54 protein-coding genes, 1 other RNA gene and 1 riboswitch (1 of these 56 running past the window's edge) are annotated in these 57,671 nt (G+C 57.5%); of the genes, 16 read left to right on the forward strand and 39 right to left on the reverse strand.

Annotated elements, in window-relative coordinates:
* From G6R15_RS12960 to rpsL, 4 genes are all read right to left on the reverse strand, one after another.
* On the reverse strand, positions 1-444 hold a 444-nt coding region (locus tag G6R15_RS12960; protein ID WP_164660313.1), incomplete at its 3' end, for a GTP-binding protein.
* A gap of 86 nt (positions 445-530) precedes the next feature.
* A complete protein-coding gene (fusA, locus tag G6R15_RS12965; protein ID WP_164660314.1) occupies positions 531-2,648 on the reverse strand; it encodes an elongation factor G in 2,118 nt (705 codons plus the stop codon).
* A gap of 21 nt (positions 2,649-2,669) precedes the next feature.
* Positions 2,670-3,140 carry a 30S ribosomal protein S7 gene (rpsG, locus tag G6R15_RS12970; RefSeq protein ID WP_164660315.1) on the reverse strand — a complete coding sequence of 157 codons (471 nt, stop codon included), beginning with the start codon at positions 3,138-3,140 and terminating at the stop codon, positions 2,670-2,672.
* A gap of 15 nt (positions 3,141-3,155) precedes the next feature.
* Positions 3,156-3,527: a 30S ribosomal protein S12 gene (gene rpsL / locus G6R15_RS12975; RefSeq protein ID WP_005621086.1), complete on the reverse strand. Its 372-nt coding sequence runs from the start codon at positions 3,525-3,527 to the stop codon at positions 3,156-3,158.
* A 394-nt stretch (positions 3,528-3,921) separates the two neighbouring features.
* Between rpsL and G6R15_RS12980 the strand changes: the two genes are divergently transcribed.
* Complete coding sequence (locus G6R15_RS12980; RefSeq protein WP_164660316.1) at positions 3,922-4,728, forward strand: putative rhamnosyl transferase; 807 nt, start codon at positions 3,922-3,924, stop codon at positions 4,726-4,728.
* Here the strand turns inward: G6R15_RS12980 and G6R15_RS12985 are convergent.
* From G6R15_RS12985 to secE, 11 genes are all read right to left on the reverse strand, one after another.
* The gene (locus G6R15_RS12985) at positions 4,703-5,581 is read right to left on the reverse strand and encodes a DMT family transporter (RefSeq protein WP_164660317.1); all 879 of its coding nucleotides are present in this window, start codon (positions 5,579-5,581) and stop codon (positions 4,703-4,705) included. The genes G6R15_RS12980 and G6R15_RS12985 overlap by 26 nt on opposite strands.
* Positions 5,582-5,885: 304 nt before the next feature.
* Complete coding sequence (rpiB, locus tag G6R15_RS12990; protein WP_164660318.1) at positions 5,886-6,335, reverse strand: ribose 5-phosphate isomerase B; 450 nt, start codon at positions 6,333-6,335, stop codon at positions 5,886-5,888.
* 123 nt (positions 6,336-6,458) lie between these two features.
* Positions 6,459-10,703, reverse strand: a complete 4,245-nt coding sequence (gene rpoC / locus G6R15_RS12995) for a DNA-directed RNA polymerase subunit beta' (protein WP_164660319.1) — start codon at positions 10,701-10,703, stop codon at positions 6,459-6,461.
* Positions 10,704-10,752: 49 nt separating this feature from the next.
* Positions 10,753-14,886: a DNA-directed RNA polymerase subunit beta gene (rpoB, locus tag G6R15_RS13000; protein ID WP_164660320.1), complete on the reverse strand. Its 4,134-nt coding sequence runs from the start codon at positions 14,884-14,886 to the stop codon at positions 10,753-10,755.
* Positions 14,887-15,137: 251 nt separating this feature from the next.
* Complete coding sequence (gene rplL, locus G6R15_RS13005; protein ID WP_164660321.1) at positions 15,138-15,512, reverse strand: 50S ribosomal protein L7/L12; 375 nt, start codon at positions 15,510-15,512, stop codon at positions 15,138-15,140.
* An 81-nt stretch (positions 15,513-15,593) separates the two neighbouring features.
* Positions 15,594-16,112, reverse strand: coding sequence for a 50S ribosomal protein L10 (rplJ, locus tag G6R15_RS13010; RefSeq protein ID WP_164660322.1), 519 nt, complete (start codon positions 16,110-16,112; stop codon positions 15,594-15,596).
* 292 nt (positions 16,113-16,404) lie between these two features.
* Positions 16,405-17,325, reverse strand: coding sequence for a glycosyltransferase family 2 protein (locus G6R15_RS13015; protein WP_164660323.1), 921 nt, complete (start codon positions 17,323-17,325; stop codon positions 16,405-16,407).
* Between the two features lie 14 nt (positions 17,326-17,339).
* A complete protein-coding gene (gene rplA, locus G6R15_RS13020) occupies positions 17,340-18,038 on the reverse strand; it encodes a 50S ribosomal protein L1 (protein ID WP_164660324.1) in 699 nt (232 codons plus the stop codon).
* A 1-nt stretch (position 18,039) separates the two neighbouring features.
* Entirely contained in the window at positions 18,040-18,465 is a 426-nt protein-coding gene (gene rplK / locus G6R15_RS13025; RefSeq protein WP_164660325.1) for a 50S ribosomal protein L11, read from the reverse strand.
* Between the two features lie 378 nt (positions 18,466-18,843).
* Positions 18,844-19,377, reverse strand: a complete 534-nt coding sequence (gene nusG, locus G6R15_RS13030) for a transcription termination/antitermination protein NusG (RefSeq protein ID WP_164660326.1) — start codon at positions 19,375-19,377, stop codon at positions 18,844-18,846.
* Positions 19,378-19,581: 204 nt separating this feature from the next.
* Positions 19,582-19,779, reverse strand: a complete 198-nt coding sequence (gene secE, locus G6R15_RS13035) for a preprotein translocase subunit SecE (RefSeq protein ID WP_164660327.1) — start codon at positions 19,777-19,779, stop codon at positions 19,582-19,584.
* Between the two features lie 104 nt (positions 19,780-19,883).
* On the opposite strand from secE, the gene G6R15_RS13040 reads away from it, so the two are divergent.
* Positions 19,884-20,024, forward strand: coding sequence for a hypothetical protein (locus tag G6R15_RS13040; protein WP_164660328.1), 141 nt, complete (start codon positions 19,884-19,886; stop codon positions 20,022-20,024).
* A gap of 2 nt (positions 20,025-20,026) precedes the next feature.
* Here the strand turns inward: G6R15_RS13040 and G6R15_RS13045 are convergent, their stop codons facing one another.
* From G6R15_RS13045 to ccoN, 10 genes are all read right to left on the reverse strand, one after another.
* On the reverse strand, positions 20,027-20,431 hold the full coding sequence (locus G6R15_RS13045; protein WP_164660329.1) for a cupin domain-containing protein: 405 nt from the start codon (positions 20,429-20,431) through the stop codon (positions 20,027-20,029).
* Between the two features lie 22 nt (positions 20,432-20,453).
* A complete protein-coding gene (gene ccoS / locus G6R15_RS13050) occupies positions 20,454-20,612 on the reverse strand; it encodes a cbb3-type cytochrome oxidase assembly protein CcoS (RefSeq protein WP_164660330.1) in 159 nt (52 codons plus the stop codon).
* A gap of 4 nt (positions 20,613-20,616) precedes the next feature.
* Entirely contained in the window at positions 20,617-22,800 is a 2,184-nt protein-coding gene (locus tag G6R15_RS13055) for a heavy metal translocating P-type ATPase (protein WP_164660331.1), read from the reverse strand.
* Positions 22,801-22,804: 4 nt separating this feature from the next.
* Positions 22,805-23,263: a FixH family protein gene (locus tag G6R15_RS13060; protein WP_164660332.1), complete on the reverse strand. Its 459-nt coding sequence runs from the start codon at positions 23,261-23,263 to the stop codon at positions 22,805-22,807.
* Between the two features lie 2 nt (positions 23,264-23,265).
* Complete coding sequence (gene ccoG / locus G6R15_RS13065; protein ID WP_164660333.1) at positions 23,266-24,693, reverse strand: cytochrome c oxidase accessory protein CcoG; 1,428 nt, start codon at positions 24,691-24,693, stop codon at positions 23,266-23,268.
* 189 nt (positions 24,694-24,882) lie between these two features.
* A complete protein-coding gene (locus tag G6R15_RS13070) occupies positions 24,883-25,764 on the reverse strand; it encodes a LysR family transcriptional regulator (RefSeq protein ID WP_164660334.1) in 882 nt (293 codons plus the stop codon).
* A 403-nt stretch (positions 25,765-26,167) separates the two neighbouring features.
* Positions 26,168-27,043 carry a cytochrome-c oxidase, cbb3-type subunit III gene (gene ccoP / locus G6R15_RS13075; protein WP_164660335.1) on the reverse strand — a complete coding sequence of 292 codons (876 nt, stop codon included), beginning with the start codon at positions 27,041-27,043 and terminating at the stop codon, positions 26,168-26,170.
* Positions 27,040-27,225 carry a cbb3-type cytochrome c oxidase subunit 3 gene (locus G6R15_RS13080; protein WP_085794038.1) on the reverse strand — a complete coding sequence of 62 codons (186 nt, stop codon included), beginning with the start codon at positions 27,223-27,225 and terminating at the stop codon, positions 27,040-27,042. Before G6R15_RS13080 ends, ccoP begins: the two co-directional genes overlap by 4 nt.
* 11 nt (positions 27,226-27,236) lie before the next feature.
* Complete coding sequence (gene ccoO, locus G6R15_RS13085; RefSeq protein ID WP_164660336.1) at positions 27,237-27,965, reverse strand: cytochrome-c oxidase, cbb3-type subunit II; 729 nt, start codon at positions 27,963-27,965, stop codon at positions 27,237-27,239.
* Between the two features lie 14 nt (positions 27,966-27,979).
* Complete coding sequence (ccoN, locus tag G6R15_RS13090; protein ID WP_164660337.1) at positions 27,980-29,587, reverse strand: cytochrome-c oxidase, cbb3-type subunit I; 1,608 nt, start codon at positions 29,585-29,587, stop codon at positions 27,980-27,982.
* A 197-nt stretch (positions 29,588-29,784) separates the two neighbouring features.
* Here ccoN and G6R15_RS13095 point away from each other — a divergent pair, with 197 nt between their 5' ends.
* Complete coding sequence (locus G6R15_RS13095; protein WP_164660338.1) at positions 29,785-30,624, forward strand: universal stress protein; 840 nt, start codon at positions 29,785-29,787, stop codon at positions 30,622-30,624.
* A 42-nt stretch (positions 30,625-30,666) separates the two neighbouring features.
* On the opposite strand, the gene G6R15_RS13100 is transcribed toward G6R15_RS13095, so the two are convergent.
* Positions 30,667-30,921, reverse strand: a complete 255-nt coding sequence (locus G6R15_RS13100) for a GlsB/YeaQ/YmgE family stress response membrane protein (protein ID WP_164660339.1) — start codon at positions 30,919-30,921, stop codon at positions 30,667-30,669.
* Positions 30,922-30,996: 75 nt separating this feature from the next.
* Positions 30,997-31,740 (reverse strand): transcriptional regulator FnrL, encoded by a 744-nt coding sequence (gene fnrL, locus G6R15_RS13105; RefSeq protein WP_205520524.1) that lies wholly within the window; start codon positions 31,738-31,740, stop codon positions 30,997-30,999.
* A 61-nt stretch (positions 31,741-31,801) separates the two neighbouring features.
* Here fnrL and hemN point away from each other — a divergent pair, with 61 nt between their 5' ends.
* Together hemN and G6R15_RS13115 are read left to right on the forward strand one after the other, a co-directional pair.
* Positions 31,802-33,157, forward strand: coding sequence for an oxygen-independent coproporphyrinogen III oxidase (gene hemN, locus G6R15_RS13110; RefSeq protein ID WP_164660340.1), 1,356 nt, complete (start codon positions 31,802-31,804; stop codon positions 33,155-33,157).
* 212 nt (positions 33,158-33,369) lie between these two features.
* On the forward strand, positions 33,370-35,322 hold the full coding sequence (locus G6R15_RS13115; protein WP_255456167.1) for an elongation factor G: 1,953 nt from the start codon (positions 33,370-33,372) through the stop codon (positions 35,320-35,322).
* Positions 35,323-35,449: 127 nt separating this feature from the next.
* Here G6R15_RS13115 and G6R15_RS13120 read toward each other — a convergent pair whose 3' ends face one another.
* The 5 genes from G6R15_RS13120 to G6R15_RS13140 form a co-directional block, all read right to left on the reverse strand.
* Positions 35,450-37,030: an ABC transporter ATP-binding protein gene (locus tag G6R15_RS13120; protein ID WP_164660342.1), complete on the reverse strand. Its 1,581-nt coding sequence runs from the start codon at positions 37,028-37,030 to the stop codon at positions 35,450-35,452.
* Positions 37,027-38,133, reverse strand: a complete 1,107-nt coding sequence (locus tag G6R15_RS13125; RefSeq protein ID WP_164660343.1) for an ABC transporter permease — start codon at positions 38,131-38,133, stop codon at positions 37,027-37,029. The genes G6R15_RS13120 and G6R15_RS13125 overlap by 4 nt, the downstream gene beginning before the upstream one ends.
* 3 nt (positions 38,134-38,136) lie before the next feature.
* On the reverse strand, positions 38,137-39,222 hold the full coding sequence (locus G6R15_RS13130) for a microcin C ABC transporter permease YejB (protein WP_164660344.1): 1,086 nt from the start codon (positions 39,220-39,222) through the stop codon (positions 38,137-38,139).
* Between the two features lie 9 nt (positions 39,223-39,231).
* Entirely contained in the window at positions 39,232-41,169 is a 1,938-nt protein-coding gene (locus G6R15_RS13135; RefSeq protein WP_164660345.1) for an extracellular solute-binding protein, read from the reverse strand.
* Between the two features lie 223 nt (positions 41,170-41,392).
* Positions 41,393-41,899, reverse strand: coding sequence for a cytochrome c family protein (locus tag G6R15_RS13140; RefSeq protein ID WP_164660897.1), 507 nt, complete (start codon positions 41,897-41,899; stop codon positions 41,393-41,395).
* 120 nt (positions 41,900-42,019) lie between these two features.
* On the opposite strand from G6R15_RS13140, the gene G6R15_RS13145 reads away from it, so the two are divergent.
* Entirely contained in the window at positions 42,020-42,853 is an 834-nt protein-coding gene (locus G6R15_RS13145; RefSeq protein ID WP_164660346.1) for a prephenate dehydratase, read from the forward strand.
* A 51-nt stretch (positions 42,854-42,904) separates the two neighbouring features.
* Here the strand turns inward: G6R15_RS13145 and G6R15_RS13150 are convergent, their stop codons facing one another.
* Both G6R15_RS13150 and nudC read right to left on the reverse strand, forming a co-directional pair.
* On the reverse strand, positions 42,905-43,372 hold the full coding sequence (locus tag G6R15_RS13150) for an SRPBCC family protein (RefSeq protein ID WP_164660347.1): 468 nt from the start codon (positions 43,370-43,372) through the stop codon (positions 42,905-42,907).
* 35 nt (positions 43,373-43,407) lie between these two features.
* On the reverse strand, positions 43,408-44,391 hold the full coding sequence (gene nudC, locus G6R15_RS13155) for an NAD(+) diphosphatase (protein ID WP_164660348.1): 984 nt from the start codon (positions 44,389-44,391) through the stop codon (positions 43,408-43,410).
* 216 nt (positions 44,392-44,607) lie between these two features.
* Between nudC and G6R15_RS13160 the strand changes: the two genes are divergently transcribed.
* From G6R15_RS13160 to rsgA, 3 genes are all read left to right on the forward strand, one after another.
* Complete coding sequence (locus tag G6R15_RS13160) at positions 44,608-46,515, forward strand: bifunctional 2',3'-cyclic-nucleotide 2'-phosphodiesterase/3'-nucleotidase (protein WP_164660349.1); 1,908 nt, start codon at positions 44,608-44,610, stop codon at positions 46,513-46,515.
* A gap of 42 nt (positions 46,516-46,557) precedes the next feature.
* Positions 46,558-46,656, forward strand: an RNA gene (gene ffs, locus G6R15_RS13165) — signal recognition particle sRNA small type.
* 180 nt (positions 46,657-46,836) lie between these two features.
* Entirely contained in the window at positions 46,837-47,868 is a 1,032-nt protein-coding gene (gene rsgA / locus G6R15_RS13170; RefSeq protein ID WP_164660353.1) for a ribosome small subunit-dependent GTPase A, read from the forward strand.
* A 36-nt stretch (positions 47,869-47,904) separates the two neighbouring features.
* Here rsgA and G6R15_RS13175 read toward each other — a convergent pair whose 3' ends face one another.
* Positions 47,905-48,768, reverse strand: a complete 864-nt coding sequence (locus tag G6R15_RS13175; protein WP_164660355.1) for an alpha/beta fold hydrolase — start codon at positions 48,766-48,768, stop codon at positions 47,905-47,907.
* 93 nt (positions 48,769-48,861) lie between these two features.
* Here G6R15_RS13175 and G6R15_RS13180 point away from each other — a divergent pair, with 93 nt between their 5' ends.
* Together G6R15_RS13180 and G6R15_RS13185 are read left to right on the forward strand one after the other, a co-directional pair.
* Positions 48,862-49,425 carry a TetR/AcrR family transcriptional regulator gene (locus tag G6R15_RS13180; RefSeq protein ID WP_164660357.1) on the forward strand — a complete coding sequence of 188 codons (564 nt, stop codon included), beginning with the start codon at positions 48,862-48,864 and terminating at the stop codon, positions 49,423-49,425.
* Positions 49,426-49,442: 17 nt separating this feature from the next.
* A riboswitch (cobalamin riboswitch) is annotated at positions 49,443-49,653 on the forward strand.
* 84 nt (positions 49,654-49,737) lie between these two features.
* Positions 49,738-50,136, forward strand: a complete 399-nt coding sequence (locus G6R15_RS13185; protein WP_240336760.1) for a hypothetical protein — start codon at positions 49,738-49,740, stop codon at positions 50,134-50,136.
* 283 nt (positions 50,137-50,419) lie between these two features.
* Here the strand turns inward: G6R15_RS13185 and G6R15_RS13190 are convergent, their stop codons facing one another.
* The gene (locus G6R15_RS13190; RefSeq protein WP_373456014.1) at positions 50,420-51,055 is read right to left on the reverse strand and encodes a protein-tyrosine phosphatase family protein; all 636 of its coding nucleotides are present in this window, start codon (positions 51,053-51,055) and stop codon (positions 50,420-50,422) included.
* On the opposite strand from G6R15_RS13190, the gene G6R15_RS13195 reads away from it, so the two are divergent.
* From G6R15_RS13195 to recR, 3 genes are all read left to right on the forward strand, one after another.
* Complete coding sequence (locus G6R15_RS13195; protein WP_164660359.1) at positions 51,043-52,854, forward strand: DNA polymerase III subunit gamma/tau; 1,812 nt, start codon at positions 51,043-51,045, stop codon at positions 52,852-52,854. The two genes, G6R15_RS13190 and G6R15_RS13195, sit on opposite strands and share 13 nt — an antisense overlap.
* 120 nt (positions 52,855-52,974) lie before the next feature.
* On the forward strand, positions 52,975-53,319 hold the full coding sequence (locus tag G6R15_RS13200) for a YbaB/EbfC family nucleoid-associated protein (RefSeq protein ID WP_164660360.1): 345 nt from the start codon (positions 52,975-52,977) through the stop codon (positions 53,317-53,319).
* Positions 53,320-53,410: 91 nt separating this feature from the next.
* The gene (gene recR, locus G6R15_RS13205; RefSeq protein ID WP_164660362.1) at positions 53,411-54,001 is read left to right on the forward strand and encodes a recombination mediator RecR; all 591 of its coding nucleotides are present in this window, start codon (positions 53,411-53,413) and stop codon (positions 53,999-54,001) included.
* Here the strand turns inward: recR and G6R15_RS13210 are convergent.
* On the reverse strand, positions 53,998-54,846 hold the full coding sequence (locus G6R15_RS13210; protein ID WP_164660364.1) for a DMT family transporter: 849 nt from the start codon (positions 54,844-54,846) through the stop codon (positions 53,998-54,000). The genes recR and G6R15_RS13210 overlap by 4 nt on opposite strands.
* Before the next feature lie 172 nt (positions 54,847-55,018).
* Positions 55,019-55,414, reverse strand: a complete 396-nt coding sequence (locus tag G6R15_RS13215; protein ID WP_164660366.1) for a VOC family protein — start codon at positions 55,412-55,414, stop codon at positions 55,019-55,021.
* 38 nt (positions 55,415-55,452) lie between these two features.
* Between G6R15_RS13215 and G6R15_RS13220 the strand changes: the two genes are divergently transcribed.
* Positions 55,453-56,259 carry a MaoC family dehydratase N-terminal domain-containing protein gene (locus G6R15_RS13220; RefSeq protein WP_164660369.1) on the forward strand — a complete coding sequence of 269 codons (807 nt, stop codon included), beginning with the start codon at positions 55,453-55,455 and terminating at the stop codon, positions 56,257-56,259.
* 157 nt (positions 56,260-56,416) lie between these two features.
* Here the strand turns inward: G6R15_RS13220 and G6R15_RS13225 are convergent, their stop codons facing one another.
* Positions 56,417-57,451: an FAD-binding oxidoreductase gene (locus G6R15_RS13225; RefSeq protein WP_164660900.1), complete on the reverse strand. Its 1,035-nt coding sequence runs from the start codon at positions 57,449-57,451 to the stop codon at positions 56,417-56,419.
* A 62-nt stretch (positions 57,452-57,513) separates the two neighbouring features.
* Between G6R15_RS13225 and mnmD the strand changes: the two genes are divergently transcribed.
* Positions 57,514-57,671, forward strand: partial view of a tRNA (5-methylaminomethyl-2-thiouridine)(34)-methyltransferase MnmD gene (gene mnmD, locus G6R15_RS13230; protein WP_164660371.1) — the beginning only. The gene runs 508 nt beyond the window's last position; 158 of the gene's 666 nt are visible here — the first part of the coding sequence; its start codon is at positions 57,514-57,516; its stop codon lies off the right edge, out of view.

Here is a 57,671-nt window from a genome sequence, read left to right on the forward strand (position 1 = left end):
TTCCATTTCCACCGGTTCCGGCAGCTCTTGTGCTTCGCCCTGGTAAACTTTGTTCATGACGACGACCATGTACGGGATGCCAACCTGGCGGCCCAGCAGGATGTGCTCGCGGGTCTGAGGCATCGGGCCGTCAGCAGCGTTCACAACCAGGATCGCGCCGTCCATCTGGGCGGCACCGGTGATCATGTTCTTGACGTAGTCGGCGTGGCCGGGGCAGTCAACGTGGGCGTAGTGACGACCCTCGGTCTCATACTCGACGTGTGCGGTCGAGATGGTGATGCCGCGGGCTTTTTCTTCAGGTGCGCCATCGATCTGGTCGTAGGCTTTGAAGTCACCGAAGTATTTGGTGATTGCTGCGGTCAGCGTGGTTTTGCCGTGGTCAACGTGGCCAATCGTGCCGATGTTCACGTGCGGCTTGTTACGCTCAAACTTTTCCTTTGCCATGGTTAGGCTCCTCTTTATCTGCGGATGGTGGGGCAGGCCCCACCCTACGGTGGTGGGTAGGGCGGGGTTCACCCCGCCACCCGGATTTATGCGAATTTGGCCTGGATCTCTTCCGAGATGTTGCCCGGGACCGGATCGTAGTGATCAAACTGCATCGAGAACTGGGCGCGGCCCGACGACATCGAACGCAGAGTGTTGATGTAGCCGAACATATTCGCCAGCGGTACAAAGCAATCAATCGCGATTGCGTTGCCGCGAGGCTCTTGACCAGACACCTGACCCCGACGCGATGTCAGGTCACCAATGATGCCACCCGTATATTCTTCCGGCGTGATCACTTCGACCTTCATGATCGGTTCCAGCAGCTTGGCGCCAGCTTTCTTCATGCCTTCGCGCATGCCCATACGAGCCGCGATTTCAAAGGCCAGAACGCTGGAGTCAACGTCGTGGAACTTACCATCGATCAGGGCAACCTTGAAGTCGATCACGGGGAAGCCAGCCAACGGGCCGCTATCCATGACGGACTTGATGCCTTTTTCAACACCTGGGATGTATTCCTTAGGAACAGCACCACCAACGATGCGGCTCTCGAACGAATACCCTTCGCCCGGCTCTGTCGGCGAGATGATGATCTTCACCTCGGCAAACTGACCCGAACCACCCGACTGTTTCTTGTGGGTATAGGTGTGCTCGACTTCGTGACCGATGGTCTCACGGTATGCAACCTGAGGTGCACCAATGTTCGCTTCGACCTTGAATTCACGCTTGAGACGGTCAACCAGGATGTCCAGGTGAAGTTCGCCCATGCCTTTCATGATGGTCTGACCGCTTTCGATGTCAGTTTCCACACGGAAGGAGGGGTCTTCTGCAGCCAGACGACCCAGACCCTGAGACATTTTCTCTTGGTCCGCTTTGGTTTTCGGTTCAACAGCGATCTCGATAACCGGATCGGGGAAGGTCATAGTTTCAAGAACCACCGGATCGTTCTGCGCGCAGAGCGTGTCACCTGTGGTGGTGTCTTTCAGACCTGCCAGCGCAATGATGTCGCCCGCGAACGCTTCCGTGATCTCTTCACGGTCGTTCGAGTGCATCATCATCATCCGGCCAACACGCTCTTTACGACCTTTGGTCGAGTTCATGAGCGTGTCACCCTTGTTCAGGGTACCCGAATAGATGCGGGTGAAGGTCAGCGAACCAACGAAGGGGTCGTTCATGATTTTGAACGCCAGGCCTGAGAACGCCATGTCATCATCCGCACGGCGGGGGATGTCACGGGTTTCAGTTTCGTCGCCGGGTTTAAAGCCCATGTAATCAACAACGTCCAGCGGGCTGGGCAGATAGTCGATCACCGCGTTGAGCAAGGGCTGAACGCCTTTGTTCTTGAACGCCGAACCACCCAGGACAGGAACAAACGCCATTTCCAAGGTGCCCTTGCGCAGCAGTTTGCGCAGGGTTGGAACGTCGGGCTCGTTGCCTTCCAGGTATTCCATCATCGCGTCGTCGTCCATTTCGACGGCCGCTTCGACCATTTTGCCACGCCACTCGTCGGCCATGTCCTGCAGGCTTTCGCGGATCGGTGCTTTGATCCACGATGCGCCAAGGTCTTCGCCCTGCCACAGCCATTCTTCCATGGTCACCAGATCAACCAGGCCTTCCAGCTCGGTTTCTGCGCCGATCGGAACACCAACCGGAACAGCGCGTGCACCAGTGCGGTCTTCGATCATGTGAACGCAGTTGAAGAAGTCAGCGCCGATTTTGTCCATCTTGTTGACGAACACCATACGCGGAACCTTGTAGCGGTCAGCTTGACGCCACACGGTTTCGGTCTGGGGCTCAACACCAGCGTTGGCATCCAGAACACAGACAGCACCGTCGAGAACCGCCAGCGAACGTTCAACTTCAATGGTGAAGTCAACGTGGCCAGGGGTGTCGATGATATTCAGACGGTGCTTTTCAGAGTCAGCAGTTTCGCCATCTTCGGTGCGTTCCCAGAAAGTGGTGGTCGCCGCTGAGGTGATGGTGATGCCGCGTTCCTGCTCCTGCTCCATCCAGTCCATGGTGGCTGCACCGTCGTGCACCTCACCAATGTTGTGGGATTTGCCGGTGTAATACAGGATCCGCTCGGAGCAGGTGGTTTTACCTGCATCGATGTGCGCCATGATACCGAAGTTACGGTAATGGTTGAGTGTATACTCGCGTGCCATTGGTCTAATGTCCTCTGGAATTTACCAACGATAATGGCTGAAGGCTTTGTTCGCCTCGGCCATCTTGTGAGTGTCTTCGCGTTTTTTGACGGCGGTACCGCGGGACTGAACAGCGTCCATCAGTTCACCGGCAAGGCGCTCTTCCATGGTGTTTTCGTTGCGACCACGCGATGCGGTGATCAACCAACGAATTGCCAGGGCTTCGCGGCGCTCGGGGCGGACTTCGACGGGAACCTGATAGGTTGCACCACCAACACGACGCGAGCGAACCTCGACCGACGGTTTGATGTTGTCGAGCGCTTCGTGGAAGACTTCGACAGGTGCGCGCTTGATCTTGGTCTCAACGCGGTCCAGCGCGTTATAGACGATCTTTTCTGCAACCGACTTTTTGCCGTCGATCATCAGGTTGTTCATGAATTTAGTCAGAACCTTGTCGCCAAATTTGGCGTCGGGCAGGACTTCGCGTTTTTCGGCGGCGTGACGACGTGACATATCAGCCTCTCCTTCTTACTTAGGACGTTTCGCGCCGTACTTCGAACGACGTTGCTTACGATCTTTGACGCCCTGGGTATCCAGAACACCGCGAAGGATGTGGTAACGCACACCTGGAAGGTCTTTTACACGACCGCCACGGATCAGAACCACAGAGTGCTCCTGAAGGTTGTGGCTTTCACCTGGGATGTACGAGATGACCTCGAAACCGTTGGTCAGGCGCACTTTGGCGACCTTACGCATAGCCGAGTTCGGCTTTTTCGGTGTGGTGGTGTACACGCGAGTGCAGACGCCACGCTTTTGCGGACACTGCTCAAGGTGCATGGACTTCGAGCGTTTTACTTTAGGCTGACGCGGCTTGCGGATCAGCTGTTGAATAGTTGGCATTCCGGTTTCTTCCCCGTTTTGCAACACACATGACATGCACGCGCGGTTGCGTGCGGCTAAACTTGCTGCGTTCGTGCGTCCACAAGCGCAAAATCCGCGAACGTTCCCATTCCGAGGTGAACGTCGCGGTTGGTTTTCAGAGGGCGCGAACGAAAAAGGTGTTCGGGCCTTGACCACTCCATCTCTGAAGTCGGCGGCGGGGCGACCCCCTATGCCGAGATAGCGCGCGTATATGGGGAGTCGGTCCGCGTGTCAACAGTCGCTCGACCGTCGGGTTTTCCGTCGTTACCTTTTGCAATAGCACCTGAGCAGTTGCAACACCCACGGCTGCGCCACTTGCACCTGCAGGGGCGCGTTGTCATAGTTTGCTCGACAAACACAAAACGGATTACTTATGCAAGTCATTGGCCTGTGCCGCTTTTCTTATCCAGCATTGGGTGGCTTTCAGATTGAGCACGAATCTCTCGAAGCTCGGCGCCGCTTCTTGTACGATCCGGCCCGGCTGGAAGAGCGTTTTGCCCTATTTGAAACCATTTCGCTACCCTGCTTTCGCGAACAGACCGACGATGACTTCACCCTGCTCGTTGTAACCGGAACCTGCCTACCCAGAGAGTCACGAGACCGCCTGCAGGATGTGACGGCCAACATGAAACAGATTCAGATCGTTGAACGTGAACCCGACCGCCATCGTCCGGTGATGAAACAAGTGATCAACTCGGCCCGTAAGAACAAAAACCAACCTTGCCTTCAGTTTCGCCATGACGATGACGATGCAGTGTCCGTCGATTTTGTCGAGCGGCTGCGTGCCGCGCCTACGGACGCCAAGGGACTTATGGCTGACAACGCGACGGTTGCGATAGATTTCAATAACGGTTTTCTGGCCAGATTGGACAGAACTGGGATCAAATCCTGCTCGGTCTACCAGTCCCTACTAGGAGTCGGACTGGGTATGTATGTCGAAGGTGGTTGCAATCAAACGATCATGAACTTCATGCACCACCGAATGGGACGCTTTATGCCTGTGATCAGCTACCCAGATGCCCCTATGTGGGTGCGTTCTTTTGGAGAGTTCAACGATTCCAACGACGGACGCCGCAGCAAGGCTAAGCTGGAACCTTTGAACGCTGATCAATCAGCCGAGTTTCAAGCGCGCTTTGCCATCGACGAAGATCTGGTCAGGCAGGCTCATGCCGCTTTTTGACGACCCGTTCCCGGAATAGTGTAAACAATCCTGCTCCAACCACGGCCGTGGCGCCAATCAAAGTCACCTTGTCCGGCCAATCCCCAAACATGAACCATCCCAGCAACAACGCCCAAATCAGGCTTGTGTAGCGGAACGGTGCGATGAACGACACCTCTCCGATGCGCATGACCATGACGCTGCACAGATACCCCAGCAAAATAAAAATCGCAGTGCTCGCGACCAAAACCATCGAACCTGGTGTAACCACCACCCAAGGCTCGGTCGCCGAGGCGACAGCGGCGACGCTCGTGACCGATAGCGCCGTCGCCAATGTCACAGTCATCGATGGCACATTTGCGGACATTTTGCGCGTGATCAAATCACGCAGCGTCACCAACAGCATCGCAGCCATGGCATAGAGCGAAAAGATGTTGAAACCCTCTGGCCCGGGACGAACAATCAGCAACATTCCGCAAAACCCCACGCCAATGGCCATGTACCGGCGCCATCCCACCCGTTCGCCAAAGAACACTGCCGCCCCAAGCGTTACTGTCAACGGCAAGGCCTGAAGTACTGCAGTGACATTTGCGAGCGGGATATTCATCAACGCTGTCAAAAAGAAAAAGGTAGTTGCCACCTCGGCCGCACAGCGGATCAAGACAAGTAGCCGATCCCCTTTTGGTATCCTCAGATCCACTTTGCCAAGATAACGCGCAAGCATAAAAATCAGGATACAGGTCAACAGGCCCCGCATCGTGATCAGTTGGAACAGCGGGATCGTCGCTCCAAGCTTCTTCATAAAGGCATCGTTGATCGTAAAGGCTGCCATGCTGCACATCATCAGCAGCGCGCCGCGAATATTTGGAGACATGTTCACTGCGCCCTCAAGTCGTCCAGAGTCATCTGGAAATGCGTCTCAGGATTCTTGGCAATACGTTCAAGGAAACGCAAGAGCTCGACTATTTTTATCGAGCGAGGCAAACGCCTCGGTGAAAAAAGGTCGGTGTCTGCATCGGAGATCGAACCGATCCAACTGTGCTGAGTTTCAGCAAGTCTCGGGCCCTATTGCACTTCACATTCACACGACACCATGCGTACCCGAAGTAATAGCTGGACACGCAAAACCGGGTAACGCCCTGGCCTGCCCCCTTTACCTCAGATTAGGATCATCCGTATCACCCTTCGATGGCAGTGATCATATCGACGCGCGTCGCGTGACGGCCACCTTCGAACTCAGCGCCCAGAAACGCATCGACAATTTCCAACGCTAGCGCTTCGCCAATCACGCGGGCACCGATGGACAACATGTTGGCGTTGTTATGTTCGCGGATCATCCGGGCCGAGAAGGGGTCGGCGCAAACACCGCAACGAACACCCTTGACCTTGTTGGCTGCCATCATGATGCCCTGGCCGGTGCCGCACAGGATAATGCCCAGATCAGCCTTACCCGATGCAACGTGACGCGCCGCCGCTTCGCCGTGTTTCGGGTAATGTGTACTTTCCGGTGTGGCCGGACCGATATCGACGACCTCCCATCCCATTGCCCCGATGTGTTTGGCAAGGCTCTGGCGCAGGTCGATGGCCGCGTGGTCGCTGGAAAGAACGATACGTTTGCTGGCAGTCATGGTCTTGGTCCGTTTGTGGTTGTGAGTGATGAACAGGTCCACGGCCCCTGTATCAGTAAGCCAGAAAAAAGAAAAACCCCCGCACCAACGGCGCGGGGGTTTTTTTACCAGCTATCGCGAAGATCAATCGCGGCTTTCAGGCGTGTCCACCAGCGTGTCGAAATCATCGTCACCGATGATGTCGCCGTCCATAACCGGAGCAGCCAGCGCAGCGGCAGCTTCAGCCTCTTCGCGGCGGGCTTCGATCACGACATTGTCGCGATCGGTTGCAATACCGCGAACGCTCTGAGTTGCGCCACCAGTACCAGCCGGGATCAGGCGACCCACGATGACGTTCTCTTTCAGGCCAACCAGTTTGTCCTTCTTACCTTGGACAGATGCCTCGGTCAGAACACGAGTTGTTTCCTGGAACGACGCAGCCGAGATGAACGAACGGGTCTGCAACGAAGCTTTGGTGATACCCAACAGGATCGGTTCGCCCTGTGCCGGACGACCGCCTTTCGACAGTGCCTTTTCACAGGCAGCGTCGAATTCCTGTTTGTCCACATGTTCGCCTTTGAGCAGCGTGGTGTCACCAGAATCCTGGATCTCCCACTTCTGCAGCATCTGGCGCACGATAACTTCGATGTGCTTATCGTTGATCTTCACGCCCTGCAGACGGTAAACGTCCTGAACCTCGTCGATCATGTAGTCCGCCAGCGCCTCGACACCCATGATGGACAGGATGTCGTGCGGGGCCGGATTACCATCCATCAGGTATTCACCCTTCTGGATAAAGTCACCTTCCGCAACTGGAATGTGCTTGCCCTTGGGCACCATGTATTCGACGGGCTCCTGACTTTCGTCCGAAGGTTCGATGGTGATGCGACGCTTGTTCTTGTAGTCGCGTCCAAAGCGCACGTAACCATCTTCTTCAGCGATGATTGCGTGATCCTTGGGACGACGCGCTTCGAATAGTTCGGCCACACGCGGCAGACCACCAGTGATGTCCTTGGTCTTGGCGCCTTCACGCGGGATACGCGCAACAACGTCACCGGCCTTTACCTTATCGCCATCTTCAATCGACAGGATCGCATCCACGGACATCGGATAGTGAACCGGGTTGCCCGCATCATTGCGGACCGGCTCGCCATCTTCGCCTACCAGGATGATCTCAGGCTTCAACTCGTTGCCTTTGGGGGCCGCGCGCCAGTCGATCACGATCTTCTGGGTCATGCCGGTGGCATCATCGGTCTCGTCACGTACAGCGAGGCCAGACACCAGGTCGACATACTTTGCGGTGCCGTCTTTTTCAGCAATGATTGGCAGGGTGTAGGGGTCCCATTCGAACAGCTTGTCGCCGCGACCGATCTTGTCACCGTCCTTGACGAACAACTTGGAGCCGTAACCCAGCTTGAAGCTGGCACGCTCTTCGCCGTGCTCGTCATTGATGATCAGCTTCATGTTCCTGCCCATCACCAGGTTGTCACCTGCCGAGTTTGCCAGAGTCTGAGCGTTTTCAAAGACGATGACACCGTCCTGGCCAGCCTCTTGGAACGACTGCTGACCACCTTGGGCAACACCGCCGATGTGGAAGGTCCGCATCGTCAGCTGTGTACCAGGCTCACCGATGGACTGCGCCGCAATGATACCGACGGCCTCGCCGGTGTTCACCTTGGTGCCGCGCGCCAGGTCACGACCGTAACACATGGCACAGACGCCCTCTTCGGCCTCACAGGTAAGCGGGCTGCGAATCCGTGCTGAGGCGACACCAGCTTCGTCAACGGAGTCCGACATGCGCTCGTCAATCAATTGACCAGCCGCAATCAGAACCTCAGTTGTGCCCGGTTTAAGGATATCCTCTGCCGCAACACGGCCCAGAATACGCTCGGCCAGCGAGGAGACGACTTCACCATCGTTGACGGCCGCTTCGGCGGTGATCGCAGTTTCGGTTCCGCAGTCGTTCATACGAACGATGCAGTCCTGCGCCACGTCTACCAGACGACGGGTCAGATAACCCGAGTTGGCCGTTTTCAAAGCAGTATCAGACAGACCCTTACGGGCACCGTGTGTCGAGTTAAAGTACTCGAGAACGGTCAGGCCTTCTTTAAAGTTCGAGATGATCGGTGTCTCGATGATGTCGCCGTTCGGCTTGGCCATCAGGCCGCGCATACCGCCCAGCTGTTTCATCTGAGTAACCGAACCACGCGCACCCGAGTGGGCCATCATGTAGACCGAGTTCGGTTCCTTGTCAGAACCGTCCTCGTGCTTTTGCACGTCCGAGATCGAGCCCATCATCGCATCGGTGACACGGTCGTTACACTTCGACCAGGCATCGACAACCTTGTTGTACTTTTCGCCCTGTGTGATCAGGCCGTCCATGTACTGTTGTTCGAAATCCTTCACCTGATTGCGAGTCTCGTCTACGATTTCCCACTTGTCCTCCGGGATCAGCATGTCGTCCTTACCGAACGAAATACCGGCCTTAAACGCCTCGCGGAAGCCCATGGTCATGATCTGATCACAGAAGATGACCGACTCTTTCTGACCGCAGTAACGGTAGACGGTGTCAATGACCTGCTGCACTTCCTTCTTACGTAGCAGGCGGTTCACCAACTCGAACGGAGCCTTGGCATTGGCAGGCAGTAGCGCACCCAAACGGACACGGCCTGGAGTGGTTTCAAAGCGCTCAAACACTTCGTTGCCTTCGTCATCGTACTGAGTGACCCGCGCAGTGATCTTTGTGTGCAGGTGTACGACACCTGCGTCCAACGCATGCTGAACCTCTTCGATCGAACCGAACACCATGCCTTGACCCGGCATGCCTTCACGCTCCAGGGTCAGATAGTAGAGACCCAAGATCATATCCTGCGATGGAACGATGATCGGCGCGCCGTTTGCAGGCGACAAAACGTTGTTCGTCGACATCATCAGAACACGCGCTTCCAGCTGGGCCTCAAGGCTCAGCGGAACGTGAACAGCCATCTGGTCGCCATCAAAGTCGGCGTTAAAGGCCGAACAGACCAGCGGGTGCAGCTGGATCGCTTTACCTTCGATCAGGACCGGTTCGAACGCCTGAATGCCAAGACGGTGCAGCGTAGGCGCACGGTTCAGCATGACAGGGTGTTCGCGGATGACCTCGTCCAGAATGTCCCAAACTTCGGGACGCTCTTTCTCGACCAATTTCTTCGCCTGTTTCACAGTCGAAGACAGACCCTTGGCTTCAAGACGCGAGTAAATGAACGGCTTGAACAGCTCCAGCGCCATCTTCTTGGGCAGGCCACATTGGTGCAGCTTGAGTTCCGGACCCGTGACAATAACCGAACGGCCCGAAAAGTCGACGCGCTTGCCCAAAAGGTTCTGACGGAAACGACCCTGCTTACCTTTCAGCATGTCCGACAGTGATTTCAGCGGGCGCTTGTTGGCGCCGGTGATCACGCGGCCACGACGGCCGTTGTCGAACAAGGCATCAACGGATTCCTGCAACATCCGCTTTTCGTTGCGGACGATGATGTCAGGTGCACGCAGCTCGATCAGACGCTTCAGACGGTTGTTCCGGTTGATCACGCGGCGATACAGATCGTTCAGATCCGAGGTCGCGAAACGACCACCATCCAGCGGTACCAGCGGACGCAGTTCCGGCGGGATCACGGGGATCACGGTCAGGACCATCCATTCCGGGCGGTTGCCGGATTCCAGGAAGCTCTCAACCACTTTCAGACGCTTGATGATCTTCTTGGGCTTCAGCTCGCCAGTTGCTTCGGCCAGATCGGCACGCAGCTGCTCGGCTTCGGCTTCCAGGTCGATCGCAGCCAGCATTTCACGGATCGCTTCGGCGCCAATGTTGGCGGTAAAGGCGTCCATGCCAAACGCATCCTGCGCGTCCATGTACTCTTCTTCAGTCATCATCTGACCATAGGTCAGGTCGGTCAGACCCGGCTCGATGACAACATAGTTTTCAAAATACAGAACACGTTCCAGATCGCGCAGCGTCATGTCCAGCATCAGACCGATGCGGGACGGCAGCGACTTCAGGAACCAGATGTGTGCAACGGGCGCGGCCAGCTCGATGTGGCCCATACGCTCGCGGCGCACTTTCTGGAGTGTAACTTCAACACCGCATTTCTCGCAGACAACGCCGCGATACTTCATGCGCTTATATTTGCCGCACAGGCATTCGTAGTCCTTGATCGGGCCAAAGATGCGAGCGCAGAACAGACCGTCACGCTCAGGCTTGAACGTACGATAGTTGATGGTTTCCGGCTTTTTGATTTCGCCGTATGACCACGACAGAATCCGCTCCGGCGAAGCCAGCGAGACCTTAATCTCGTCAAAGACCTTCGGCGGGGTCAGCGGGTTGAACGGGTTATTCGTCAGTTCCTGGTTCATTTTGCGTCCTTACAAATTGGGATGGGATGAGTGTGGGGCGCGACCGCCCCTACTCTTCCTCCGCATCCAGGAGTTCCATATTCAGGCCGAGACCACGGACTTCTTTCACCAGAACGTTGAACGATTCCGGTACGCCCGCTTCAAAGTTGTCTTCGCCCTTGACGATCGATTCATAGACCTTGGTCCGGCCTGCAACGTCATCCGACTTGACGGTCAGCATTTCCTGCAGGGTGTAGGCGGCGCCGTAAGCTTCCAGAGCCCAGACCTCCATCTCACCAAAGCGCTGACCACCGAACTGCGCCTTACCACCCAGCGGCTGCTGCGTAACAAGCGAGTACGGACCAGTCGAACGCGCGTGGATCTTGTCGTCGACCAGGTGGTGCAGTTTCAGCAGGTACTTGATGCCCACGGTCACCGAACGCGCGAACTGCTCACCGGTGCGGCCGTCGAACAGAACCGACTGACCGCTTTCCGAGAAGCCCGCTCGCACCAGCGCATCGTTGACGTCTGCCTCTTTCGCACCGTCAAAGACCGGCGTTGCGATCGGCACACCACGGGTCACGTTACCAGCGGCTTCAACCAGTTCACCTTCGGACAGATCAGCCAGACCTTCGGCATAGACGTTTTCACCATAAGCATGGTTCATCGCCTCACGCACCGGGGTCAGGTCGCCCGAACGGCGGTATTCCTGCAGCGCATCATCTACGTTCAGACCCAGACCGCGCGCGGCCCAACCCATGTGGGTTTCAAGGATCTGACCGACGTTCATACGCGAGGGAACACCCAGCGGGTTCAAACAGAAGTCAACCGGTGTACCATCGGCCAGGAACGGCATGTCTTCCATCGGGACAACCTTGGAAATAACACCTTTGTTCCCGTGACGACCGGCCATCTTGTCACCCGGCTGCAGCTTGCGCTTCACGGCGATGAAGACTTTGACCATCTTCATCACACCCGGCGGCAGGTCGTCGCCACGGCGGACTTTTTCGACCTTGTCTTCAAAACGGGCATCCAAAGCGCGCTTTTGCACTTCGTACTGCTCGTTCAGAGCTTCGACCACCTGTGCGTCCTGCTCGTCTTCCAGGGCCAGCTGCCACCACTGACCACGGATCAGCGTGTCCAGCAGATCTTGGGTAATTTCCGAACCGGCACGAACCCCTTTGGGGCCTTTGACGGCGGATTTACCCAGCAGCATGCCTTTGAGACGGGCATAGATGTTGCGGTCCAGGATCGCCATTTCGTCGTCCCTGTCTCGGGCCAGACGCTCGACTTCTTCGCGTTCGATCTGCAGCGCACGCTCGTCTTTTTCGACGCCGTGACGGTTGAACACACGGACCTCGACCACAGTACCGAAGTCACCCGGCTTCACGCGCAGCGAGGTGTCGCGCACGTCCGAAGCTTTTTCGCCAAAGATGGCGCGCAACAGCTTCTCTTCCGGGGTCATTGGGCTTTCGCCCTTCGGAGTGATCTTGCCGACCAGAATATCGCCCGGCTCAACGTCCGCACCGATGTAAACGATGCCAGCCTCGTCGAGGTTGCGCAGCGCTTCTTCACCGACGTTCGGGATGTCGCGAGTGATCTCTTCTGGACCCAGCTTGGTGTCACGGGCGGCAACTTCAAATTCCTCGATGTGAACCGAGGTAAAGACGTCATCACGCGCGATACGTTCGCTGATCAGGATCGAGTCTTCGTAGTTGTAACCGTTCCAAGGCATAAACGCGACGACCACGTTTTTACCCAAGGCCAGTTCACCCATGTCAGTGGACGGGCCATCGGCAATCACTTCGCCCTTCAGAACCGTGTCACCTACTTTGACCAGCGGACGCTGGTTAATGCAGGTGTTCTGGTTCGAACGCTGGAATTTGCGCATGCGGTAGATGTCAACACCAGCGTCGCCCAATTCCAGATCAGACGTCGCGCGGATAACGATACGCTGCGCATCGACCTGGTCGATGATGCCTGCACGCTTCGCCATGATCGCAGCACCCGAGTCACGGGCAACAACTTCTTCGATCCCGGTGCCGACCAGCGGCGCTTCGGCACGCAACAGCGGAACCGCCTGACGTTGCATGTTCGAGCCCATCAGAGCACGGTTGGCGTCGTCGTTTTCCAGGAACGGAATCAGAGAGGCCGCAACCGAGACCAGCTGCTTGGGCGACACGTCGATCAGGTCCACGTTTTCGCGCGGAGCTAAGGTGTAGTCGCCCGACTGACGGGTCGACACTAGATCGTTGATGAACTTGCCATTTTCATCCAGCGTCGCGTTAGCCTGAGCCACCGTGTGGCGCATTTCTTCGGTCGCGGACATGTAGTGGACCTCATCAGTCACCTCGGCGTCTTTGACGACGCGGTAAGGTGTTTCGATGAAACCATACTTGTTCACGCGGGCAAAAGTAGCCAGCGAGTTGATCAGACCAATGTTCGGACCTTCGGGCGTTTCAATCGGGCACATCCGACCATAGTGGGTCGGGTGCACGTCGCGCACCTCAAAGCCAGCGCGTTCACGTGTCAGACCACCGGGGCCAAGCGCCGAGAGACGGCGTTTGTGAGTGACTTCGGACAGCGGGTTGGTCTGGTCCATGAATTGCGACAGCTGCGACGAGCCAAAGAATTCGCGGACAGCCGCAGCAGCCGGTTTCGCATTGATCAGGTCTTGCGGCATGACGGTGTCGATCTCGACCGACGACATACGTTCCTTGATCGCACGTTCCATGCGCAGCAGGCCAACGCGATACTGGTTTTCCATCAATTCGCCGACCGAACGCACACGACGGTTGCCCAGGTGGTCGATGTCGTCGATGTCGCCACGGCCATCACGCAGGTCAACAAGCGCCTTGATGCAGGCAACAATGTCTTCCTTGCGCAGGGTACGCTGCGTGTCTTCGGCATCCAAAGCCAGGCGCATGTTCATTTTAACGCGGCCAACGGCGGACAGGTCGTAGCGCTCGCTGTCAAAGAACAGCGTTTCAAACAGCGCCGAAGCGGCCTCGACGGTGGGTGGTTCGCCCGGACGCATGACGCGGTAAATGTCCATGAGCGCAGTGTCGCGACCCATGTTCTTGTCTACAGCCATGGTGTTACGCATGTACGGACCGACGTTGACGTTATCGATGTCGAGAACCGGAATGTCGTGGACACCGTTGTCGATCAGTTCCTTGACAGTACCACCGATAATGTCGCCGTCCTTGTCATATTCCAAGGTCAGCTCATCGCCGGCCTCAACATAGATGGCACCGGTTTCTTCGTTGATCACATCCTTGGCGACGTATTTGCCAACGATGTGTTCAAAAGGAACCAGAAGGTTGGTAACATCACCCGCTTCGATCAGCTTTTTGACTGCGCGCGGGGTAACTTTCTTACCCGCTTCGGCAATAACTTCACCGCTTTTCGCATCGACCAGATCATAGGTCGGGCGGGTGCCGCGTACACGCTCGGGAAAGAACGGGGCAACCCAACCCTTGTTCTTGTCCAGCTTGTAGGAAACCGTGTTGTAGTAGGCATCCATGATCGCTTCTTGATCCAGACCCAGAGCATACAGCAGGGTTGTCACAGGCAGTTTACGACGCCGGTCGATACGAGCGAACACGATGTCCTTGGCGTCGAATTCGAAATCCAACCAGCTGCCGCGATACGGGATGATGCGGCAGGCAAACAGCAATTTGCCCGAAGAGTGGGTTTTGCCCTTGTCATGATCAAAGAACACGCCAGGCGAACGGTGCATCTGGGACACGATCACACGTTCGGTACCGTTCACGATGAAGGTACCGTTAGGTGTCATCAGGGGCATGTCGCCCATGAATACGTCTTGTTCCTTGATGTCCTTGACCGACTTGGCGCCAGTGTCCTCGTCGATATCAAACACGATCAGGCGCAGGGTGACCTTCAGCGGGGCGCTGTAGGTCATGTCGCGCTGCATGCACTCTTCGACGTCGTACTTGGGCTTCTCCAGATCGTACTTCACGAACTCCAGAACAGAAGTTTCGTTGAAATCTTTGATCGGGAAAACCGATTGGAACACACCTTTGATGCCCTCGCCGTCAAGCGGCAGCTCGGCATCGCCCGAGCGCAGGAACAGGTCATAGGAGGATTTTTGAACCTCAATGAGGTTCGGCATATCCAGCACTTCGCGGATTTTGCCGTAATATTTACGAAGACGTTTCTGGCCAAGGAACGTTTGAGCCATGTCAGATGTCACCTTTTCAATTTCTCATCGGTCAAGTCTGCCGTCGGGCCCCGGCAGCTTGGCCATTCGAGACAACGCGATCGGATCAATTCATGGCCACCGTCCCGAGTGGCAGCCTCCCGATCCATAAACCGCGTCTTAGAAAAGGCTTTGGGCAACAAAGCCCTTTCTAAGACAGGTTCGGCTGGACCCGGATTTCTCTGGGCCCAGCCAAATTTTGCGATGCATCAGCGATGCACCTGTCGAGTGACTTAGGCCACTTCGACTTCGGCGCCAGCTGCTTCCAGCTTGCCTTTGACGTCTTCGGCTTCGTCTTTCGACACGGCTTCTTTGATTTTGCCGCCAGCTTCGACCAGTTCTTTGGCTTCTTTCAGGCCCAGGCCTGTCAGAGCGCGAACTTCTTTGATCACGTTGATCTTCGAAGCGCCGGCGTTCTTCAGAACGACGTCGAATTCGGTCTTTTCTTCCTCGGCTGCGCCACCGGCGTCGCCGCCAGCTGCCATGACAACCGCGCCGCCAGCTGCGGGCTCGATGCCATATTCGTCTTTGAGGATGGTTTTCAGTTCTTGTGCTTCCAGCAGGGTCAGACCCACGATGCTTTCTGCGAGTGCTTTCAGATCAGCCATTGTATCAGCTCTTTCCGTTTACAGTGTGTGTGTTCCAACGTCCTTGGAATTTCCCGACGCCAGTCATTCAGTGCCAACCGCTTACGCAGCTTCCGCCTTCTCTTCGATGGTCGAAAGGATGCTTGCGATGTTGCTTGCAGGTGCGCCAATTGCGCCGGCGATGTTCGAAGCAGGTGCGCCAATGCAGCTTGCGATCTGAGCAATAAGCTCTTCGCGAGACGGCATTTTCGAAACTGCCTGGACGCCAGCACGGTCCAGAGCGTTCTCGCCCATTGCACCGCCAAGGATTTCGAACTTTTTGTTCTCCTTGGCGAAGTCCTCGGCAACCTTGGCCGCAGCCACAGGATCCTCGGAATAGGTCAGAACGGTCATACCCGTCAGCAGGTCGGCGATGCTTTCACACGGCTTTCCGTCGAGGGCGATTTTGGCGAGCCTGTTTTTGGCAACACGCACAGACCCACCCGCATCGCGTGCACGCGCGCGTAGGTCCTGCATTTCAGCAACTGTAAGACCGACGTAGTGGGAAACCACAACGACGCCAGAGCTTTCGAAGATTTGGCCGAGTTCCTCGACCACTTTCTCTTTCTGGGCTCTATCCACAGTTCTCTCCAAGTTTGGGGCGTCAGACACCCCGGCTCATATTTGCCGGAACCGAAATCCCGGCGTTTAGGTCCGCAATACGGGGTTGAGCCAAAATTCGCCCGAAGGTCCAGCCCTCGATCTCATTGGTCTTTCCCGTCTCAGGCAGGAGATTAAGACCTTTCGCAAGGTCACCCACCGTCTTGGACGAAACAAAATAAAGCGCACGACGAATCGCACGCTTTATTCCGCACTCCTACTTAGGGCACAGCGGACGGGTTTCCAAGAGGTAAAACACGCGGTCGGGCGGAAATCAGCCAGGAAAGGCATCGCCAAAAACACGACGCGCAATGGTGTCAAAATTCAGCTGCAGATCCAGCCGTGCGCCTTCCGCCTGCAGGCGCTTCAACAGCTCGGGCGACGCCTTATGTAAGCGTGCGTGCAGTTCTTGCAACTCTACATCTGCATTTTCCGAGCCCATCGCCGTCTCTATCCGATGCGTCAACGGTACGGTAAAACCCCGCGATCCAGCCCGCCACGCGAGCTTGCCATGCCAGGCATCATAATCCAGGCCAATGAAATGCAGCAGATATGCACCGTCCTGACGGCCAATCATGTGCTCCACCATCGGCTCACCATTGCGACGCTGCGGCCAATGCTGGCGCAACGAGACGCCTTCAATCCCGGTACGCGTAGCAGACTTACCCTGCGGATGCCCCACGAGCCCCTTGCGGCGGGGGCCGAACAGTTCAGCGTTATCCACATACACCCGGCGCGCCACGTCCCGCTCCATCGGCAGCCGAAAGGTCAGCGTATCCTGCGCAACCAAAGGCTCGACAATTTCGGCGGTTTCGATGCGAATGGCTTCCGTTTCCGCCGCTTGCGCAGACAACAGATCCGTGATCCTACCCTCGTCCACATAAACAAACTCGTCCGCATCCACGTTCAGCAACCAGTCCTCAGATGTGGTGCGGTAGATATGGCTGAGTGCAAAATTCTGGCGTTTCGGAAAACGGGTGTCCTGCGTCAAACCCAGGCCCTCCCAAAATTCCGGAGTACAGGGGATACAGGTGACTTTGGGATCTGCCTCCAGGACCCCGATGGCGGGGTCCCGGGGATTGTCAAACATCAGGGTCAGACCGTCGGCGCCGGCCTCCAGATACCAAGCCGCAAACCGAAGAGTATCGGCCAGCGTCTCGTTCAGGATGGCTCCGACGCGCCAGGTTGCGGTCATGCCCTGCCTCCGGCTTACTCGCCAGCGGCCTGTGCGACGTCGATCGTCACGCCCGGACCCATGGTCGAGGACAGAGCGATCTTTTTCATGTAGGTGCCTTTGGAGCCCGACGGGCGAGCCTTGGCAACAGCCGAAACAAACGCGCGAACGTTTTCGACCAGCTTGGCTTCGTCGAACGACGCTTTGCCAACACCAGCGTGAACAACGCCACCCTTTTCAGCCTTGAACTGAACTTCGCCACCTTTGGCTGCTTCCACGGCCGCTTTCACGTCCATGGTCACGGTGCCAACTTTGGGGTTCGGCATCAGGTTGCGCGGGCCCAGGATTTTACCCAGACGTCCAACGACGGGCATCATGTCCGGGGTCGCAATGCAGCGATCAAACTCGATGGTGCCGCCCTGGATGCTTTCCATCAGGTCCTCTGCGCCAACGATGTCTGCGCCAGCCGCCTGAGCTTCTTCAGCTTTGGGACCGCGCGCGAATACAGCAACACGCATGGTTTTGCCGGTGCCGTTGGGCAGACCGATCACGCCGCGAACCATCTGGTCTGCGTGACGGGTGTCAACGCCCAGGTTCATGGCGATTTCGATGGTTTCGTCGAACTTCGAGGTTGCGTTGGTTTTGACCAGAGCAACAGCTTCTTCTACCGACAGGTTTGCCTTGCCAGCGAGAGCCTCGCGCGCAGCGCGGGTGCGTTTACCAAGCTTTGCCATCTTACTTTACCTCGATGCCCATAGAGCGGGCAGAGCCCAGGATGATCTGCATTGCGCCTTCGATGTCGTTGGCGTTGAGATCTTTCATCTTAGCTTCGGCGATTTCTTTCACCTGAGCTGCGGTCACGGTACCAACAGTTTCACGCGACGGGGTCTTTGCACCCGACTTAACCTTGGCAGCCTTCTTCAGGTAGTAAGACGCAGGCGGCGTCTTGATGTCCATAGTAAAGGACTTGTCCTGATAGTAGGTGATCACGGTCGGGCACGGCGCGCCGGGCTCCATTTCCTGCGTCTTGGCGTTGAACGCCTTGCAGAATTCCATGATGTTGATGCCGCGCTGACCCAGTGCGGGGCCGACGGGCGGAGAGGGGTTTGCCTGACCTGCAGGAACCTGCAGCTTCATCGAACCAACGAGCTTCTTAGCCATTTGGTTTTCCTTTCAACTAAGGTGAAACGCGTTCCACCCAAACTATGTTGCGTGGTCAGATCTCAGGATCGCGATCCATCAATCTCCCACGAGAGAATCTCGCCCAAAGACGATAAGAGCGGCAATTACAGGGGAGCGGTAAGGTTGGCAAGTGGGTAATCCGAGTGGGAGGTTGACTGGTCAAACTCACAAGGGAAGCGAAAGGCCAATGAAACAATCTGCAATTCGCAAGCGAACCCCCAACTACGCACCAGTTTTCTGCGCTCCAAAGGTAGCCTAGGCTACAGCCTATCGCTCACCGTAGTCGGATATTACAAAAGAAAAACGCCGCGATCCCAAGGGAATCACGGCGCGGTAGGTATTGTTCTTACAGCAGTCTCAACCCTGTTTGGTGACCTGCGTGAATTCCAGTTCAACCGGTGTTTCGCGACCAAAGATCGACACCGACACCTTGAGGCGCTGGTTGTCGTCGTCCACCTCTTCGATCATGCCATCGAAATCCTCGAACGGGCCATCGTTGACTTTGACCTTCTCGCCGACTTCGAAAATGATAAGGGTCCGAGGAGCCTCTTCACCTTCCTGAACACGGTTGAGGATTTGGTTCACCTCGGCATCGCGCATCGGCATCGGGCGGCCCTGAGGACCAAGGAAACCGGTGACGCGGTTGATCGAGTTGATCAGGTGATACCCGTGATCCGACATTTCCATGTGCACCAGAACATAGCCTGGCATGAAACGGCGCTCGGTTGTGACCTTCTTGCCGCGACGAACTTCGATCACCTCTTCGGTGGGGACCAGAACCTCGTCAATATCGTCTTCCAGACCCTGCTCGGCCACGGACGTGCGGATCTGTTCCGCGATCTTCTTCTCGAAGTTCGAAAGTACGCTGACCGAGTACCACCGTTTCGCCATGAACCTGTCGTCCTTGTCCTGTTCAGTCAGCCCATTCGGCACTGACCCAAAAACCTGATTTTTTCTACGGCACTTACCGCAGCTCCCGGAATAAAAAGCGGCGCGCAACTCGAATCGCCGCACGCCCATCCCGAAGGTAGTGCGTCACCTACTCCGACCGCGCAAAATGCGCAAGAGGCAACGCCGTATTCTGCCGGGTCAGCGTTAGCCGAACATGCCCAGAACCAACTTTAGCCCTTCGCGGATCGACAGATCGACCAACGCGAAAAACACAGCTGTCAAGGCTGCCATGATGAACACCATGACCGTGGTCAGCAGAACCTCGCGGCGGGTCGGCCATACAACCTTGGAAACCTCGGCGCGGACCTGCTGAATAAACTGGATCGGATTGGTGGTGGCCATTTGGCTGTCATTCCTTCTCTACCGAATGAACGGGACATAACGGGGCTTGCGAGCAAATTCAAGGCCGCTTTGCTAACCAGTCCAGAACCGGTTCAAAGTTACCCATGATCCGACTGACGCAGGCGTTCGTGTCGCCCCTTTTACAGCTGCAAGCGATCTCAAAGGGCAGCTCTTGTGCAATTACCACCTATTCTTTTGGCGCATCGGCGCTTGGCCGACATCATAACGAAGATGAAAAACCATAGATTTACTCAGGTTGCACCCGATAATCTGCATCGCTGACTTGTTCCAACCAATCAGCCACACGCCCTTCGTGCGCTTCTTGCATGGCAAGATGAACCATTCCGGTTTCTGGGCCTGCGCCGTGCCAGTGCTCTTCACCCGGCGGGATCCAGACAGTATCGCCTGCGCGGATCACCTTGGGTGGCTTGCCCCGCAACCCGACCAAGCCTACGCCGCTGAGCACATGCAACGTCTGGCCCATCGGGTGCGTGTGCCAAGCTGTCCGCGCTCCGGGCTCGAACCCCACTCGCAGGGCCCTGATCCGGGCAGGTTCGGGTGCTTCGATAACCGGATCCTGCCACACCGTGCCCGTAAACCAATCCGCATTGGCTTTGCGGGAGGGGCGAGTGCCTGCGCGGTAAATGTCCATCGAGACTCATGTCCTTTCGGGGTCAGGGTTTGGGATGATCGTCCCATTCATCGCTAAGGATGCGGCGGGCATCCCCTTCGGGATCGTCGTACTGGTTGCTGCGCACCGTGTAGACAAAGGCAATCAGTCCAACAGCCCCCAGAAACAAGGAAATCGGGATCAGATATGTGATCACGTCCATGGGTCTACCTCAACCTTAGTGCATTCAGTGAAACGGTAATCGAAGAGGTCGACATCGCCAAGGCGGCAATCAAAGGCGTCGCCAGCCCGGCCACGGCTAACGGCACGGCAATCACGTTGTAAACTGTCGCAATGCGAAAGTTTTCGCGAATGCGCCGTGTTGCTTTTTTGGCCACGTCGCAGGCCTCAGCGATTGGGGACAGGTCAGTGCCAAGCAGCACGATGTCTGAAGCCACTCGGGCTGCGTCCAACGCCGTCGCTGGAGAGATTGACACATGCGCTGCCGTCAGAGCCGCCGTATCATTCAGGCCATCGCCCACCATCAAAACGCACTGTCCCTGCCCGGTCATCTCGATGATGCGAGCGGCCTTGTCTTGCGGCAACGCTTCGGCCATCCAGTCGGTGATCCCCAACCGCTCGGCCAAAGCGCGGACTGCGCCGGTTGTATCACCGGACATCAGGACCACCTGTTTTTCCGACGCCATCAGGGACGAAACCGCCTCCTCTGCTCCAGGGCGCAAAGCATCGTTGAACCGAAACTCGACCGGTGCGGCACCATCCACTGATAACCAGGCAGCCGTATGAGCTCCTTGCTCGGCCCCGACCCAAGCTGCGCGACCAAAGCGGACCGTTTTGCCATCTAGTAACCCTTGAGAACCAAAGCCGGGAACCTCGGTTACGTCTGCCACTGCCACTGCGTCGATCTCGGCCGCCTCGGCGGCCTGGGTCACCGCCCGCGACAATGGATGCGACGACGCCCCGGCCAAAGCCGCTGCAATCGACGCAGCTTCGCGTGGGATGTCGCTGAGGTTCGTCAGGTCAGGCGTGCCCTTCGTCAAGGTACCGGTCTTATCGAAAACCACAGTGTCAATCTCAGCCAGACGTTCCAAAGCGGTGGAATGCTTAATCAACATCCCCTTGCGAAACAACCGACCAGAAGCCGCTGTGGTCACTGCAGGAACTGCCAAACCAAGCGCACAAGGGCAGGTGATGATCAGAACCGCAGCAGCGATGTTGAGTGCCGTGCGTAAGTCGCCAGAGTAGAGATACCACCCAAAGAAACTAAGCGCGGACAGGATGTGCACACCCGGCGCATAAAGCTTCGCGGCACTGTCCGCCAACGAGGTGTAACGCGAGCGACCCGATTCAGCGACCGCCACAAGATCGGCCATGCGATGCAGCGATGTGTCAGTTCCAACCGCCGACGCGCGAATAGTCAGTGGACCGGTCAGATTGACCTCGCCCGCGCTTACTCCTGTGCCGGGTTCTGCGTAGACCGGGACGGTTTCGCCAGTTAGCAGAGAGCGGTCGAGTTCGGATTGCCCCTCGACAATCTCACCATCCACAGGCATCCGTCCACCAGGCCGCACCCGGATCAGATCTCCTATCCGCAGGTCAGCCACGGCAACTTCTTGTTCGGCACCGTCTTTGATACGCAAGGCGCGGGGCACTTCAAGCGCCGACAGCTCTTGCGCCGCTGATCGGGCAATGGCCCGTGTGCGATGATCCAGATAGCGGCCCGCCAACAGGAAAAATACCAACGTCAGAGCCGCATCAAAATAGGCATGCTCGCCGCTGAGAGCCGTTTCCCAAAGCGACGTCGCCAGCGCCAGCGCGATGGCCAACACAATCGGCACGTCCATGTTCAGGCGGCGCATACGCAGCGCGCTCCATGCGCTTTCAAAGAACGGCTTGCCTGCAAAGGCAATCGCAGGCAAAGCAATCGCGGCCGAGATCCAATGGAACATGTCCCGCGTTGCATCCGTGGCGCCTGACCAGACGGACACCGATAAGAGCATAACGTTCATCGAGGCAAAGCCCGCCACTGCGAGCCGCATCAGCAACTCGCGCCCGGCCTTGTCGCTGCCGGTGACAGACAAGGCACCCGCATCCAGCTCATGCGACTCGAAACCTTCGGCCTCAAGAACGGAGATAAGCGCATCGGCCCGGACACCCGGTTCAGCCTGTATCATCGCCCGTTTGAGCGTCAAGTTGACCCGCGCCGATTGCACGCCTGGCACTGCATTCAGCGCCCGCTCAACCTTGGATATACAAGCCTGACAGTGGATCGTCGGCAAGGACAGGGCCAGTTGCACATCTTTGGGAATCGGGCGCACGGGCTCGGTCGGCGTGACAACACAGCCGGGACAGGCCGCTGCGGGTTGGGGTCGTGCAGTGACTGCTCCCATCAGGTCAACCCCTGACATCCAGCACAACGCGTTGGACAAATTCGGTGCCGTCCTGAGCCTTGGCCTTCATGCGAATGTTCCAGTTACCGCCGCCCAGTTCGGCCTTAGCCACATAGGCGCTGCCGTCGAATTGGAAATCGGGCTCAAAGTCCTCCTTCACATGGGTTGCGCGGCCCAAGACGGCCTCAAGCTGAGCGACCTGAACCGGCTGCCCGGCCTCATCGGTGATCGACAGGATCACCAGACCGCCTTTGGCCCTGGCATCAACGGTCCACCCCAATCCCTCTTGCGCGTCGCGGCGTTCGTTGAACTGCTGCGAAGCCACGTAAGAGTTCTTGGCCTCAAGCCCCGGAAACGTCGCGACCGCGTTGTAGGCCAAAATCAGATTGACCGTGATGATGATCCCAAAGGCACCGATGAACACGGCCAGCATATGTTTGCCGGTAAACTCACGCTCGGCCATGATCAGTTGCCTTTCCCGTTAAAGTTCGTGTCTTTATACGCGCGTTCGCCGTTCGACGTATCCTCGATCCAGATCCGCACATCGGTGCTGCCTGCCGTCGCGGGGCCTGCATCCTTGGGCGCCACGATATACACTCGCTGCAAAAACGAGGTGTCGGCGGGCACATCCACGGTATCACCAGAAAGCCCCTCAAGCTCAATCCGCATGGATGGATCACCCGCGATAGACAGCTGGAAGGGTCGATTTTCGCCGTGTTTGTTGCGCAGGCGCACGTCATAAGTGTTGCGGATCGAACCGTCGGACAGAGTCACAAAGGTCGGGTTGCGAACTGGGGCCACTGTCAATTCAATGTCTGCACGAATGAACAGAGCAAACAGCAAACCGACACCAACAAGGCTCCACAAAGAGGTGTATAACATCGTGCGCGGGCGGAAGATGTGCTTCCAGATGTTTCTAGGAGTCTGCCCCGCCCGTTCATTGGCCTCGTCACTCAACGCCATATAGTCGATCAGGCCACGCGGCTTGCCGATCTTTTCCATCATGTCGTCACAGGCGTCGATACACAGCGCGCATGTGATGCACTCCATCTGCTGGCCATCGCGAATGTCGATTCCCATGGGACAAACGTTGACGCAGGCCATACAATCGATGCAGTCGCCAAGTTCGGAATCAGCTGTCCGCTTGCCTTTGCCGCGCGGCTCTCCCCGCCATTCGCGGTAGCCCACCGTCAGCGTATCCTCGTCCATCATCGCTGCCTGAATGCGCGGCCAGGGGCAGGCATAGATACAGATCTGTTCGCGCGCAAACCCGCCAAAGAAAAAGGTGGTCGCCGTCAGAATGGCCATGGTGGTGTAGGCGATCGGATGTGCATTGCCAGTCACCAGATCGACGGACAGAGTTGGCGCATCAGCGAAATAGAACACCCAAGCACCACCAGTTGCCAAACCGATCAGCAGCCAGGTGATCCACTTGGTGATCCGTAAACGCACTTTGCGGAAATCCAGTTTCTTTTGCCTATGAAGACGCAGACGTGCGTTCCGGTCGCCTTCGATCCAGCGTTCCACCAGAATAAAGAGATCCGTCCAAACGGTTTGCGGACAGGCATATCCGCACCAGACCCGACCAAGCGCCGAGGTGAACAGGAACAGCCCAAGCCCAGCCATGATCAAAAGACCCGCAACAAAGTAGAACTCGTGCGGCCAAATCTCGACCCAGAAGAAATAGAACCGACGGTTCGCCATATCCAACAACACCGCCTGATCCGGCAGGTTAGGACCACGATCCCAACGGATCCAGGGGGTCAGATAGTAAATCCCTAGGGTCACCGCCATGATGATCCATTTGAGGTTGCGGAACGGCCCTGAAACACGTCGAGGAAAGATCGGTTCCCGTGCGGCGTACAGGCTGGGGGCGGGCTCGGAATCGCTCACGGCGTCACTCCAGATAATGGGCTTATTCGAGGCGTGTTTTCACAGGTTATACATGAGGCAACTTTGACATGGGTCAAAAAGCGTATCCAAGGTTCACGTTTTAAGTAATCAGTTACCATAGCATTGCATGGGCGGGGCCGGGGCTCCCAAAGCAGAAAAAAGTTCCAACTCTGCCCGAACTCCCCCAATTCAGAGCATTTCCTGCGTTTTTTGACGCCTCAACCATTGTAGGAACGCTTTGACAGGTGGCCGCAGAACACCGGGACGGGTCACGATGAAATAGCCCCGTGCACTTTCGTCGCAGAACAGTTCGACCAACCGCCCCGAGGCCAGATCGTCCTCGACGAACTTGCGAACGGTCACCGCGACCCCTTGACCCGCACGCACTCCTTCGATCAGCAGGTTGCCGGGCAATTGGATACGAGCCCCGCGCGACAACAACTCGACCCCATGGGACTCGAACCAGGTGTTAGCCTCGTTTGCGCCGATCTCTTCCAGCCATGGAAGCTCGGCCAGTTCCTCTGGGGTTACGCTCTGTCGGCCGCCGAGCAACGCGGGCGACGCCACAACAGACATGGCCGACGGCACCAGCATTTCGACATTCAGCCCCGGCCAATTCCCATCGCCATGGCGGATCGCCATGTCTACGCCGCCAGGTTCCAGCGCCACAATGCGCGGATTCGGGTCCAGCATTAAGTCGATTTCGGGGTGTTTCACGCGAAAGTCAGGCAGCCGCGGCATCAGCCAGATCGTCGCAAAGGTCGATGTGCAAGAGATATGCAACGGACGCGCGGCGTCGATTTGCATCAACTCCTCAACCGCCGCGGTGATCGCACCAAATCCAAGCCGCAGGGCGCGTGCCAGCTGCTGTCCTTCAACCGTCAGAACAAGACTACGACCATTGCGATCGACAAGCGAAACTCCCAAGTGCGCCTCAAGCTGCTTGAGGTGCTGACTAATGGCAGCATGGCTAACATTCAGGATCTGCCCCGCTTTAACGACGTTTCCCTCAACAGCAAAAGCATCCAGAGCGCGAAGAGAGATCAGGGAGGGCATGTTTCGCCAACTCATATGTAATCCTGACTTACATAAATGAATTATGATTGAATCGCATTTTTCACAGCCCTGATCAATATGAATGTCAGACACCAACAACAAAGGATATTCGCAATGCTTGGAGTTTATGCAGACAGTTTCCTGACCGCAGCCCGTGTTGCACCTCGTCGGAATTCGGCTTTTCCCGAACCGCCAGAGGGAGCCATTGTTCAGAAACGATCGACCATCACGCGAGTCTTTTCACGGTTAACCGGGAAACACCGCAAGTAAAATACCCGCCCACCGGCAAAGGTGGACGGGCTGCGAACCAGACCTTAGTCTGGGTTATCAGCGTCGGCTATTCAGGAAACGCGCGAACAGATCGAATAGCCAACGCCTGCCTTCGGGCCATCAGGCCCGAAGGTGTCTCAATCAGCGATCACTCGCCGCCACCCAGCTGGTGGACATAGGCCGTCACGGCACGGATTTGCGCCTCGGTCAGGCGGGTGTTCCACGCAGGCATCACACCAAAGCGACTGTACGTCACCGTGTGCTTGATGTCCTCGTAATCCCCACCAAACAGCCAGATCGCATCCGCCAGGTTGGGCGCGCCCTGCTCGCGATCACCGGTGCCGTCTTCCATGTGGCACGAGGCGCAATTGTCCGCGTAAAGCACCGAACCGGCCTCAACCTGCGACGCATCATTGGCGTCACTCGACAGCGACATTACATAGTTCGTGACCTGATCGACTTCTTCTTCAGTCAACAGCTCGTCCCGACCAAAGGCAGGCATTTCAGAGTAGCGCGCGTCTTCGCTGTCCTCGTTGCGAATGCCGTGCGCCACAGTGAAATGGATCGCCTCCATGTCTCCGCCCCAGAGCCAGTCATCGTCCAGCAGGTTGGGATAGCCTTTGGCACCCGCCGCGCCCGACCCGTGACACTGCGCGCACCAAGTGCGGAACACAGCGCCACCGGCCGACACCGCATAGGTGTTGAGCTCGGGATCGCCAACGATTGCGTTCAGATCAACCGCTTCAAGCTTGGCGTTGATCGGAGCATTGGCTTCCTCGACCGCTTGGATTTCCGCGTTCACATCCGCCCGGGACGACCAGCCCAGAACTCCTGCAGTTGCCCCGCTAACAAGCGGCCAGGCCGGATAGGCGATTGTGTAAGCGACGGCCCAGATAATGGTCAGGTAAAAGGTCCAGACCCACCAGCGCGGCATGGGGTTATCCCATTCTTCGATGCCGTCCCAGTTATGGCCAGTCGTGCCATTCCCGTGCTCATTCTTCTTTTCAGACGTATTGTCGCTCATTGCCTCGCCTCCTTGGATGTGGCGGGTTTGTCTTCATGTCGGAACGGGATGTTTGCAGTATCCTGATAGGTTTTGGTGCTGCCCGGGCGAAACACCCAGAAAACAACCCCTACAAAGAAAGCGAACAGTCCGACCAGAAACCAGCTGTCTGCGAGTTGTCTAAGAAAAGTGTACTCTTCCATGATCCCCTCCCTCAGCGGCTTGCGTCAGGTGTGAAGGTCGAGAAATCGACCAACGTGCCCAGCATCTGCAGATAGGCGATGATCGCATCGCCTTCGGAGATTCCCGGCTGACCGTCAAAGTTGCGAACGTTCACCTTGTCGCCATAGCGTTCCAGAAGGCCATCATAGTCACTATCCGGGTCGGCCTGCGCGCGGAAGTCGGCCTGCGCCTGCGCCAGCATCTCATCCGAGTAAGGCACACCCACTATCGAGTGGCTGGTCATGACATCCTGGATGTATTTGCCGTCGATCCGGGTTTCTTCCAGAAAGCCATATTTCGGCATGATCGATTCTGGCACCACTGCCTGCGGGTCACGCATGTGATCGACGTGCCATTCATCCGAATAGCGTCCACCAACTCGGGCCAGATCCGGCCCGGTCCGTTTGGACCCCCACTGAAACGGGTGATCGTACATCGATTCCGCCGCCAGTGAGTAGTGACCATAGCGCTCGACCTCGTCCCGCATAGGGCGGATCATCTGGCTGTGGCAGTTGTAGCACCCTTCGCGAATGTAGATCTCGCGCCCGGCCAGTTCGAGCGGGGTGTAAGGGCGCATGCCTTCTACCTTCTCGATGGTGTTTTCCAACCAGAACAGCGGTGCGATCTGCACGATGCCACCGATGGTCACGACCAAAAAGCTGAAAATCAGCAGGAGGCTCGCGTTGGTCTCGAGGATTTTATGTTTGTCGAGAATTGCCATTGCTCCGGCCCTCCTTATTCAGCCGGGACTGCGACGGTCAGGCTAGCCTCTTTGGCCGGCGCTTTCCGTACAGTCATCAGCAGGTTGTAACACATGATCACAGCACCAGAGAGGAACATGAGACCACCAACCCCGCGTGCCACATAGGGCAAGAACTTGGCCGCAACGGTGTCGGCGAACGAGTTCACGAGGAAACCGTTGGCGTCCACTTCGCGCCACATCAGGCCCTCCATGATACCGGTGACCCACATCGACGCCGCGTAGAGCACAATACCGATGGTCGCGAGCCAGAAGTGCCAGGACACGAGGCTAAGCGAGTAGAGACGTTCCCGCTTCCACAACACAGGCACCAGGAAGTACAGCGCACCAAAGGTGATCATGCCGTTCCAACCCAATGCACCCGAGTGAACGTGCCCAATGGTCCAGTCGGTGTAGTGGCTCAGCGAGTTCACGGCCCGGATCGACATCATCGGCCCCTCGAACGTGGACATGCCATAGAACCCAAGGCTGATCACCATCATACGAATAACAGGGTCGGTGCGCAGCTTGTCCCAAGCCCCCGACAGGGTCATCAAACCGTTGATCATGCCGCCCCAGGACGGCATCCACAGCACGATCGAGAACACCATGCCAAGGGTCGAGGCCCAGTCAGGCAACGCGGTGTAATGCAGGTGGTGCGGACCGGCCCAGATGTACAGGAAGATCAGCGCCCAGAAGTGGATGATCGACAGCTTGTACGAAAACACCGGACGCTCGGCCTGTTTCGGGATAAAGTAATACATCATGCCCAGGAAGCCCGCAGTCAGGAAGAAGCCCACCGCGTTGTGGCCATACCACCATTGCGTCATCGCATCCTGCACACCGGACATAACCATGACAGAGCGCGAGCCCCAGATCGACACCGGCAAGGCTAGGTTGTTGACCACATGCAGCATCGCAACGGTGACGATGAACGACAGGAAGAACCAGTTTGCCACGTAGATGTGCGGCTCTTTCCGCTTGACGATTGTACCTAGGAACACGGCCAGGTAAGCGACCCAAACGATGGTCAGCCACAGATCAACATGCCATTCCGGCTCAGCGTATTCCTTGGATTGGGTCGAACCCAGCAGATACCCGGTTGCCGCCAGCACGATGAACAGCTGATAGCCCCAGAATACGAACCACGCCAGGTTGCCGCCCCAAAGGCGCGCAGCGCAGGTTCGCTGTACCACATAGAACGATGTCGCGATCAATGCGTTACCGCCAAAGGCAAAAATCACTGCCGAGGTGTGCAGCGGGCGCAGGCGACCAAAGTTGGCATACCCGTGAGCCCATTCAAAGTTCAGCGACGGAAACGCCAGCTGAAAAGCGATGATCACACCAACAAGAAAGCCAACAACACCCCACATGGCCGTCGCAATCACGCCGTAGCGGATCACACCGTCCATATACTCACCCGAGTAATCAACGTAGGTTTCTGGCTCGTCCGTATGGCGCAGTGTCCAAAGAAATAGCCCACCGGTGACGATCAGAATGATGATCGCATGCACCATGTAAGCCGGATCGCGCGCGTAGTTGGCCGCCATCATGGCGAAGATGGCCACCACACCAAGCGCGATTAGCTTGATATAATTCGACATTTTGCGTCCCTTTGCCTTGTCCCACGCGATCTTTGCGTCACGCCAGACGAATTCAGACTAGGCGCTACATGAAGAACGGAGGTCCAACTTGCTTTGATCTGTATCAAGACACTAACGCGAAATCTGTGACAGGCATAACTCAATGAATACGAGAATGCGTGAAACCTTATGGTGCGCATTGTAGTCAAGAGGTTCAAATGGCTTACAAATCTCTACTAACCGTTTTGACGGATCCCGAATTGCCCAAAGCAGCCCTTGGTCAATTGGTCGCTTTGGCCGAGGTCCAGAACGCGCATGTCGAAGCCCTGTGTCTGGGTGTCGACCGTTCGCAAACCGGATATTACTATGCCGGGGCCAATGCGATGATCCTGCAGGAATCGCTCAAACGCGCCAACACCGACGCAGAAGAGATCAACGCGGCAGCCAAAGCCTATCTCGACGCAACAGGCGTTCGATGGTCTACCGAAGATGGCGTGGCGCAGATCGCCGACATCGGACGGCATGTGGCACATCGCGCCCGTTTTTCGGATCTGGTCGTGTTGCAGCGCCCCTATGGTGACAACAAGGGTGCCGAGGCCGAGCCGATTGTCGAGGCCGCGATGTTCGAAGGGCACGCGCCGGTTTTGATCGTGCCGGACAACGCGCAACCCGTGGCACAGCCCAAGACGGTACTGGTGGCCTGGAACGAAAGTGTTGAGGCAATGCGCGCCATCCGCCGTGCCCTGCCTTTCCTTGTTGCCGCCGAAACCGTGCGCATCGTTGTAATCGACCCGCCGCAACATGGTCCAGATCGCTCTGACCCGGGCGGATTGCTGTCCCAGATGCTGGCCCGCCACGGAGTACGCTGCGAGATCGACGTGCTCAGCAAGACCATGCCGCGCGTGTCCGACGTGCTGAATCGTCATGCCGCGGATACCCAGGCGGATATGATCGTGATGGGAGCTTACGGCCACTCGCGCTTTCGCGAAGCCATCCTTGGCGGCGCGACGCGCAACATGCTGGAAAACGGCACTGTGCCAGTCTTCCTGGCGCACTAGAGCCAAAGCAAAACAGGCACCGCATTCGGCGCCTGTTTTCATTCAAGCCTTTCGGATTAATCCAATCAAGAACAACAAAATGACCGCGCCGATGGTGGCGTGAAATACCGAAGCGATAAACCCGCCGCCAACGGAAAACCCCAATGCCGGGAATATGAACCCAGCGGCAAAAGCGCCAACTACGCCGACAATGATATTGCCAAGGATGCCGAATCCCCGGCCCTCCATCAGTTTGCCTGCCAACCATCCAGACAAAGCCCCGATGATGAGCATCGCAAAAACGCTGCTGAATTCCATTACCTCACCCTTTCACTATCCCGTCACAGCAAACCAAGCAGCCTTGATGCCATCAGGCAAGCCTGGACCTGAGCTTCAGTTAAGGAAACCGCCGTCACTGTCGTCGCCTGCTTCGTCCATCAGACGGCGCATGTCCGGGATGGTCACGTGGCGTTTGCCTTCAAGCTGGATCACCGAGTCCTTGCGCAAAGCCGATATCTGGCGGCTCACCGTTTCCAGTGTCAGGCCCAAATAATCTGCCATCGCCTCGCGGGTCAGCGGCAGATCAAAGGTCTTGGACCCCGTCGCTCCCTTTGCCGAAACAGAGGCATCGCGGCGGGCAATGATCGACAACAGGCTGGCAATCTTTTCTCTTGCTGTCTTGCGACCCAGAACCAGCATCCACTCGCGCGCAGCGTCCAGTTCGTCGAGTGTCATCTGCAACAGGCGGTGCGCGATATGCGGGGTGCGCATCATCAGTTCTTCGAACGGTTTCTTGCGAAAGCAGCACATGACCACATCGGTTGTTGCCACGACGTTATAGGCCGCTCCATCACGACCGGGTCGACCGACAAAATCTGACGGCAGCAACAGACCAACCATCTGGGTTCGGCCGTCTTCCATGGTCTGCGTCAGCGTCGCAATGCCGGACACAACGGATCCCACAAAGCTCATCATGTCACCGGACCAGATGATGGTTTGCCCGGCCTCGAAGGTGCGGTAGAATTTGATGCCTTCCAGCTCTAGCAGTTCGTCGTGGTCGCAATGCGAACACACAGCGCGATGCCGGATCGGACAATCTCCGCAAGCGGAGGGAACATTTTGTGCATGGGTATTCATGATCTGTCCCAATTGATCTGGGTCAAGGTTATTCGTCGAAGGCTCATATTACAGTATCGGAATGATAGCGAAATCCCAATTGGCTCAGCTCGGACTATTTGACGCGAAAGTCCCCCGCTACACGAGCTACCCGACCGCGCCCCACTTCAGCAATGATGTGGGGTCTGATCTTTTTGGGCAATGGATGTCCGAAATTGCGCCTGAAAGCGCGATTTCCCTATATATCCACGTGCCATTCTGCCGTCGCCTGTGTTGGTTCTGCGCCTGTCGCACCCAGGGAACGCAATCAGACGACCCGGTGAAAGCGTATCTGGAGACGCTGAAATCCGAGTTGCGTTTGATCGCCGACCGCCTACCCAAGGGAATCACCTTGTCGCGACTGCATTGGGGAGGCGGCACGCCGACCTTGCTGCAACCCGCGATGATGACGGATCTGGCGCAGGCGATTTTTGACGTGGCCCCACTGGGCGACAACGCCGAATTTTCGGTCGAGATCGACCCCAATGAGATCGACGCGGATCGCTTGGACGCACTGGCCAACGCAGGGATGAACCGCGCTTCGATCGGGGTACAGGATTTCGATCCACTCATCCAAAAAACCATCGGCCGTATTCAAGGGTACGACATCACCCGTGAGGCGGTTGAAATGATCCGCGACCGCGGAATCACCAGCCTGAATGCCGACATCCTTTTTGGCTTGCCGCACCAGACTAAGGCGCGGATGACCGAAAGCGTTCAAAAGCTGCTTTCGCTCAACCCAGATCGCGTGGCGCTTTACGGCTATGCCCATGTGCCGTGGATGGCCAAGCGGCAACAACTGATTCCGTCAGACAAATTGCCGACGCCCGAAGAACGGCTGGACCTATTCGAAACCGCGCGCCGCCTGTTCAAGTGGGACAACTACGCCGAGATTGGGATCGACCACTTCGCCACTCAAGATGATGGGCTGACCCAAGCGCTCAAGGCCGGGAGGCTCAAGCGGAATTTTCAAGGCTACACCGACGATCAGGCCAATGTCCTGATTGGGGTTGGTGCCTCCTCAATCTCGAAATTTCCACATGGATATGCACAGAACGCCCCGGCCACATCGGCCCATACGGCGGCCATTCGTGACGGGTGGTTTTCGACCTCGCGCGGACATCAGTTTAAAGGGCAGGACATTTTGCGCAGCCGTTTGATCGAAGGTTTGATGTGCGATTTTCGGATCGACCGAGCCGAAATCCTGCGCGATCACGAGATTTCCCCCAGCACTCTTGATGCCCTCTTTGAGCAGGTTAATCGTTCGTTTGACGGGGTCTTGCGGGTCTCGGACGAGGGGCTGTTCATCCCACCCGACGCGCGCCCACTGACGCGGATGATCGCGCGCGGATTTGATGAATACGACCTCAGCAAAGCCGGGCACAGCTCGGCCATCTGATCCGGAAGGGGAGAGCCGGATCAGAGCGGCGGGCGCCCTGAGGCCCGCCGCGCACCTCTAAAACACTTGACGGAACAGCCTTCGATTTCCGACACTCATAGAATATGACGCCGCCGCCCAAAGGGGTGCGCGTCCCGAGGCAGGTTGGTCACAAGACACCTCAAACGGACATTGCTCTGTTCGTCTGACCTATTCGCGCAGCTCAGAAACCCGTGCCGTGCACCAGTCAGAGGGACAATCAAATGCGCGTCTTTACCGTATTAGGCCCAACCCAATCAGGCAAATCCACGCTCGTCGAGGCGATCAGCCGCCTGGACGGGCGATCCACAAAATTCAACGTGTCCGAAGTGGTTCAACTGCACAGCTTTTCCTATCTTGATGAACCTTGGTGTGCCGTTGACGTCAATGGCGGAAGTGACGCCCTGGCCTATGTCGGGCCAGCGATGGCTATCAGCGACGCCGCCGTGATCGTCGTGCCGCCCGACCCGGACGCCGCCGTTCTGGCCGCGCCCTACCTGCGCTTGGCCGAAGAGGCAGGCATTCCGAGTTTTCTGTTCATCAACAAGATGGACAACCCCAACGGCCGCATCCGCGATATCGTTTCTGCGCTTCAAGGCTATTGTTCGCATCACATCACACTGCGCCAAATTCCGATTCGCGAAGACGAGCAGATCGTCGGCGCAGTCGACCTGATTTCCGAGCGCGCGTGGAAATATCAAGAGGGGCAACCCTCTGCCTTGATCGAGCTTCCGACATCCGCTGAGGATCGCGAACAAGAGGCCCGCACCGAATTGTTAGAAACCCTATCGGATTTCGACGACAATCTGCTTGAGCAACTGATCGAGGACAAACAGCCCCCCAGCGAAGAGATTTTTGATCTGGCGGCCAAGGTGCTCCAGAATCATCAGTTGATCCCCGCCTACCTTGGCGCTGCTAGTCACGCCAATGGGCTGACCCGCATGATGAAAGCACTGCGCCACGAGGCCCCCGAGTTTAACATCGCGCGGGACCGGGACGAGGCCGGAGAAAAGGCCCGTGCCATCGCAGGCTTTGCCGACGTCAAGAAGCACATCGGCAAGATCACTGTCTTGCGCGGCTTGGGCGACGGGGTCATTGCGCATCAAAACCTGGGCGGTGAAACCATTGGCTCCTTGGTGGCATTGGACACCAAAACCCAGATTGAACGGATCAACGCGGGCGAGATCGGATTGGCAGTTAAGTCCGATCATTTGAGTCCCGGTTTCGTCCTTGACAGCAGCGGGTCCTCGCCCTTGCCCGAATGGGCGACGAGCCATGCACCCAGCCACCGGCAAAAGGTCACTCCAACCCATGAACGCGATGACGTGCGCCTGTCGAATGCGCTCTCGCGCTTGAACGAGATCGACCCCGGCTTGCACCAGAGCCAAGACGAACTAGGCGGTCATGCGGTCCTGGGCACGCAAGGGCCACAGCATCTGCGGCGTTTGTCGGAGAAACTGGCAGAGGATTTCGGTATCGAAGTAACGACCGAGCCTGTAGAGACCGTGCATCGTGAGACGATTTCGAGGTCTGTGGATCATCGGCACCGACACCGCAAGCAATCCGGCGGGGCCGGGCAATTTGCAGATGTTGTACTGACGGTCGCCCCGGTGCCGCGCGGATCAGGGTTTCAATTCGACGACACCGTCAAAGGAGGTGCAGTTCCCAAGAATTACATACCGTCAGTCGAGGCAGGCGCTCTGGAGGCTTTGGCCGAAGGACCAGAAGGGTACCCGGTGATTGACGTCAAGGTCACCCTGACCGATGGCAAACACCACAACGTCGACAGCTCGGATTATGCGTTCAAGATGGCCGGTAGGGTAGCCGTACGCGAGGCCATTGGCATGGCAAAACCCGTGGTCCTGCAACCGGTCCTGCACGCCGAAATCCACCTGCCGACGTCTTTCGTGGGGGACATGGTCCCGACGATCAGTAGCCTCCAAGGGCAAGTTCTTGGCTTTGAAGCCAACCCCAACGCCGCCGGATGGGAGATTTTCAACGCGCTTTTGCCCGCAGTCGCCGAGGATGAACTGCACCGAACGATCGCCAGTTCGACACGCGGCACAGGTTGGGTGAACTTGAGCTTTGATCACTATGAGGAAATGCGGAGCCAAGGCACCAAAGCCAAAATGGCTCCGGCCAAATAACGCTCGAATCGCTCCCACCCGTCGTCAATTTTTCTGGCGAAAAACTTCCTCCCGTTGGGCCGCGCTGCGCGCGGCGCGTCACCGCAGAACGTCAGCGATCGGGATGTTTCGAAAGGGTGGCTTCGCCCTACCCCGCCGCCGCGATCAACTCGCGCGTGTAATCTGTTTGCGGAGACTCGAACAGTGCCTCGGACGGGCCCATTTCAATCACATCACCCTGTTTCATCACCATCACCTGATGCGACATGGCCCGGACCACTTTTAGGTCGTGTGAGATGAACAGATATGCCAGCCCGTATTTCTGTTGGAGGTTTCGCAGCAGCTCGACAATTTGCACCTGAACAGTCATGTCCAGAGCACTTGTCGGCTCGTCCAGCACCAACAACTTGGGTCGTAACACCATAGCCCTGGCAATCGCAATCCGCTGGCGTTGCCCACCAGAGAACTCATGCGGGTAACGGTCCATTGCTGCGGGATCTAGTCCAGTTTCTTGCATCACTTCGGCCACCAGATCACGCGGCGCGCGGTGTGGATCGACGTTATGAACCGCCAGCCCTTCAGCAATGATCTGTGCGCAGGTCATGCGCGGGCTGAGCGATCCGAACGGATCCTGGAACACAATCTGCATATCCTTGCGCAGACGCCGCAGTTCGCGCGTGGACCACTTTCGCACGTCCTGATCGCGATAGGTGATGCCACCGTCAGAGGAGATAAGACGCATCAAGGCCAACGCAAGAGTCGTTTTACCTGAGCCGGATTCCCCAACGATACCAAGCGTCTCGCCAGCGCGAACGCTGATCGAGGCATCATTGACCGCCTTCACATGACCAACCGTCCGTTTCATGAACCCACGCTGGATCGGGAACCAAACGCGCAGACCATTGGTATGTGCAATCACCTCTGCGTCACCGGCGATCGGTTCGGGAATACCCGACGGCTCTGCCGCCAACAGTTTCTGGGTGTAAGGATGTTGCGGGTTGTCGAAAATTTCGGATGTCGATCCGGCTTCGACAATCTCGCCGTCTTTCATGACGCATACCCGGTCCGCGATCCGCCGCACGATTCCCAAATCATGGGTGATAAAGAGCAATCCCATGTTTTCGGCCTTCTGCAAATCAGCCAACAGCTCTAAGATTTGCGCCTGAATTGTCACATCCAGTGCCGTTGTCGGCTCGTCTGCAATCAAGACATCGGGCTTGTTGGCCAATGCCATGGCGATCATCACCCGCTGACGCTGCCCACCCGAAAGCTGATGAGGATAGCTGTCTAGGCGGTCCTGTGGGTCGCGAATGCCGACTTTGTTCAACAGCTCGATAATGCGGGTCCGCGCCTCCGCTCCCGCCACGCCCTGATGCAAGGCCAGCGATTCCGCCATCTGCTTTTCGATCGTGTGCAGAGGGTTGAGCGAGGTCATCGGCTCTTGAAAGATAAAGCTGATGTCGTTGCCGCGCACCTGCTGCAGGCGCTGTTCATCGGCTCCGATCATCTCTTGCCCGTCATAAGTCACGGACCCTTCAACCTCGGCACTGCTACCCAGAAGCGAGACGGTCGACAACGCAGTCACCGACTTGCCCGACCCGGATTCGCCGACCAACGCCACAGTCTCACCCCGATCCACGGAAAAGGACACGCCCTTGACCGCCGGCGTAAGTTGACCATCCTGACGGAATGACACCCGCAGCCCGTTAACTTCCAGCAAGGCGCTCATGAGAAAGTCTTTCTTGGATCAAACGCATCGCGCACGCCCTCAAAAATGAAGACCAGAAGCGAGAGCATGATGGCAAAGGTGAAGAACGCGGTGAAAGCGAGCCAGGGCGCATTCAGGTTGTTTTTGGCTTGCAAGGTCAACTCGCCAAGCGAGGGGGCCGACGATGGCAGGCCAAAGCCCAGAAAGTCGAGCGAGGCCAGGCCACCGATGGTACCTGTAACAATGAACGGCATGAAGGTCAGCGTCGCGACCATGGCATTGGGCAGCATGTGGCGGCGCATGATGGTGATGTTGCCCACCCCAAGCGCTTTGGCAGCTCGCACGTATTCCAGGTTCCGCGCGCGCAGGAATTCTGCGCGGACCACGCCCACAAGACCGGTCCAACCAAACAGGATCATCAAGGCGACCAGCAACCAGAAACTGCGCCCCAGAATGGCGAACATAATGATGATGACATAGAGCGACGGGGTCGCAGACCAGATCTCGATCACACGCTGGAAGATCAGGTCTGTCCAACCACCGAAATAGCCTTGCACCGCACCTGCCACCACGCCCAGGATGCTGGCTACGCCAGTCACCAAAAGCGTGAACAAGATCGACAGGCGGAAGCCGTAAATCACCCGCGCCAGCACGTCGCGCTTGGCGCTGTCTGTACCCAGCAGGTTCTGGCCGTTGGGCGGCAGGGGGGCAGCGCCGGGACGGTCCACGGTGGTGTTGAACGAATAGGGAATCGGTGGCCAGATGGCCCAGCCTTTTTTGAACCCGTCGGCTTGGAACGTGCCTGCACTGATTTGTTCCAGCATTTCCTCGGGTTCGTCAAAGCAATCCTGCAGACCACCGCTGACGATCAAGCATTGCACCTCAGGGTCGCTATAGATCGCTTCGGTCTGGAAATCGCCGCCAAAAGCGGTCTCGGGATAGAAATTGAAGACCGGCGTGAAATACTCACCCCGGTAATTCACCAGGATCGGTTTGTCGTTAGCAATGAATTCGGCGAACAGCGACAGCGTGAAAATCACTGAAAAGAGGATCAGCGACCAATAGGCCCTGCCGTTCTTGCGAAAATTGCGCCAACGGCGTTGGTTTAGAGGGGAAAGTGCCATGAATTACCCCTCGCGGCTTTCAAAGTCGATGCGCGGATCGACCAGAACATACATCAGATCCGACAGGATGCCGACCACCAGGCTCATCAGGCCAAAGATGAAAAGTGTTCCAAAAATCACCGGATAGTCGCGCGCCACTGCCGCCTCGAAACCAAGCCGTCCAAGACCATCGAGCGAGAAGATCGTTTCGATGATGATCGAGCCGGAAAAGAAAACGCCAATGAACACTGCAGGGAAACCCGCAATCACGATCAGCATGGCGTTGCGGAAGACGTGGCCATAAAGGACGCGGCTTTCGCTCAGCCCTTTGGCGCGGGCGGTCATGACATAGTGTTTCTTGATCTCATCCAGGAACGAGTTCTTGGTAAGCAAGGTCAGTGTCGCAAAAGCCGCGATGGTCGAGGCGAGCACCGGCAGCGCGATGTGCCAAAAGTAGTCGCCAATCTTGCCCAGCAGACTCAGGTCGTCAAAGTTGTCGCTGGTCAGTCCCCGCAGCGGAAAGATCTGCCAGTAAGAGCCACCGGCAAACAGCACCAGCAGCAGGATGGCAAACAGGAAGCCGGGTATCGCATAAGCCACGATGATCGCGCCGCTGGTCCAGGTGTCGAAAGAAGATCCATCATGCACGGCCTTGCGAATGCCAAGCGGGATCGACACCAAATAGGCAATCAAGGTGGACCACAGACCAAGCGAGATCGAAACGGGCATCTTTTCCAACACCAGGTCGATGACGCTGATCGAGCGGAAGTAGCTCTCGCCAAAGTCCAGCGTCATGTAGTTGCCCAGCATGGTCAGAAAGCGTTCAAGCGGCGGCTTGTCAAAACCGAATTCTTTCTCCAGCTCGGCAATAAATTCGGGCGGCAGGCCACGAGCGCCGACGTATTCCTCGTTGGGCGCACCTGATTGTGTTTGCACGTCGTCGCCACCGCCAGCGAAGCCTTCGAACACATCACCACCGCCTTGCAGTTCAGCGATGATCTGTTCAACCGGGCCACCGGGGACGAATTGCACCAGCGTGAAGTTGACGATCATGATGCCCAGAAGGGTCGGGATCACCAGCAACAGGCGTCTTAGAATATAGGCTCCCATGGGTCTGGCTTACCTCAACGCGCGGTCGGATTTCAGTTTGGCGGCCTTTTCGGCGTCATACCACCAGAAGTCCAGCACACCTACGGCATATTCCGGCAGGTTTTCGGGGTGATCGTATTGATCCCAATAGGCGACCCAGCTTTGGTCGTTGTACCATACTGGTACCATGATCCGCTCGTACCGTAGCGCACGGTCTAGCGCCTGCAGGGCTGCGGCCTCTTCCTCTTTGCTGGTCGTTACAAGCGAGTGCTCGATGATCGCATCCACGAGCGGGCTGGCCAGACCTGCAGGATTGAACAAACTAAACTCGGCCTCCCCGGATCCATACATCTGCATCAGACCGGTACCTGCAGACAGGAAAGCGCGGTAGTTGTCGAACACTATGTCATAATCGCGTTCACGATTGCGCAATGTGTATTGCGCCGAGTCAACCTTATCAGGGCGGGCGTCCACTCCCATCGCCACCAAATTCTTGGCAAAGCCATCAATCACTGCGGTCAACGTTGGGGACGACGACGAAGGGTACGGGATTTCAATCACCAGCTTTTCGCCTTGGGCGTTCCGCCGCATGCCGTCATCACCAACAGCCCAACCGGCCTCATCCAGCAGATTCATCGCCGTGCGCAGGTTGCGACGGTCATTCAGGCGCTTGGCGCGCGACTCGTGGGCACGCACGGACGGTTCGGTCAGCATGTCAGCGGGTACCAGATCACCCAGAGACTTGAGCAGATCAAGTTCGGCGCCTTGGGGTACGTCTTGGGCCATATGCGGGGCATTTTCCACGAATGAATGACGCTGCTTGAACAGACCGTACTGAAGCGATTCATTAGTCCATTCGAAATTGAACGCCAGCGACAAAGCTTCGCGCACACGTTTGTCCTGCAGCGCTGGGCGGCCTAGGTTAAACACGAACCCCGTGGGCGTTGGCGGCGTCAGATCCGGGAGTTCCTCTCGCTTGACCCACCCTTTGGTTACAGCTGGAAAATCATACTCGGTCGCCCAGCGCTTGGAATTGCCCTCGGCACGGAAGGTGTATTCGCCCGCCTTGAATGCTTCGAACCCTGCAGTATCGTCGGCAAAATACTCGACCCGGATGGTGTCAAAGTTGTAACGACCCTTGTTGATCGGCAGATCCTTGCCCCAGTAGTCAGGGTTGCGCTTGTAAACGATACGGCGGTTCACATTGTAGCTGTCGAGCTGATAGGGGCCTGACCCCGGTGCCGCATCAAGGCGCGGTTCATCCAGCCGAGCACCGGTTTCTTCGTACCAAGCTTTGGGAAACACGGGAACACCCCCAGCCTGATCAATCAAGGAACGGCGTGAAATGCCGGTGGCAAAAGTGAATTTCACCGTGTGATCATCCAGTGCCTCAGCCGACAGGATACGTTTCTTGACCGCCTGCGCATATGACGGCAGCCCCTGTTCCAGGAACAGGTTGTGGCTGAACACAACGTCATGCGCGGTCACTGGGGACCCATCGGCAAACCGCGCTTCGGGGCGCATGTAGAATATGACCCAGGTTTTGCCCTCGTCATACTCCAACCTTTCGGCCAGCAGCCCATAACTTTCCCCGATCACATCTGCAGGCAAACCGCCCGCGGTGGCGGGCATCTCACCCAGCAGGCTCTCATAAACCATCCAGGAGTAGCGACCCGCCCGGCCCTTGCGGCTGTAGGGGTTCATCGAATCAAACGTACCCGGAGCAGACACCGCGATTTCGCCCCCCTTGGGTGCGTCGGGATTCACATAGTCGAAGTGTTCGAAATCCGGCGGGTAGGTCAAATCGCCAAAGAACGAATAACCATGGCTTTCGATGATTTTATCATCCTCGGCATGCGCCAGACCTGTGGCGGCAAGCAGTAGGCCAATCGACAATCCGATCGCTCCCAACACCTTTGGTCGAATGTCCATTTGGCGAATTCGGGTCGCGACGCGGGGCGGTGTCATCAGGCTCTACCTCCGTATGGGTCTGATTGTCTCGGGTGAAACATAGACCAATTTTTGTTGTTGCCAGCTAAAGGTCCAGCGGGGCGAGATTCAAGTTTAGAATGCGTGAACGCATTGTGAAGACACGTTCATGTGGCAGGAACTTGCGAATTTTGCACCGCTAAAACAAAAAAACCGCCACCCAAGTGGGCAGCGGCTTTCAAATTCTCAAGAAGAGCGGAGCTTAATTGTCTAGGCTATCCAGATAAGCGATCAGGTTGACCCGATCTTTTTGCTTTTTCAGGCCCGAGAAGCTCATCGAGGTGCCGGAAACATCGGCGCTTGGCTTGATCAGGAAGGCATCCAGGGCCTCGGGGGTCCAATCGCCCCCTTTTGCCTGCATCGGGCCCGAGTAGCCAAAACCTGCAGACGACGCGACTGGACGGCCCACAACGCCATACAGGCTTGGGCCAGTGCTGTTCACTCCGTCTTCCAACTTGTGGCAGGCCGAGCATTTCTTGAACACTTTGGCGCCCTTGCCCACATCGGCGGCCATCATCAACTCATCAAAGCTGACTTCTTCGCCCGTGGTGATTTCTTCGGCAGGCTGCTCGGTCTCGATCACGTACGAAGCTTCACCATGCCCCCCTACGTTATAGATCATCATAGCGGCCCATTTGCCAAGAAGAAGCACCAGGAAGGCGCCAAGCAGGCCGGCTGCGGCCTTGGTAACTGTCATCGTGTCGAACATTGATCGCGAGTCCATTTCAGCTGTCTGGGCGGGTGTCTAAGGCTTCCCCTTGCAAGAGGCAAGGTATAGACACCGCGACTAAACGCCCAATTCAACAACTTGTTGCACGGAAACCGACAAATGACCAATCGCATTGCCTTTCAGGGAGAGCCCGGCGCCTACAGCCACGAGGCCTGCCGCGACGCACGCCCCGACATGGAGGCACTGCCGTGTCGCACGTTCGAAGACGTGATCGAGGCCGTGCGCACCGGCGAAGCAAAGCTGGCGATGCTCCCGGTTGAGAACACCACCTATGGTCGCGTGGCCGACATTCACCGCCTACTGCCACACAGCGGGTTGCACATCATTGATGAAGCATTCGTGCGCGTGCACATTAATCTGCTGGCTGTTCCCGGCGCAAAGCTGACGGACGTGACCGAGGCGCATTCGCATCTGGTGCTACTGCCGCAATGCGAAAAATTCCTGCGGGAAAACAACATCCGTGGCCGTGTCAGCCCCGACAATGCCCGCGCCGCGCGTGAGGTTGCCGAGGCAGGTGACATGCAATCCGCCGCTTTGGCCAGCGAACTTGCAGCAGAGATTTACGGGTTGGACGTACTGGCCCGCCATGTCGAAGATCAAGGCGACAACACAACCCGCTTTCTTGTGATGTCGCCTGAAGCAGACGAATCACGTCGCGGCGATCAGGGCATGATCACCAGCTTTGTCTTTCAGGTCCGCAACATTCCGGCGGCGCTGTATAAGGCGATGGGTGGATTTGCCACCAACGGTGTCAACATGATCAAGCTGGAAAGCTATATGGTTGGTGGCCGTTTTACGGCAACGCAGTTTTATGCGGATATCGAAGGGCACCCGGATGATGCCAACGTCCGCCTTGCGATGGATGAACTCGGGTACTTCACCACAAACGTCGAAATTTTGGGCGTCTACCCAGCCGCGCGTGAACGCCACTAACGTCTGAGCAAACGCCGGAGCGCGACACGCGCAACACTTTGCGAAACTATGTCAGGTCAAGCGCGATTGCCGACGCTCGATCTCTTTTGCCATATCCGCCAGCCGCATTTTGAATCGCTTGTTCAGGTTACCGCGGGCCAACTTCAGAGATTGCAGGAACAAGCGCGCCGCCAAAGTGTTTGCCGACAGCTTGATGTCGACGCTCAACCGAGTTCGGCGTGGCGACAGCGCCAGCAGTTCGACTACGCAATCACCGTTGACCCCCTTGCTACGCGAATCGAACCGCATCAGCGATGGCTCTGTGAACTCCACCAGCGCTACCAGCATGTCGCGCGGCTTTCCACGCAGATTGAAGGACGTGTTCCACGCCAGACCTGCATCAACCGGCAGTGAGGAATCCACGCGCTGAACCTCGATTCCGCGGCGAATTGCTGAACGTTCAAAGCTCTCAAATTCCGAAACTGCAGCAAAGACATTCTCGATCGATGCCTCGATATCTTCTTTACCCGAAAACTGCATGTCGCCCCATTGTACTTGTTTGCCAAATTGTCGTCTTAATCCAGCGTATCCGCAAGCCAGTTTTCCAAAAGGAAGTGCGCAATCGCTCCTTTGCGGGCTGGCAGAATCTTAGGGTGTTCCCCTGCAAAGGCCAGCATCATGTCCTGACGTGTGACCCAAATCGCGTCTTCAATCTCGACCGGATCAATGTTGATCTCTTGTGACAAAGCCTCACCCGCGCATCCAAACATCAGCGACGCCGGGAACGGCCAAGGCTGGCTGGAAAGATAGTCGACCTGACCAACCTTCACGCCCGCCTCTTCCATGACTTCGCGGCGCACGGCGGCCTCTAGCGTTTCACCAGGTTCTACAAAACCGGCCAACAACGAGTACATTCCCTCGGGCCATCCCGGCGAGCGGCCCATCAACACCGAATCCCCGTAAGTGATCAACATGATCACGACCGGGTCCGTGCGCGGGAAATGCTGCGCCCCGCAGGCGTCACAGGATCGCTGCCACCCAGCCTGCACAATTTCACTTGGCGCGCCGCAGCGGGCGCAGAACTGATGCGTTTCATGCCAACCGATCACGGCCTTGGCTGATGCTGCCAATTCCGCGTCACGCGGCGACAATCGTGTCATGATCCGACGAAGTTCAGCAAAGACGTGCCCCGGCGGGCAATCCGGATGGTGCTGCTCGGTCCGATCCACAAAACCACCAACGGTGCTGATGTCCTGACCTACAGGCTCCCAGCCCGAGATATCGAGCGCGAAACATGGGGCGCCGTCGTCCTCGAAGCCCAGAAAGATTATTTCTTCGGCGGCAGTTTGATACCCAGCTTTCAAAATCGGATGGGCCATCGTAACCCACGAGAGCCGATCCAGCCGCTCGCCGTGAACCATCACCTTGCCGCGCCACAACAGGATGCATGCGGCGTCGCTGTGTTGGCTGACTTCCGTCAAGGCGACTGCATCATTTCGGATGTGAGCGGCCCGGTTCAACCCCGAACCCCCAAACGTAACTTGCTCTGCCCGCTTCATTTTTGCGCCCCCCATTTCCTCAATCAGAACTTCATATACCGTTGAGCGTTCATCACAACCCGCTTGACTGAATATGGTCCACGGGATGAACGTTGACGCAAATTGGGATCACATCTGACACAAATTGAAGACACTTAAGTTCTTGTGATTGATTTAGATTTCTGTGCTCTGCTACTCGCAACAACTTTAACGCGAAAATATTCGGCGCCGAACTGAATGACTCCAAACCAGACTTCACAACCGACACAAAGCGATACTTGTCCTGCGGGTCAGTCGGCGCAGGTGCGCATTCTGGCAACCAGCGATCTGCATATGAACCTGGGCAGCTTCGACTACTATGCAGACCGGCCAGATCCGTCTGTCGGACTAACGCGCATCGCAACGCTGATCCGAAACGCTCGACGCGAAGCTGAAAGAGCACTGGTGCTGCTCTTTGACAACGGTGACAGCATGCAGGGTACCCCGTTCGGTGATCTTGCCGTGCGGGACACTTCACGGCGCCATCCCCTGATGGCCGCATTCCAAGTGTTGAACTACGACGCCATCGGCCTGGGGAATCATGATTTCAATTTTGGCCTCAAAGCGCTCAACCGCGTGTTATCCAGCGCACCGTGTCGGGTGGTCTGTTCGAATGTGCACGCCACCACGGACACAAATCTTGGCTGGCAGTCGAGCGTGATCCTTGAGCGGTCTGTGACCATCGAAAACAAGGTCTACCCTATCCGAATCGGAGTTTTGTCTGTTTTGCCGCCACAGACACTGGATTGGGATACACACCACCTTAGCGATCGGGTGTACATTTCGGATATTGTCGACACTGCGTCGGACACTGCACGCAATTTGAGACAGGCGGGGTGCGACCTGGTAATTGCATTGGCCCACACCGGCCTGAGCGCAGGCCCCGATGACAAAATGGCGGAAAACGCAGCCATCCCATTGGGTCAAATGGCGGACGTGGACGCCGTGATCGCGGGGCACACGCATTTGCATCTACCCGGCACGGCACACCAGGGGTTGGTCGGGGTCGAAGCAGACACCGGACGCATCCACGGCAAACCCGCAGTGATGCCAGGTTCGGCCGGTTCCCACTTGGGGCAGATCGATCTATGTGTGACCTCCGATGGACAGGGCGGTTGGGCCATCAATTCGGCGCAAAGCACCCTGAGGCCGATTTCCCGACCAGCGAACACGGGGCAAGTCATCTCGCTCGCAAACGAAGACCCTGAGCTGGTGCAACTGTTCCATCCACCTCACATTCAAACCCGCGACGCAATGCAAGAACCGGTTGGCCGAGTTGACCGCGCCCTGCACAGCTATTTCACGTTCTTTGCGCCAGATCACGGGCTGGCATTGGTGGCAGCTGCGCAGGCTGCGGCCTTGCGCGCCAATCTAACATCCCAGGAAATCAGAGGCCTGCCGCTGCTCTCGGCTGCCGCGCCGTCCAAATTCGGAGGCCGGTCCGGCCCCCGCCGGTACACTGACGTACCGGCCGGTACTATTTCGATGCGCAACGTCGCAGATCTGCACGTCTTTCCCAACGAACTCAGCGCAGTGATTGCAACGGGCCGCCAGATTCGCGATTGGCTGGAAATGTCAGCCAGCGTGTTCAATCAAGTCACCCCAGGCACCTCGGGCATGTTATTGCGAAACCGAGAGCACCCCGGACATAACTTCGATGTCATACACGGATTGACCTACGAGATCGACATTACCGCCCCTGCCCGGTTTGACCTTACCGGAGATGTAGTGAACCCCGCCCACGTTCGGATTTGTAACCTGTGCCACGCCGGCACCTTGGTGGAAGACGATCAAAGGTTTGCAGTCGCCTTGCCGAACTACCGCGCCAATGGTGGCGGCAACTTCACAGCTTTGAAAGACGCCGAACCAATTCCGGTGCTCGCACATCGTATTCAACAACTGGTCCGCGACTATGTGTCGGGCACCATGTCACCAGAACCCCAAATCGCGGAACCTTGCTGGCAGCTTTCCACCGCCCCGGACACGCAAGTTCTGGAAGTTACCGGCCCCGCCGCGCGAGCCCACCTGACCGAATTACCCCCAGGCCGCGTCACAGATCTGGGATTGAACGAAGACGGCTTTTTGCAGCTGTCCATCAACTTGTGACGGATGGCTTGTCATTTCCCGCGCCAGATCCTATATCGGCGGTGAGAGGTTGGCGCGGGCGAGCGCCTCGCCAACCTGGTCAGGTCCGGAAGGAAGCAGCCACAACGAGCCCCGCTTGGGTCGATGTCCAGCCTCTCACTTGATCCAGTGATGGATCGTTAGTTTGACCGCTTAGCCCTAGGAGGGACTTTATGATTGTAGTTGCATCCCCTCGGGCAGAGAACGTCTGAACTAAGGCTTTCCGTTTTTGCCTGACCCACTGACGCAGTCGCGCGCTTGGCCGCCACTGTGGTATGTTTGCATTCTGCAACAGGTAGACCAATGTCTTACAGCTATTCGGACCTGGGATGGTCCAACCACTTTGCGGCACAAGTAGCCGCACCTGAATCTGATCACATGTTTCGCATCACCGCTGTTCATCGCGACCGGCTGATGGGCCTATCGCCCGTTGGCGAACGCATTCTGCTCCCTCGCTCGGGTCAACCGACCGGGAGTTTTGCGGTCGGAGATTGGGTCGGCGCGAACCCAGATGGTTTGATCGACCAGACTTTGGATCGCAAAAGCCTGCTTTCGCGCCGCGCAGCAGGCAGCGGTGCGCAATCGCAGCTGATCGCGGCCAATGTTGACGTGCTGCTCATCACCAGCTCTTGCAACGCGGATTTCAGCGTCGCGCGGCTGGAACGCTATCTGGCCCTTGCCCATCAGGCCGGGTGTTATCCGGTTATTGTCTTGACCAAAGCGGACGCCTGTGATGATCCGCAGGATTATGTGCGGCAGGCAGAGGCGATGGAACCGTTTCTGACGGTTTTGGCGGTGAATGCCCATAACGCGGATGATCTGCGGCACGTTCTGACTTGGTGCCCACGCGGTCAAACGGCGGCACTGGTGGGATCGTCTGGTGTGGGCAAAACCACCCTCACCAACGGACTGACGCAAACAACCGACATTACGGCAGGCATTCGAGAGGATGATGCAAAAGGGCGGCACACCACAACCGCCCGCGCCCTGCGCTGCATGACAAACGGCGGCTGGCTGATCGACACGCCAGGCATGCGGGCCTTGCGCATGCTCGACAACACGGATGGCATTGACGAGGTCTTCTCGGATCTCGTTGCGCTGGCCCAAGACTGTCGCTTTTCGGATTGCGCGCATGGGTCTGAACCCGGCTGCGCCATTCAAGCGGCAATCGAGGCCGATGAACTGAATCCCGACCGTCTGCAGCGGTGGCAAAAGCTGCTGCGCGAAGACCGGATGAATTCGGAAACCGTGGCCCAAGCCCGAGCGCGCGACAAGGCCTTTGGCAAAATGGTCCGGTCGGTCATGAAGGACACGAAGGGGCGCAAGGGCCGCTGACTGTTACGAGCGCGTCCCGCACCGGATGCGCCCGAATTACACCGCCGGAACCAAATCTGGCCACATTGCACTGCTGCGGCGAGCAAACGCCCCCAAGTGGCCGACCTCTTTCAACCCGTAATCCGAAGGTGACAGCGTTCTTGTCTCAACCCCTTCACCGTAGAGTTCAGACAATTTCCACACACATTTGGGTGGAATGGTATCGTCATCGCTTAGCGCAATCATCGTCACCGGTGCGCCGCTGCGGCCCCAATCAGGCGTCGGAATGGTCAAGCCAGCTTCTGGCAAGTAGCTGCGTGGCGACGTGCACCATTTGCGCCACTGCCAATAAACCTGCGGTGGCAGGTCGGCACCGAAGCCCGTGATCTTACCCGGCAAATACCCGAGCGCCTTCACCAGCAATGGGACATGGCCAAACCAGAACAACCGCGCCAGCCCCTGATAGGGCCAATCGTGATCCGTGTGATGCACAAGGCCTGAACAGACGCCGATCATCCGATCCACTTCCTCGATCCCGTCTTGGGATGGCATCAACATGCCACCCACGGAATGACCGATGACCCACAAGGGGACATCCGGAAAACGGTGCTTCATCTCGGCCCGCGCCGCGGGCATGTCGATCAGAGCCCAATCCGACATGGTGACTGACGAGTCCTGCAACCACCCTTTCAGCGAGGTGCCAAAATCGCGGTAGTCATACGTCAGGCAGGCCATGCCGCGTTCTTCGACCAACCACCGCGCGAAATGACGATAGTAGTCGCGCGGCACGCCCGTCGCTCCGTTCAAAACAACGGCGGCCAACGGTTTGCCAGCTGGTCGGTACAGGACCGCCGATAGCTCGGCTGGACCTGCAGGAAAGTGAAACTCTTCGACTTCGACAACAGCTTGGCTGTCCAACATAATGCATCCTCCGACACGACTCCGGCATCTGGACCGATCAGTCTAGTCACGTCACTGGACCATTTGGTCTAGAGATGTCAATATCTCCCTCACATGACCGAACGTCCGCTTCCAACCAAAGATCGCCTGATCCGGGCTGCTGCCGATCTGTTTCGGCGCAGCGGCTATCATGGAGTTGGCCTATCGGAACTGCTGAGCGCAGCAGATGCCCCCAAGGGATCGCTTTACCATCATTTTCCGAACGGAAAGTCCGACCTGGCAGTGGCAGCGGCGACCTGGGCTTCGGACGAAATGCTGCGGATGATCGCAGCCTCGTTCGAACCGGCCAAGGACTTCGAGGCTGGCACCCGGACCTTGTGCCACAAGGCTGCCAAAATGTTCGACAAATCCGGCCAATGGGACGGGTGCCCGATCTCGGCGACGCTGTTTGAAGGCCCCGGCAACACGGATTTTCGCCAGCATGCCCACCACCTGTACGAAGGCTGGATCACCGAGGTCACACATCATGCAGCCCAGTTGGGGGAACCCGATCCGCGCGAGACAGCTGACACGCTGTTCATCCTGCTGCAGGGCGGCTGGCAATTGGCTCGAGCCCGCCAAAGCTCAGACGAGCTACGCAAGTTACCTGATCGGTTGTTTGCGACCAAAACCAATTGACGCGTACCCTGCCAAACCGTTAGCCATTTCGTGATGGTTCCCGAGTCGCGCATGCGCGATCGGGATGAAAAGGGAATACGGTGCGGCCCAATCCGGGGCCAAGTCCGTGACTGCCCCCGCAACTGTGAGCGGAGAGCGAAGCCGAAACACCACTGACCGCAAGGTTGGGAAGGTCGGCCAAGCGATGACCCGCAAGTCAGGAGACCTGCCATCGGAACTGAAACTCGAACTCGGACGGGGTGTCCGGGCCGAATCGATGGCGTTCTGCCACCTTTTCCGGTCACATGCCCTGTTCCGCGCGGAGGGCGCAACATGATCTGGAAGACCAACACTCACCTGTTCACGGCAACAGTGTGCCAGCACACAGGCAAAACCTGCCCGGCAGTTCAACGCATGGCCGAAAAACTGTCGCAAGCCATGGAGGCGTCAAAACCCGTGACCTCGGATGATTTTGAGATCGCAGGCAACAGCGTGCTCAATCATTGTCCGATGGAGTGCCCGGCCAAGTTCGAAGCCAGCCACGACCGAATCCGCATTTTCTGTGGTGTGACACCCGAGGCCGAGACAGAAGACTTGAATCGCTTTGCGGATGCCTTGTTTGATCCGCACCCGCATCCCCTGACCTCGACGAGGTTCGAACGCCCATGCGCGATTGTCGAAGCTGAACCTGTGACAGTGCATCAACCGTTAGAGCAATACGCAACCTTCTGATAAAAAACTCCGATCCCGGAAGAGCTCCCGCCCGTCGTCGATGTTTCTGACGAAACATCTCCTCCCGTTGGGCCCAGCCTCGCTGCGCTCGGCGGTTGGCGATTGTGGCAAACCAAATGCCCCAAGCGGAACCGCGCCGAGCCGAAGGCAAGGCGCCCGGCCCAAAGCCGTTAGCGAGGCTGACGCAGTCAGGATCGCTCGGGTGCGGGAGCGCTACGAGTTTGGCGTGAGGCTCGACCCCTTCTGGGCCAAGAACTGCGGAAGATACCGTCGACAGGGCGCTCTACTCCAGCACACGCACCATGCGGCCGGTTGATGCCCATTGCAGCTGCTCGTCCGTTTCAACCGCGCAGGGCCGCACCGAACGAAGGCGCGCCAGGGCGTCGCGCGGCTTCTCTCCACATTCAATCATCAGACGCAGCGCAATCATGCCTGACCGCCCGCAGCCTCCTTTGCAGTGAACCAGAACGCGCCCACCACCGGACAGCGCTTGCCGCGCTGATGCGCTTGCATCAGGCCATTGCTCCAGAACATCCTGTCCAGGCACTCCAAAATCATCAATCGGCAGGTGCACCCAACGGCAGGCCCGCCCCTGAATATCCGCGCCGAAGTTACGGGCGCCGTGCTGCAACATCTCGACCTCTGTCGTCATCGACAGCACAATTCCTGGCGCCCAGGAAGCGATCAGATCCAGATCCGTCCCATAGTCGCCATACCGGCCCGGCAGTGGGGAAATCGCCAAGGTGCCGCCGCCGACCTGCAACGCGTAGATCACCATTTCCGACATGACTTCCCCCAAGGAATTCAACAGGCTCAAACGTACAGCCAACAGATGCAATTCCAAAACTTGTACAGCCAGCCCGACCAATTCCAAACGAAATTCGCGCACGGTGGCTGTGGACGCCGATGGCTGCGGCAACTACGCTACGGCTTCATGACGAATCCGGCAGAGCAGATATGACCGACACAGCCCCCACCCCTTATCAGGTTCTGGCCCGTAAATACCGCCCTGAAACCTTTGCCGACCTCGTCGGACAGGACGCAATGGTGCGGACGCTGAAGAACGCGTTTGAAGCGGACCGGATCGCCCAGGCCTTTGTCATGACTGGCATTCGCGGCACGGGTAAGACCACGACCGCGCGAATCATCGCCAAGGGCATGAACTGCATCGGGCCGGATGGTCAGGGGCAGCCGACAACCGAACCTTGCGGCCAGTGCGAGCATTGCGTGGCCATCATGGAAGGTCGCCATGTCGACGTCATGGAAATGGACGCCGCCAGCCGCACTGGTGTCGGCGACATCCGTGAAATCATTGACTCGGTACGCTATCGAGCTGCTTCGGCCCGCTACAAGATCTACATCATCGACGAAGTGCACATGCTGTCGACCAGCGCCTTCAATGCGTTACTGAAAACGCTTGAAGAGCCGCCCGCGCATGTGAAATTCATCTTCGCGACCACTGAAATCCGCAAGGTTCCGGTGACGGTTCTGTCACGTTGCCAGAGATTTGATTTACGCCGGATCGAGCCCGAAGACATGATCGCGCTGATGCGCAAGATTGCCGGGGCAGAAAACGCCGAGATCACGGACGATGCATTGGCCTTGATCACCCGAGCCGCCGAAGGGTCGGCGCGCGACGCCACATCATTGCTGGATCAGGCGATCAGCCACGGCGCGGGCGAGACCACCGCTGATCAGGTCCGCGCCATGCTGGGTCTGGCGGACCGGGGCCGCGTATTGGACCTGATGGATATGATCTTGCGTGGCGATGCTGCAGGCGCGTTGACGGAACTCAGTGCGCAGTACGCCGAAGGTGCTGATCCTCTGGCCGTGCTACGCGATCTGGCGGAAATCACGCATTGGGTTTCTGTGGTCAAGATTACTCCAGATGCAGCCGAAGACCCCACGATCTCACCCGATGAGCGCACCCGTGGCGCACAGATGGCCGAAGCCTTGCCAATGCGCGTGCTGACGCGGATATGGCAGATGTTACTGAAAGCTCTGGAAGAGGTAGCAGCCGCCCCCAACGCCATGATGGCCGCCGAGATGGCGGTGATCCGTCTGACCCATGTGGCTGATCTGCCCAGCCCGGAAGAATTGATCCGCAGGTTGCAGGACACACCACCTCCGCCGTCGCCGAACCCAGGCGGCGGAATGCCTGCACCAGGGAACGGTGCACCTGTGGCAAGCCAGAGCGCAACGTCGGCCTACACCTCGGCCCCAATCGGCACAGGTGGCGGCGGAACGGCGACGGCGCTTGCGCAGGACACGGCGACGGCATTGGCGCGGTATCCGACATTTGAACACGTGGTGGAGTTGATCCGCACGCGGCGCGATGTAAAGCTGCTGGTGGACGTCGAAACTGGCGTGCGGCTGGTGGCCTATCAACCCGGACGGATCGAGCTCACCCCTTCCGAGGATGCACCCCGTGATCTGGCCGCCCGACTGGGCAGCAGACTGCAATCCTGGACCGGCAACCGTTGGGCCGTGTCGGTTGTTTCAGACGGTGATGCACCCACGATCGCCGAATTGCGAGATGCGGCCGAGAATGCCTTGCGCAACGAAGCAGAGGCGCACCCATTGGTTCAGGCCATTTTTGCCGAATTCCCCAAAGCCAAGATCACCAACATCCAAACACCCGAAGACTTGGCCGCCAAGGTTGAAACCGAAGCCCTGCCTGAGGTCGAAGATGAATGGGATCCGTTCGACGACGAATGACCATCAGGGTTTCCACTAGTCATCTCAATCTGAACAACCAGAGTTCTCGAGCCCGCAACCCTTGCACACAAAGGGGACGGCCCGTATCTACGCCTCAACGCATTTGCTAGGAGACACGACATGCTCAAAGGACTTGGTGGCCTGGGCGACATGGCCAAGATGATGAAATCGGCGCAGGAACTACAGACCAAGATGACAGACATGCAGGACGAACTGCACAACGTCATGGTCGTCGGCGAATCCGGCGCGGGTCTGGTCAAGGCAACCGCTTCGGCCAAAGGCGAGCTCAAAGGCTTGGACATCGATCCGTCGATCTTTAACGGCGACGACAAAGAAGTGGTCGAAGACCTAATCCTGGCCGCCATCAAGGACGCGCAGACCAAAGCCGCCGACAAAGCGCAGGAAGAGATGACCAAGCTGACCGAAAGCATGGGCCTGCCCAAGGACGTCAAACTGCCGTTTTAAGTCGACCTGTGAATGAGGTACGAGGGCGCCCGCGCCCTCGACCTGATGCGCCTGACGCCCTAGACTGACACAAAACAACGGGCACGGGCACATGAGCAATTCAGACATCGACAACCTGATCGAATTGATGGCCAAGCTTCCCGGGCTTGGCCCACGCTCGGCCCGTCGCGCAGTGCTGCACTTGATCCGCAAACGCGCTCTGTTGCTGACCCCGCTGGCCGACACGATCCAAACAGTCGCCGCCACCGCGCGCGAATGCCTGAACTGCGGCAATGTTGGCACAACCGACATCTGCGAAATCTGCGTCTCGGAAAAACGCGCTACGGGCGAGTTATGTGTCGTCGAAGATGTGGCCGACCTTTGGGCGATGGAACGCTCGGGCGTGTTTCGCGGTCGCTATCATGTTCTGGGTGGTACGCTGTCGGCGCTCGACGCCATCGGACCTGAAGAACTACGCATCCCCCGTCTGATCGACCGAGTCACCGGCGAAAACATAACCGAGGTGATCCTGGCGCTGAACGCCACGATCGACGGCCAGACCACCGCCCATTACATCGCCGACCTGCTTTATGGCCGTGTACGCCTGACATCTTTGGCCCAAGGCGTACCCATCGGTGGCGAGCTGGATTACCTGGACGACGGAACAATCACCGCCGCCATGCAAGCTCGCAAGGAGCTTTAGGCCGCTTCTCGCTGTGACCACAGGACAGCCACGCAGACTACGACCCCGCCAATCGCTGTCTGCACCGCCGGAACTTCGGCCAGAAAAACCCAGGCCAGCAGTGGCGCCAGTGGCATCTCGAGAGTGGAAATCAGCGCAGTTTGCGCAGGCGGCAGGCGCCGCGCGCCTTCGGCTAATGTGACCGACGCGACTGCAAAAAACAGACCAAAGACCAGGGCAATACCAATCTCTGACAGGGGAACGGATAATGGATCGCCAAAGTTCGCGCCAAGTGGGACAAGAAACAGCGACGACATTGCAGCCGGAAACCCTGCGGGCGTGTCCGGCCAAATCCGGTAGATCACCATTATACCAGCCATCATCAGAGTCATCCAAAGGGCCAACAAATCGCCCGTCAGATGACCGCTGACGCCCGAGCCCCAGAAGATCACCGCCACACCGCCACAGGTCACTGCACTGGCGATCAGGGTTTTCAATCCGGGCCGTTCGCCGATGAAGATCCACGCCAGTGCTGCGGCCAGGAATGGCGACGCAGCATAGATCATCGACACATTAGCGACCGAGCTTAGCTTGAATGCTGGGATAAAGGCTGCCGTGCCTGCTGCCCCCAGGACGGCCACCGCCACAGATGGGCCACGAAAGACACGGACCTCTTCCCGCAATATCCCGCGCACGGCCAGATAGCACAGCGTAAATCCAGCAGCCGCAAGTCCTCGCCAAAACAAGATTTCCCATGCGCCCGCCGATACCCCCTTGGTGAAAATTCCCGCTGCACTGAATACGATGGCCGAGACCACCACCAATCCAACTCCGGTGCTGCGTTGAATAGAAATTTGCTGTGTCACACGCCCCTCCGACTTTTGTAGGCCGGAAATACGACACCGCTCCTGACAGCTGTCTGTCAGCACTCTTGTTCGGCAACTGGTTGGGGCTCTGCTTCAACAAGCATAGTGGCCCTTACAGTATGACAAGCAACTACTGAAACCGGGCGTGCAAGACATCAATGCGCCTAAAGGCCTAGGGTTTGACTCCAATCTCAATCAGGTTGCCGTCGGGATCGCGAATGTAGACAGACATAATCGGGCTACTTGCTCCGGTGCGATCGACGGGACCATCTTCGATTGGAACCTCTAGCTGGAACAAGTGTTGGGTCCATTCATTGATCGTATGGTCCGTCAGAAAGCAAAGATCGGCTGACCCTGGTAAAGGATGCCGCGCCTTTGGATCAAAAGGGCGTTTAGCGGAGTGGAGATTAATCTTCTGCCGCCCAAACTTGAGCGCCGTTCGAGTAGAGCCATCAGCTGGATGAAACTCTTCGACCAAAAGTCCCAACACATCGGTATAAAACGCAACTGTTGCGGGGATGTCGGCAACGGTCAGAACCAGATGATCGAGCGAGGTGACAGAGGGCATGCATTGTCCTTTGTGGTGATCCGCGTAAGGTGCCCGCTATGACACTAGCTGACCAGCCCGAAATCCAAAACGACAGAATGGACCCTGCCCGCGCGCTGGCGTTCCAGATCGCTTTGGGGCAAGACCCTTCGATCGAGGCTGAAACACCCTTGCCTCCGTTTTTTCATCAGCTCTATTTCTGGACCCCGCGCCCGCCCAACGAACTTGGGCGTGATGGCCATCCGCAGGTTGGCGGTGGGCTGATCCCCGACATGGGATTGCCGCGCCGGATGTGGGCCGGAGGTCGTTTGACATTTTCGGCTCCTTTGCGGGCCGGGGTGGCGGCCGAGCGCCGTTCGACTCTGGAAAGCAAGACATCGAAGAAGGGGCGTACAGGACCGTTGGCATTTGTCACTCTGCGCCATGACATCTGGCAAAACGGAGCTCTGTGTCTGAGCGAGTGGCAGGATCTGGTCTATCGCGAAGACCCCAGCAATGATGCGCCCAAGTCGACCGCGCCCCAAGCGCGCACGGACGAGACCGACATGCAAAAGGCCAGCTTCGATTCAACGTTCCTGTTTCGTTACTCAGCGTTAACTTTCAATGGGCACCGGATCCACTATGATCTGGACTATGCCCGTGAAGTTGAAGGATATTCGGGTCTCGTGGTGCATGGGCCGCTGCTGGCACAGAAACTGATGTTGCTCGCAACCGAAGTGATCGGACCATTGGCAGAATTTTCGTTCCGTGCGTCATCCCCATTGATGCATTTCGAGCAGGCAGAGTTTTGTCGAAACGGCAATGATCTTTGGGCGCGTGGCTCGGACGGGCGACTTTGCATGCAGGCGGTGGCGGTGGCTGAATGAAACCTAAATCGCGAAAGCGCGGCTAAGGTCTTTTCATGCGCCAACCGCCGCGCGAAGCGCGGCCAGGCCCAACCGGAGGCGGCGGTCCGCATGGACCGTCAACGACGGGCGGGAGCACCTCTGAATCTGGTGCTGCCATCTCGAAACACTAAGGTCTTCACAAGCTTTTCTCTGAGCGGAATTCATCAGGGATTTCATCGCGCCCTTCCAGCATCAGATCCGCCATCACCTCTGCGATTTTTGGGGCCATGCCAAACCCAATTTTAAAACCACCGTTGGCGATGAACTGTCTCGGATAGAGCGGATGTTCGCCCAGCATCGGTGCACGGCTTTTGGTTCGGGGTCGAACCCCGGCCCAACGTTCAATGACCTCTGCCCCATGCAACAAAGGCAGAGCGCGAATGGCGCGGTCCAGTACATCATCCAGCTGTTTGTCCGTGGTATCCGGGGCGTCATACTCTCTCTCTGACGTCGACCCGATCGCCAGTGTTCCGTTCGCATGTGGAATGAAATGCAGCGAATCTGCATAGAGTTGCGGGACTTCTCCGGCGTCAAACCGCAGCAATGCGGCTTGCCCCTTTACGCCGTTGCCAACTGTTTTTCCCATTGCCTCGGACAGTTCCAACAATCCAGCCACTCCGGTGGCATGCACCACCTGGCCGCGATCCTCGCCGCTTGCCACAACCTGAACACCCATTGTTTGCAACGCCGCGACCAAAGCCGCACAAGCCAGGCGTGGGTGCATTCGGGCGCTTAGTGTGTCGTGGATGACAAATCCTGTCAGACTGGGGGGGCACCATCCCCCCATCTCTGACACCGGTTTCACACTCCAATCGGCCTTGCCTTGCCACAAATCCTTGGCAGTTTCAGCGCGCTTGTGCGCCAATTCCAATGTGCGCGTGTCGGCAATTGGCTGCAGTCGCCCCAATCGCCCATACCCTGAAGAAACGCCTCCCACCTGCTCAACCCGAAACCAGAACGCCTCAGCCATGATCAGACTGTCGAATTGAAACGCCTTCTTGGCGTTCCAGTTCTCGGGCACGTGCGGAGCCAAAGCCCCAACCAATCCACCGCTGGACCCGGCACCTGCGCCATAAGGATCAATTACTTGCACTTTTGCGCCGCGCTGTGCGCAGGTCCACGCAATAGACAGGCCAAAGATACCGGCCCCGCGTATCGTCACATCTGCCATTGCCAATCTGTGCCGCCTTCGTCAGTGTCGCGCTGTTTCACCAGCCTTTAGGGGATAATGCCATGACTGACCAGCGCGCGGAACTGAGTTGGGCAGACGACACCATTCCCGTCTCAGACCGGTTCGATGACCCCTATTTTTCGCTCCAGAACGGGTTGGAGGAGACGCGTCATGTCTTTCTGGCGGGTAACGATCTGCCCACACGATTTGCCCCCGGATT

The organism is Tropicibacter sp. Alg240-R139, from assembly GCF_900537075.1.
Classification (GTDB): domain Bacteria; phylum Pseudomonadota; class Alphaproteobacteria; order Rhodobacterales; family Rhodobacteraceae; genus Falsiruegeria.

Excerpts from the sequence above, each read along its gene's own strand:
- nusG (WP_164660326.1), bottom strand. The coding sequence starts at position 19,377 with ATGGCGAAACGGTGGTACTCGGTCAGCGTACTTTCGAACTTCGAGAAG.
- G6R15_RS13045 (WP_164660329.1), bottom strand. The coding sequence starts at position 20,431 with ATGGACATTTACCGCGCAGGCACTCGCCCCTCCCGCAAAGCCAATGCG.
- G6R15_RS13135 (WP_164660345.1), bottom strand. The coding sequence starts at position 41,169 with ATGACACCGCCCCGCGTCGCGACCCGAATTCGCCAAATGGACATTCGA.
- rpiB (WP_164660318.1), bottom strand. The coding sequence starts at position 6,335 with ATGACTGCCAGCAAACGTATCGTTCTTTCCAGCGACCACGCGGCCATC.
- G6R15_RS13070 (WP_164660334.1), bottom strand. The coding sequence starts at position 25,764 with ATGAGTTGGCGAAACATGCCCTCCCTGATCTCTCTTCGCGCTCTGGAT.
- G6R15_RS13100 (WP_164660339.1), bottom strand. The coding sequence starts at position 30,921 with ATGGAATTCAGCAGCGTTTTTGCGATGCTCATCATCGGGGCTTTGTCT.
- G6R15_RS13055 (WP_164660331.1), bottom strand. The coding sequence starts at position 22,800 with ATGGGAGCAGTCACTGCACGACCCCAACCCGCAGCGGCCTGTCCCGGC.
- rsgA (WP_164660353.1), top strand. The coding sequence starts at position 46,837 with ATGTCTTACAGCTATTCGGACCTGGGATGGTCCAACCACTTTGCGGCA.
- G6R15_RS13040 (WP_164660328.1), top strand. The coding sequence starts at position 19,884 with ATGATCCGACTGACGCAGGCGTTCGTGTCGCCCCTTTTACAGCTGCAA.
- ccoO (WP_164660336.1), bottom strand. The coding sequence starts at position 27,965 with ATGGCAATTCTCGACAAACATAAAATCCTCGAGACCAACGCGAGCCTC.
- secE (WP_164660327.1), bottom strand. The coding sequence starts at position 19,779 with ATGGCCACCACCAATCCGATCCAGTTTATTCAGCAGGTCCGCGCCGAG.
- G6R15_RS12980 (WP_164660316.1), top strand. The coding sequence starts at position 3,922 with ATGCAAGTCATTGGCCTGTGCCGCTTTTCTTATCCAGCATTGGGTGGC.
- rpoC (WP_164660319.1), bottom strand. The coding sequence starts at position 10,703 with ATGAACCAGGAACTGACGAATAACCCGTTCAACCCGCTGACCCCGCCG.
- G6R15_RS13220 (WP_164660369.1), top strand. The coding sequence starts at position 55,453 with ATGACACTAGCTGACCAGCCCGAAATCCAAAACGACAGAATGGACCCT.
- ccoP (WP_164660335.1), bottom strand. The coding sequence starts at position 27,043 with ATGAGCGACAATACGTCTGAAAAGAAGAATGAGCACGGGAATGGCACG.
- G6R15_RS13095 (WP_164660338.1), top strand. The coding sequence starts at position 29,785 with ATGGCTTACAAATCTCTACTAACCGTTTTGACGGATCCCGAATTGCCC.
- G6R15_RS13195 (WP_164660359.1), top strand. The coding sequence starts at position 51,043 with ATGGCTGCGGCAACTACGCTACGGCTTCATGACGAATCCGGCAGAGCA.
- G6R15_RS13130 (WP_164660344.1), bottom strand. The coding sequence starts at position 39,222 with ATGGGAGCCTATATTCTAAGACGCCTGTTGCTGGTGATCCCGACCCTT.
- G6R15_RS13200 (WP_164660360.1), top strand. The coding sequence starts at position 52,975 with ATGCTCAAAGGACTTGGTGGCCTGGGCGACATGGCCAAGATGATGAAA.
- G6R15_RS13060 (WP_164660332.1), bottom strand. The coding sequence starts at position 23,263 with ATGGCCGAGCGTGAGTTTACCGGCAAACATATGCTGGCCGTGTTCATC.
- rpsL (WP_005621086.1), bottom strand. The coding sequence starts at position 3,527 with ATGCCAACTATTCAACAGCTGATCCGCAAGCCGCGTCAGCCTAAAGTA.
- fnrL (WP_205520524.1), bottom strand. The coding sequence starts at position 31,740 with ATGAATACCCATGCACAAAATGTTCCCTCCGCTTGCGGAGATTGTCCG.
- G6R15_RS12985 (WP_164660317.1), bottom strand. The coding sequence starts at position 5,581 with ATGTCTCCAAATATTCGCGGCGCGCTGCTGATGATGTGCAGCATGGCA.
- G6R15_RS13160 (WP_164660349.1), top strand. The coding sequence starts at position 44,608 with ATGACTCCAAACCAGACTTCACAACCGACACAAAGCGATACTTGTCCT.
- G6R15_RS13215 (WP_164660366.1), bottom strand. The coding sequence starts at position 55,414 with ATGCCCTCTGTCACCTCGCTCGATCATCTGGTTCTGACCGTTGCCGAC.
- nudC (WP_164660348.1), bottom strand. The coding sequence starts at position 44,391 with ATGAAGCGGGCAGAGCAAGTTACGTTTGGGGGTTCGGGGTTGAACCGG.
- G6R15_RS13185 (WP_240336760.1), top strand. The coding sequence starts at position 49,738 with ATGATCTGGAAGACCAACACTCACCTGTTCACGGCAACAGTGTGCCAG.
- ccoS (WP_164660330.1), bottom strand. The coding sequence starts at position 20,612 with ATGGACGTGATCACATATCTGATCCCGATTTCCTTGTTTCTGGGGGCT.
- ccoN (WP_164660337.1), bottom strand. The coding sequence starts at position 29,587 with ATGTCGAATTATATCAAGCTAATCGCGCTTGGTGTGGTGGCCATCTTC.
- G6R15_RS13120 (WP_164660342.1), bottom strand. The coding sequence starts at position 37,030 with ATGAGCGCCTTGCTGGAAGTTAACGGGCTGCGGGTGTCATTCCGTCAG.
- G6R15_RS13225 (WP_164660900.1), bottom strand. The coding sequence starts at position 57,451 with ATGGCAGATGTGACGATACGCGGGGCCGGTATCTTTGGCCTGTCTATT.
- G6R15_RS13180 (WP_164660357.1), top strand. The coding sequence starts at position 48,862 with ATGACCGAACGTCCGCTTCCAACCAAAGATCGCCTGATCCGGGCTGCT.
- G6R15_RS13015 (WP_164660323.1), bottom strand. The coding sequence starts at position 17,325 with ATGACCGCAACCTGGCGCGTCGGAGCCATCCTGAACGAGACGCTGGCC.
- G6R15_RS13150 (WP_164660347.1), bottom strand. The coding sequence starts at position 43,372 with ATGCAGTTTTCGGGTAAAGAAGATATCGAGGCATCGATCGAGAATGTC.
- G6R15_RS13175 (WP_164660355.1), bottom strand. The coding sequence starts at position 48,768 with ATGTTGGACAGCCAAGCTGTTGTCGAAGTCGAAGAGTTTCACTTTCCT.
- rplA (WP_164660324.1), bottom strand. The coding sequence starts at position 18,038 with ATGGCAAAGCTTGGTAAACGCACCCGCGCTGCGCGCGAGGCTCTCGCT.
- recR (WP_164660362.1), top strand. The coding sequence starts at position 53,411 with ATGAGCAATTCAGACATCGACAACCTGATCGAATTGATGGCCAAGCTT.
- rpsG (WP_164660315.1), bottom strand. The coding sequence starts at position 3,140 with ATGTCACGTCGTCACGCCGCCGAAAAACGCGAAGTCCTGCCCGACGCC.
- G6R15_RS13140 (WP_164660897.1), bottom strand. The coding sequence starts at position 41,899 with ATGTTCGACACGATGACAGTTACCAAGGCCGCAGCCGGCCTGCTTGGC.
- G6R15_RS13145 (WP_164660346.1), top strand. The coding sequence starts at position 42,020 with ATGACCAATCGCATTGCCTTTCAGGGAGAGCCCGGCGCCTACAGCCAC.
- rplL (WP_164660321.1), bottom strand. The coding sequence starts at position 15,512 with ATGGCTGATCTGAAAGCACTCGCAGAAAGCATCGTGGGTCTGACCCTG.
- rplK (WP_164660325.1), bottom strand. The coding sequence starts at position 18,465 with ATGGCTAAGAAGCTCGTTGGTTCGATGAAGCTGCAGGTTCCTGCAGGT.
- rpoB (WP_164660320.1), bottom strand. The coding sequence starts at position 14,886 with ATGGCTCAAACGTTCCTTGGCCAGAAACGTCTTCGTAAATATTACGGC.
- G6R15_RS13125 (WP_164660343.1), bottom strand. The coding sequence starts at position 38,133 with ATGGCACTTTCCCCTCTAAACCAACGCCGTTGGCGCAATTTTCGCAAG.
- fusA (WP_164660314.1), bottom strand. The coding sequence starts at position 2,648 with ATGGCACGCGAGTATACACTCAACCATTACCGTAACTTCGGTATCATG.
- G6R15_RS13080 (WP_085794038.1), bottom strand. The coding sequence starts at position 27,225 with ATGGAAGAGTACACTTTTCTTAGACAACTCGCAGACAGCTGGTTTCTG.
- hemN (WP_164660340.1), top strand. The coding sequence starts at position 31,802 with ATGATAGCGAAATCCCAATTGGCTCAGCTCGGACTATTTGACGCGAAA.